Below are 54,147 nucleotides of genomic sequence, written 5' to 3' on the forward strand. Positions count from 1 at the left end.
CCCGCGCGGGCGAGCTTGTAGGCGCGCTCTCCGTTCACCTTGATCGCACTCACCTGAGGAGGCACCTGGCTGATCTCGCCGGTGAGCGCCTCAATCCCCTTCCGGACGTCCTCGTCGGTCACGTGCCCCGCGGGCGTCGTCGCGACGATCTCGCCCTCGGCGTCGTCGGTGTTGGTGCTCGCGCCGAGCCGGATCGTGGCGTCGTACACCTTCTCGGTCAGCGCGAGGTGGCCGAGAAGTCGGGTCGCCTTCTCGACGCCGACCACCAGCACGCCGGTCGCCATGGGGTCGAGCGTGCCCGCGTGGCCCACCTTGCGGGTCCCGGCGATGCCTCGCATCTTGCCGACCACGTCGTGGGAGGTCCAATCGGCGGGCTTGTCCACGATGATGAGCCCGCTCGGCGGCGGGGTTCGCCTGGCGTTGGCCGTGCGCATGAAGGTGGTCCTCCGCAAAGTGGTCGAGAGGTCGGGTGGTCCCGGGACGGGATCGGTCGGCCGCGTGGGCGCCGGGTCAAGCAGAGAGCAGCGGCCGCAGCGCGGCCATGATGTCCGGCGGAGACTCGCGGGACGAGAAGCCGGCGGCGCGGGGATGACCTCCCCCGCCGAGGGCGGAGCAGGCGCGCGCCACGTTCACGATGGCCTTGGACCGCGTGGACACGTTCCAGGTGCCCGCGTCGTCCTCCTTGAGCACCACGGCGACGTCCGCCTCGTCGACCCGGCGGATGACATCGATCATGCCCTCCACCTCGTCGTACGGCAGCGCCGCCGCGGCGCGGTCCGCCCGCGTGACGTAGGTCCAGACGAGGCCGTGGCCGCCGGCGGCGGCGGGTTCGAGCGTCACCCTGCCGATGGCGACGCCCAGCACGGTCAGGTAGGCGAAGGGCGAGCCGTCCCACAGCTCCCGTGCGATCTCCTCGGGCCGCAACCCGGTCTCGATCAGCCTCGCGGCCAGCGCGTGGACCTCCGGGGTGGTGGAGTACTTGAACGAGCCCGTGTCGGTCACCAGGGCGGTGTAGAGGCAGGTCGCGACGTCCTGGTCCAGGGTGAGCCCCAGCCGCCTGATGAGCTCCTCCGTCAGCACGGAGGTGGCGGCGACGGTGGGATCCACCAGGTGCAGCGACCCGAACCCGGTGTTCGACGCGTGATGGTCCACCACGACCAGCTCGCCGGCGCGTCCGGCATGCGGGGCCAGCAGCCCCAGCCGCTCCATGGTGGACGCGTCGAACGTCATCATCACCTCGGGCTCGGCGGGATACGCCGAGGGCTCCACTAGCAGTTCCTGGCCCGGCAGGAAGCGCAGCAGCCGGGGTACCGCGAAACGGCGGTCGCCGAAGGAGGCGACCACCGTCTTTCCCGCCTTCGTGAGGGCGAGGCCGAAGCCGAGCATGGATCCGAGAGCGTCACCGTCCGGCGACACGTGGCAGGCCAGCGCGACCCGGTCGGCGGCGGCGATCAGCTCGACCGCGCGCGCCCAGTCCTTCTCGGATGGTCCCGCGCCTCGCTCGCCCACGTCCCGTGTCACGTTCTCCGTCACATCCCGGGTCACATCGCCCGGCGGCCGGGGCGCCCGGACTCGTCGTCGCCCTCGTCGCCGGACACCTCGCCGTCGTAGGTCTCCTCGAGGCGGTACGGGTCGGCCTCCCCGGCGTACGTGGCGCCCTCGGCCCTCTTCGCGATCTCGGCGTCCTTGGCCCTGGCCACGGCGAGCAGGTCGTCCATGTGGCGGGCGCTGTCCGGCAGCGGGTCGTGCACGAACGTCAGCGTGGGGGTGTGCCGCAGACCGGTCTGCCGGCCCACCTCGGAGCGGATGATCCCCTTGGCGCTCTCCAGCGCGGCGGCTGTACCGGCCCGCTCGACCTCCGAACCGAAAACGGTGTAGTAGACCGTCGCGTCACTCAGATCCGCGGTGATCCGGGCGTCGGTCACCGTCACGAAGCCGAGACGCGGATCCTTGATCCGTCGCTCCAGCATTTCGGCGACCACCTGCTGAATGCGGTCGGCCAGCTTCCTGGCCCGCGCTGCGTCCATGGTGGCGCTCCCCCTTCTCGGTTCAGGTACGGCCGCGCTCGGGCACGGCCGTCTATTCTTCGTCGTCGTTGAAGAGCCGCTGTCGCGCGGACAGTAGCTCGATTTCCGGGCGGAGGGCGACGAGACGCTCACAGGCGTCGAGCACCTCGCCACAGTTGGCCGCGGAGGCGGACACCACGGCCACGCCGATCTCGGCACGACGGTGCAGGTCGAGATGACCGGTCTCGGCCACGGCCACCCCGGGAAACCGCCGTTGCACCTCGGCGACGAGGGGGCGGATCACGGAACGCTTCTGCTTTAGCGAACGCACGTCGCCGAGCAGGATGTCCAACGTCAGAGCACCGATATACATCGATATTTCACCGCGGAACGGGCGGTCACGCCGCCGCCCCCGCACAGGGCGAGGGCGGCGGCGTCACGCGTCACACGCGCGGCTTCTCCTGCATCTCGAACGTCTCGATGACGTCGTCGATCTTGATGTCGCTGTAGCCGACACCGATACCGCACTCGAAGCCCTCGCGGACCTCGGTCGCGTCGTCCTTGAAGCGACGCAGCGACGAGACGGTGAGGTTGTCGGCCACCACGACACCGTCGCGGATGATCCGTGCCTTGCTGTTGCGGGTGATCGTGCCCGAACGGACCAGAGCACCGGCGATGTTGCCGATCTTCGGAACCTTGAAGACCTCGCGGACCTCGGCGGTACCCGTCCTGACCTCTTCGAACTCCGGCTTGAGCATGCCCTTGAGGGCCGCCTCGATCTCCTCGATCGCCTGGTAGATGACCGAGTAGTACCGGATGTCGACGCCCTCGCGCTCGGCCAGGTCGCGCGCCCGGACCTCGGGACGCACGTTGAAGCCGATGATGACGGCGTTGTCGTCGGCCACCGCCAGGTTGACGTCGTACTCGGTGATCGCACCGACGGCGCGGTGCAGAACCCGGAGGTTGACCTCGTCGCCCACATCGATCTTGAGCAGCGCGTCCTCCAGGGCTTCCACCGAACCGGAGACGTCACCCTTGATGATGAGCTTGAGCTCGTCGACCTGGCCCTTCTCGAGGTCCTTGAACAGTTCCTCAAGCGTGCGCCTGCGGCCGGACTTCGCCATTTCGGCGATGCGCTGGCGGGCCGCCCGCTGCTGGGCGATCTGCCGCGCCATCCGGTCGTCGGAGACGACGATGAAGTTGTCGCCGGCCCGCGGGACGGCGGTCAGACCCAGCACCAGGACCGGACGCGACGGGTCGGCCTCTTCGACCGTCTCGCCGTTGTCGTCCAGCATCGCCCGGACGCGGCCGAAGGCCTCGCCACAGACGATGGAGTCGCCGACCCGGAGGGTGCCGCGCTGCACCAGCACGGTCGCCACCGGACCACGGCCCTTGTCGAGGTGCGCCTCGATGGCCAGACCCTGGGCGTCCATGTCGGGGTTCGCCCGGAGGTCGAGCTCGGCGTCGGCGGTCAGCAGGATCGCCTCGAGCAGGCTGTCGATGCCGAGGCCCTGCTTGGCGGAGATGTCCACGAACATCGTGGATCCGCCGAACTCCTCGGCCACCAGGCCGTACTCGGTGAGCTGGGCCCGGACCTTGGTCGGGTCCGCACCCTCCTTGTCGACCTTGTTGACCGCGACCACGATCGGCACGTCCGCCGCCTGCGCGTGGTTCAGCGCCTCGATCGTCTGCGGCTTGACGCCGTCGTCGGCAGCGACGACGAGCACCGCGATGTCGGTGGCCTGGGCACCACGGGCACGCATGGCGGTGAACGCCTCGTGACCGGGGGTGTCGATGAAGGTGATCTTGCGGGTCTCACCCTCGTGCTCGGTGGCCACCTGGTACGCGCCGATGTGCTGGGTGATGCCACCCGCCTCGCGCGCGACCACGTTGGTGTGCCGGATCGCGTCGAGCGTCTTCGTCTTACCGTGGTCGACGTGGCCCATGACGGTCACGACCGGCGGACGCGGCGCGAGGTCGGCCTCGTCACCCTCGTCCTCACCGAACTCGATCTTGAAGGACTCGAGAAGCTCGCGGTCCTCCTCCTCCGGGCTGACGACCTGGATGACGTAGTCGAGCTCGGCGCCGAGCAGCTGCAGCGTCTCCTCGTTGACCGACTGGGTCGCGGTCACCATCTCGCCGAGGTGCAGCATGATCTGCACCAGCGACGCGGGGTTCGCGCCGATCCGGTCGGCGAAGTCGGACAGGGACGCGCCACGCGGCAGACGGATCGTCTGCCCGCCGCCACGCGGAGCCTGAACGCCGCCGATCGTCGGAGCCGACATGTTGTCGAACTCCTGGCGCCTCTGCCGCTTCGACTTGCGACCACGGGTCGGACGACCGCCGGGACGGCCGAACGCGCCCGCCGTGCCGCCGCCACGGCCGCGGCCACCGCCGCCACCGGGACGACCGGCGAAACCGCCGCCGCCACCCGGACCGCCGCCGGCACCGCCGGGACGGCCACCGCCACCGGTGCCCGTACGGGCGCCGCCGAAGCCGCCGCCACCGGGACGACCGGCACCGCCGCCACCGGGACGACCGGCGCCGCCACCGGGACGACCGGCGCCGCCGCCGGGACGACCGGCACCGCCGCCACCGGGACCGGCCGGGCGGCCCTGCGGCATCATCATCGGGTTCGGACGTGGACCGCCGGGACGCGGGCCACCCGCTCCGGGACCCGGACGAGGCCCACCGGCGCCGGGACCGGGACGGGGACCACCCGCTCCGGGACCGGGACGCGGGCCACCGGCACCGGGAGCACCGGGGCGCGCGCTCGGCGGACGCGGCATGGCGCCGTCGCGAGCGCCGTCACGACGAGGCTCGCGGGGACCCCGGTCACCGCGGTCGCCGCGGTCGCCGCGGTCGGGGCGCTCGCCACCGTCACGGGCACCGGGACGCGGAGGCCGCTGACCCATGCCGCTCGCGGTGGACGAGAACGGGTTGTTACCCGGACGCGGGCCACGCGGGCCCGGCTTCGGACCACCCGGACGCGGACCCTGGCCGGACGGCGCACCCGGACGCGCGCCATGGCCGGACGGCGCACCCGGAGCCGCGGGACCACCCGGAGCAGCCGCAGGACGCGGCGCGGGCGCCGGACGCGGGCCGGGCTTCGGCGCGCCGCCGCCCGGACGAGGACCGGACGCAGCCGGACGCGGGGTCTCGGGCCGCGGCGTCATCTCGGGACGCGAAGCCTGAGGACGCGACGCCTCGGGCTCGGGCTGCGTCGGGTGAGGCATGGGAACCGGACGGGGCGCGGGCCTGGGACCCGGCTTGGGGACCGCCGGCCTGACGCCGGCGTCCGGAGACTGAGAAACTGGCGCCGCCGCGCCACCGGCCTGGCCCTCGGCCGGCCTGGGCGCAGGCCTCGGCTGCGCCGGACGGGGAGACGGCTTGCCGCCACCCCTGGAGGAGTCGCCCTTACCGAACGCCTCCGTAAGCTTGCGGACAACCGGCGCCTCTATCGTTGAAGACGCCGATCGCACGAACTCGCCCATCTCGGTGAGCTTGGCCATGACGACCTTGCTCTCTACTCCGAACTCCTTGGCGAGCTCGTAAACCCGGACCTTCGCCACTGCACTCCCTAACTCGGCCCGGGAGGCTGGCAGTGCCGCCGGACCGTCGCTACCTAGACGTACTCATCGCCGCGTGCTCATCAGGCGCTCATAGCAATCTGACTCCGCCCATCAACTCGGCGTCCCTTACATGACAGTTTCTTCCGACCTCATGCCGACTCTGAGATCAGCAATTGGTAACCATTCACCCGGTCAGTGTCGGGCGTCAACCCCCGCGAGGAAGTCACGCAGACGCGTTACATCGAGCGTCCTCCCGGTGCGAAAAGCGCGGGAGAACGCTCGGCGACGCGTCGCGAGCTCCAGACAGCCCAACGCGGGATGCAGCGAAGCACCTCGCCCGGAAAGCCGTCCTCGCAGGTCGGGGACGATGACGTCCTCGACCACGACAAGGCGGAGCAGCTCGGACTTGACCGTGCGAACCCGGCAGCCCACGCATGTTCTCAGCGGGACCACCCGGCCACCATATTCCAGCTTACCTTGCCGACGCATCTGCGGGATCGGCCGGTGCCTCCTGGGTGTCCGGCCGGATGTCGATGCGCCATCCCGTGAGCCGGTTCGCGAGGCGGGCGTTCTGGCCCTCCTTGCCGATCGCCAGCGAGAGCTGGTAGTCCGGCACGATCACCCTCGCGACGCGGGCCGCCTCGTCGACGACCTCGACTCGGGAAACGCGCGCCGGCGACAGGGCATTCCCCACGAACTCCGCGGGGTCCTCCGACCAGTCGATGATGTCGATCTTCTCGCCGTGCAGCTCGGTCATCACGTTGCGCACCCGCGAACCCATCGGGCCGATGCAGGCGCCCTTGGCGTTGACCCCACCCTTCCGGGAGCGTACGGCGATCTTCGTGCGGTGGCCGGCCTCCCTGGCGATGGCGGCGATCTCCACGGTGCCGTCGGCGATCTCGGGCACCTCCAGCGCGAAGAGCTTCTTCACCAGGTTCGGGTGCGTCCGGGACAGGGTCACCGACGGGCCCTTCGGCCCCTTCTTCACCTGCACGACGTAGCAACGGATCCGCTCGCCGTGGGTGTACTCCTCGCCGGGGACCTGCTCGTTGTGCGGGAGGATCGCCTCGATCTTCCCCAGGTCGACCAGGACGACCCGCGGGTCCTTGCCCTGCTGGATGATGCCGGCGACGAGCTCGCCCTCACGGCTGGCGAACTCACCGAAGTTGATCTCGTCCTCGGCGTCGCGCAGCTGCTGCAGGATCACCTGCTTGGCGGTGGTCGCGGCGATGCGGCTGAAGTTGCCGGGGGTGTCGTCGTACTCCCTCAGCACCTCACCGCCCTCGCCCAGCTCGACCGCCCAGATGGTCACGTGACCGCTGGTGCGGTCAAGCTCGGCCCTGGCCTTCTGCGCCGCGCCCTCGGTGCGGAAATAGGCGATCAGAAGCGCATCCTCGATCGCCTTGACGACAAGGTCGAAGGAGATGTCCTTCTCCCGCTCCAGGCTGCGCAGGACGCTCATGTCAATGTCCACAAGGCTCCCCCTTAGCCCTCGTCCTCGATGTCGCCATCAAGGTCATCGCCGTGGCCGTCGTCCGCCCGGCTGAACTCCACCTGGACCCGGCCCCGGGCCAGATCCGCAAGATCGATGCGGCGCGCGCCGTCCAGCTCCACGCCGGACTCGTCGACACCGGTCACCCGTCCCTCGACGGAGGTGCCGTCCCGCAGGTCGGCCTTGACCAGCCGGCCACGGGCACGCCGCCAATGGCGCGGCTCCGTGAGAGGCCGGTCGACTCCCGGCGAGGTGACCTCCAGAACGTACGGACTGCCGCCCAGCACGTCGGTCTCGTCAAGCTCCTTGGAGACGGACTGGCTGACCTCGGCCACGTCATCGAGGCTCACGCCGCCGTCGCGATCCACCACCACACGGACCAGCCGCCGCTTGCCCGCCGGAGTGATCGTCACGTCCTCCAGATCGAGCCCCTCGGCGGCGATCACCGGGCCGAGCAGCTCCAAAAGGCGGCCGCGTCGAGCTTCGTCGCCCATGCCGACCTCCCGATTCAATTGGCGTACCTCGCCGAATGTGCCAACAGCCTATCGACACCACGGGGCGGAAAGAGCGCCACGCCTGGCGGCGAGCACCGCGCCTCCCCCTTACGATGCTGTGTCGTGGACGGAGGATCGACGCTGACGAGGCGCTCCCTGCTGGGCGCCGCCGCGGCCGGGGTGCTCGTCTCGGGCTGCTCGTCGTCCCCCGCCGCGAAACCCGGCCCGCCGAGGCCTCCCGACCCCGAGACGCTGCTGCTCAGGTCGCTGATCGCGGACAAGGAGAGGACGGTCGACCTTTACCGGCGGGCCGCGCTCTCCCAGCCCAGGTCGGCCACCGCTCTGCAGCCCTTCGCGCAGCGTCATCTGGCCCATCTGGCGGCCATGCGCCGCATGCTTCCGCAGGGCGCCGAAGCGTCCGCCCTCGCGCCGTCCGCTTCCGCGGCCACGTCCGCCACTGCCGCGCCCTCACCGTCCCCGTCGGCCTCGACCGGCGTTTCGCTGGCCGAGCTGCGCGGCGCCGAACGGCGCGCCGCGGCGGCCCGCCCCGGCCAGATGGCGGGGGCCTCCCCCGCCCTGTCCCAGCTCCTCGCGAGTGTCGGCGCCTGCGAGGCCGTGCACGTGATCGCCCTCGGGAGGCTGCGATGAGCGACCCGCTCGGCAAGGTGCTCTCCGCCGAGCACGCCGCCGTGTACGCCTACGGAGTGATCGGCGGGAAGACCGACGGAGCGCTGCGCTCGAAGGCCACGGCGGGGTTCGACGCCCACCGGGCGCGGAGGGACCGGCTGCGCGCGCTGATCGTGCAGCGGGGCGGCACGCCGCCCGAGCCGGGCCCGACCTATGCGCTTCCCTTCGAGGTGAAGAACCAGTCGGACGCGGTTCGGCTCGCCGCGCTCATCGAGGAGCGGGTCGTCACCGCCTACCTGGAGCTCGCCGCCGACAAGGACGCGTCACTGCGCCGACTGGCCGCCCAGGCGATGCAGGAGGGCGCGACCCGCGCGTACGGCTGGCAGCCGACGGTCGACGCGTTCCCGGGGATGCCCGCCGAGATGACCTCGGGGTCGCCGCCGGTGAAGACCGAGCCCACGCCGGTCCCGGCGGTTCCCCAGTAGGATCGCCCGGCACAGCCGTCGAGTACGACCGTCCGGCATGGCGGCCAGTACGACCGTCCGGCGTGGCCGTCCTTTCTGCGACGGTCCCTGACGGGAGACGGTCTCGGGCCCGGTGAGCCGGGCCCGAGGGGAGGGCGTCAGGCCTGGCAGGCCGCGAGGACGCGGTCCACGGCCTCGGCGAGCGGGATCTCCTCCTTGGTCCCGGTGGCGCGGTCGCGCAGCTCGGCGACGCCCTGCGCGAGGCCCCGGCCGATGATCAGCACGGTCGGCAGGCCGAGCAGCTCGGAGTCCTTGAACTTCACGCCGGGCGAGACGCCGGGGCGGTCGTCCACGAGGACGCGCAGGCCGCGCGACTCGAGCTCCTCGGCGATCTGGGTCGCCACCTCGATCTGGTTCTCCTTGCCGGTGCCGACGATGTGCACGTCGGCGGGCGCGATCTCACGCGGCCACGTCAGGCCGAGGGCGTCGTGCCGCTGCTCGGCCACCACCGCGACCGCGCGCGAGACACCCACGCCGTAGGAGCCCATCGTGACGCGGATCGGCTTGCCGTCGGGGCCGAGGGCGTCGAGCCCGGCGGCGTCGGCGTACTTGCGGCCGAGCTGGAAGATGTGGCCGATCTCGATGCCGCGGTCGATGGACAGCGGGTGCGCGCAGCGCGGGCAGAGGTCGCCGGCCCGGATCTCCGCGGCTTCGATGGTGCCGTCGGGCTGGAAGTCGCGTCCAGCCACGACGTGGGCGGCGTGCTTGCCGGGCTCGTTCGCGCCGGTGACCCAGGCGGAGCCGGTGACCACGCGGGGGTCGACGAGGTAGGTGATGCCGAGGGACGCGAGGACCTGCGGGCCGATGTAGCCGCGGACGAGCCCGGGGTGCCGGGCGAAGTCCTCCGCCTCGAAGATCTCGGGGATGCCGGGGGCGACCGCGGCCTCGAGCCGCTTGAAGTCGACCTCGCGGTCTCCGGGAACGCCGATGACGAGGGTCTCGACCTTGTCGGAGCCGGGCGTGCGCACCTTCACGACGATGTTCTTGAGGGTGTCGGCCGGGGTGATCCCGAGCCCGAAGTGCTCGTTGACGTGGTCGACCAGCGACTCGATGGTCGGGGTGTCCGGCGTGTCCAGGACCTCGAGGGCGGGCTGCTCCGCCGTCACCGCGGGCGGCGCGGACGTGGTGACCGCCTCGGCGTTCGCCGCGTACCCGCAGTTGTGGCAGGCGACGAAGGTGTCCTCACCGGTCGGGCAGGGCGCGAGGAACTCCTCGGAGGCCGAGCCGCCCATCGCGCCGGACATGGCGAAGCAGATCCGGTAGTCGATGCCGAGCCGGTCGAAGATGCGGATGTAGGCCTCGCGGTGCTGCTCGTAGGAGTGCTTGAGGCCGTCGTCGTCCAGGTCGAAGGAGTAGGAGTCCTTCATGACGAACTCGCGGCCGCGCAGGATGCCCGCCCGCGGACGAGCCTCATCGCGGTACTTCGTCTGGATCTGGTAGAGGGTGACCGGATAGTCCTTGTAGGAGGAGTACTCCCCCTTGACCATGTCGGTGAACATCTCCTCGTGGGTCGGACCCAGGAGGTAGTCGGAGCCCTTGCGGTCCTTGAGCCGGAAGAGCGTGTCGCCGTACTCGGTCCAGCGGCCGGTCGCCTCGTAGTAGTCGCGGGGAAGCAGCGCGGGGAAGAGCACCTCCTGGGCGCCCATCCGGTCCATCTCCTCGCGCACCACGCGGGTGACGTTCTCCAGGACGATTTTGCCGAGCGGCAGCCAGGAGTAGATGCCGGGGGCGACCCTCCGGATGTATCCGGCGCGGACGAGCAGCTTGTGGCTCGGCACTTCCGCGTCCGCCGGATCCTCACGCAGGGTGCGCAGGAACAGGGTCGACATACGCAGTAGCACGGCTACTCCTCGCTCGTGGTGGGAGATCTCATGAAAGACGATGTGTGCTAAGGCTATCGACTCCCGGCCGCTGACCGCCCGCCGTTATGCCCCGACCACGCGACGATCACGCCACGACGACCACGCGACGGTCGGCGTGGAAGGTCGACTAAGACGCGACGGCCAGGGTGTAGAGCGCGGCGAGCGCGAGCGCGATGCCCGCGGCGCGCAGCCGGCACAGCAGGGTGGGCCGCAGGCACAGGGCGCAGACCAGGCCGAGTACGAAGGACATGCTGGCGGCCCACTCCCATGTGGGGAGCACCGCGCCGTTCATCCGGTCGAGATGGCCGTCCACGACGTCGATGAGGAAGAGCACGGCGAGGCCACCCGCGGCGGCGTCGCCCCACATGCCGCGCAGCCGGGTGAGGGAGGCCAACACACCGCTCAGCACCATGAGGAACAGCAGCAGGTTGAGGGAGTCGGCCACGCCGCCGTCCAGCGGGGACTCCCCACCGAACACGGCCGCGCAGACGATCCGGGAGATCAGCATGCCGAACGCGGTGAGCGTGCAGTTGACCAGCGCCCAGCCGGACCCGAGGGACAGGCGTCCGGCCAGGATCACGACGCCGAGGTACAGGTAGGTGTCGGTTGCCGCGAACAGCTGCGCGGGAGCGCGGCCTGCGCCCAGCGTGGCGAGCGCTCCGGCGAACACGCCCATGGCGAGTCCGAGCAGCATGTCACGCTGGATGCGGCGTTCCCACCGCTCCAGGTCCGCGAAGTCTCCGGGTAGGTCGCCCACGACCCGACGCCGGAACTTGTCCAAGGCCACAGCCACTCGATCCCCCGAAATCACTCGAAAGTGGCAATAAGCAGCATATATAGAGCTCAAATCAGGACAAAATACTTCCTAGGACAGGTATAGCAAGCAACCGCTTGTTATGCTGCCGCGCGTGACCTCTTCTGATGAACTGCGCGAGCTGCGGGCCGCCGTACGGTCCTTCCTCGAGGCCTACCCCGGCTCGGCGGACCAGACCACATGGCGGCGCTTCGCCGGAGAGCTCGGGGTCGCCGGACTGGCCGTCCCCGAGGAGTACGGCGGCGCCGGCTGCGGGCTCCGCGAGGCGGCGATCGTGTCCGAGGAGATCGGCCGTGCCCTTTCCCCGCTCCCCTACCTGTCCACCGCCGTGCTGGCCGTGTCCGCGATCAACGAGTCAGGGGACGGCGAGGCCAAGAAGCGGCTGCTTCCGGGCATCGCCGACGGGACCGTGACGGCCACCGTCATCTTCCCCGGCGTCTTCCCCGGCGACGCCGGGCTCTCGCTGGACGGGGGGCGCCTGAGCGGCGTCGCGCCGTACGCGCTGGACGGGGACGTGGTCCTCGCCTACGTCGGCGACGCCCTGGTCGAGGCGGCCCCCTCCGCGCGCCGGCCGTACGTCACGTTGGACGAGACCCGGCCGCTGGTCGAGCTGACCTTCGACGGCGCCGAGGCCCGGCGGATCGGGAGCGCCGAGGCGTGCGACCGGGTCCGCGATCTCGGCGTCGCCGCGCTGGCGGCCGAGCAGGTCGGCGGGGCGGCGCGCTGCCTGGAGTCGGCCGTGGCCTACGCCAAGCAGCGGCACCAGTTCGGCCGACCGATCGGATCCTTCCAGGCGATCAAGCACAAGCTGGCCGACGTGCTGCTCCAGGTGGAGTCGGCCCGCTCGGCCGCCTACCAGGCCTGCGCGGCCCCCGCCGACGAACTGCCCGTTTACGCGGCGATCGCGGGGTCGTACTGCACGGAGGCCTATCTGACGGCGGCCGGAGAGAGCATCCAGGTCCACGGCGGCATCGGCGTCACCTGGGAGCACGACGCGCACCGCTACTTCAAGCGCGCGACCTCCGACGCCCAGCTCTTCGGGCCGCCGCAGGCGCACCGCGCGCGGCTGGCCCAGGTCGTCCTCTGATCCCGCATCACCGGGAACAGGGACCGCGAAGCGCGAGGGGCCGAAGGCGGGCGGGAGTTGCGGGAGCGATCAGCCGCCGAGCAGTTCCTCCCAGTGTCGCCGGGAGCCGCTCCGGCCCCCCGGCTCCCCTCCGCCCTCGATCGAGGCGGCCATCCGCCAGAGCCCCGGGGTCGTGCGCAGGCGCTCCAGCCCGAGAGGGTCGACCGCGCGCAGCAGGAAACCGACGCCCATGACGTCGAGATGGGCCGTCGTCGGCGTGACCAGGCCGGACGTGCCGGCCAGACTGCCGTCGACCCCCGGCTCGCGGACTCGCTCGATGACCAGATCCGCCACCTCCGAGGCGTACGGGCCGTCGCCCCACTCGACGTGCCAGCTCTCGTCCGCCACCCGCCACCACATCAGATCGCGGCAGGCGTCGCGCATCTCGGCGTCGCTGGACAGCGCGGCCATCACCCGGCCGAGCGCCTCGTAGCGCCGGGCGTGCGGCACCGGCTCGGCCTCCGCCTGCCCTTCGGGCAGCCTCCTACGGAATCCCCTCATGTCTGGGAGCGTGCCATCCGGCCGCTGGTGCGTCCCCGGGTTTCTCCGCCTTTTGCCCACGAGGATCAACTCTGATCGTCACGGCACCCCCGCGCAACCCCTCATTCGCCACATTCCGCCCGCCCCTGCGGGGCCGTGCCGTACGCCGGGGACGGGATGACCAGGGGCTGGCCGAGCCAGGTGAAAGAGATCGCCGAACGATGGCGCGGCCGATCTGGCCCGATAGGGCCCTCGTGGTAAAGAATCACATATAGGACGCCTGCTCTGGAGGCGATGGTGACGTTGCGCGTGGCGATCGTGGGATCGGGCCCGGCCGGGATCTACACCGCCGAGGCCCTGTCCAAGCAGTCCGGCGAGCCGATCGAGATCGACATACTCGAACGGCTGCCCACCCCCTACGGACTCGTCCGGTACGGCGTGGCCCCCGACCACACGTCGATCAAGTCGATCGCGGGCTACCTGCGCCGGGTGCTGGAGTCGCCCGGGATCCGCTTCCTCGGTGGTGTCGAGCTCGGGACCGACATCTCCGCCGACGACCTGCTGGCCTGCTACGACGCGATCGTCTACTGCACCGGGGCGATGGTGGACCGGCACCTCGGCATCCCGGGTGAGGGCCTGCCGGGCAGCGTCGCCGCCACCGACTTCGTCAACTGGTACTGCGGTCACCCGGACGTCCCCGCCGACACGTTCACCCTGGACGCCGAGGAGGTGGCGGTGATCGGCGTCGGCAACGTCGCGGTCGACGTCGCGCGCATCCTCGCCAAGACCGCCGACGAACTGCGCGGCACGGATGTCCCCGAGGAGGTGCTCGACCGGCTCGCCGCCTCGCGGGTCGAGCGGATCCACATGATCGGGCGCCGGGGCGCCGAGCACGCCAAGTTCACCCTGAAGGAGCTGCGCGAGCTCGGCGAGCTGGCGAACGCCGACGTCCTGAGTCTCCCGCACGAGGTCGAGGTCGGGGACATCGAGGGGCTCTCCCGGCAGATCAGAGGAAACGTCGACGTGCTTCGATCCTGGTCGACACGAGTGCCGGCGGGCCGGCCGCGCAGACTGGACGTGCGCTTCTGGCTGCGCCCGGTGGAGATCATGGGCGCCGGGCGCGTCGAGGGCCTCCGGCTGGAGCGGACCCGCCTCGTGGAAGGCCGGGTCACCGGGACCGGGGAGTTCGAGACCATCCCGGCGGACATCGTGCTGCGGTCCGTGGGCTACCGGAGCGTGGCGCTCCCCGGCGTGCCGTTCGACGCCGCGAACATGATCGTGCCCAACATCGCCGGCAAGGTGACGGGAACCGACCGGCAGTACGTCGCCGGATGGCTCAAGCGCGGTCCGACCGGCGTGATCGGCACCAACAAGTCCGACGCCGCCGAGACCGTGCGCACCCTGCTCGCGGAGGCCGCCCCCGGGACGGCGGGCACCAAGCTGGACGACCTGCTGAACGCGCGGGGCGTCACGCCGGTGACGTACGACGACTGGCTCGCGATCGAGGCGGCCGAGTCGGACCTGGCCAGGGCTCTGGGCCGGGGCGAGCGGGTCAAGCTCGTCGGCCGTTCCGCCATGCTCGCCGCCTGCCGCCGGGTCCCTCGAGACACGGCGGGCGCCTCCTCCTGATCTTGCTGTGCGGCTTTTGCGAGGATCTGGAGTATGAAGACGACTCTGCCGGAACCCTCCGCCCTCATCGGGGACTTCGAGGAGACCTATCGCGAGCAGTCGGCGCGGTTCGCCGGTGCGGAGCCCGCCTGGCAGCCGGTGCACACGGTGTACGTTCCCGCCGACCGGGTCTCGGGGGACACCGTGGACGCCTGGGGACGGGCGGCGACCAAGCTCCTCCACGAGCATCTCTTCTCCCCGGGGGAGCTCCCGCCGCTGTGCGGGATCGACCCCGACCTGGCGGCGCTCGTACACGAGCGGATCCGCAGGAAGCTCCGGATCGAACCGGTCGAGGACCTGCGGATCGACTTCGAGGACGGGTACGGCCGGCGTCCGGACGCCGAAGAGGACCGCCACGTCGAGAGCGCCGCCGACGCCGTGGCCGCGATGGTGGAGGCGGGCACGCTGCCGCGCCGGTGGGGGTTGCGGGTGAAGTCGTTCGCCGACGGGGATCCGGTACGGAGCGTCAGGACGCTCGACGGCTTCCTCACCGAGGTGATCAGGCGGGCCGGGAGCCTGCCCGCGGGTTTCACGGTGACGTTCCCCAAGGTGCTCATGGAGGCCTATCTCGGGCAGTTCGCGGCTTGCCTGGAAGCTCTGGAGGGCGGGCTGGGCCTGCCCGAGTGCACCCTGGGGTTCGAGATCCAGGTCGAGGCCCCGCAGACCGTGGCCTTCCTGCTGCGCTCCCCCGACCTGGTGCCGTCGCTCAAGGGACGCCTCGCCGCGGCCCACTTCGGAGTGTTCGACTACACGGCGTCCTGCGGGCTGCCTCCGCACGAGCAGCGACTCGACCACCCGGTGTGCGACCAGGCCAGGGAGGTCATGCGGTGCGCCTTCGCCGGAACCGGCGTGGAGCTGTCCGACGGCTCGCTGGCCGCCTTCCCCGCCTCCGACTCGACCGAGGACGTGCACGCGCTCTGGGCCCGGCACGCCGCGCTCGTGGCGCATTCCCTGTCGAACGGCTTCTACCAGGGCTGGGACATGCATCCGTCACATCTGGTCAGCCGTTACGCCACCGTGTACGCGTTCCATCTCGCCCACTACGAGGAGTACAGCGCGCGAGTGGAGGCATGGGAGCAGCGGCGGGAGGCGGGCGGCGGCGTGATGGACGAGCCCGCCACGATCAGGACCCTGGTGGCCGCCCTGACCCGGGCCGACCACGCCCTGCTTGATCGTCCCGCCTCCGGCGGGCCGGGCTCGGGGCGCCCTTGAGGCGATGACCTTCGGCGTCGCTCGGGACTCGTACCTCGCCCGCTCGCTCCTTCTCACGTCACCGCCGCGCCCCTCGCGCTTGATCGTCCCGCCGTAGAAAGGCCGGACAAGTAGGCACAAATTAGGTGCGATCGAGGAGGTGGCGCCAGGCGCGGACTCGGGCACGGTCTACGGGGTCGTTCCAGGAGTCGCGTACGGCGCTGCCGACGTGGAAGGCGCGTACGCCGCGTTCGCGCAGCACGGGGACGTGCTCCTTCTTGAGCCCGCCCCCGGCCATGATGATCTCGCCGTCTCCGGCGTCGGTGCGCTCACGCAGCACCGGCAGGCCGTCGCCGACGCCGTTCGGGGAGCCGGACGTGAGTACGGTGGCCAGGTTCGGCAGCAGCCGTACGGCACGCCAGGCGGCCCGGACGTCGGCAGCGTGGTCGACGGCCCGGTGGAAGGTCCACGGCAGCGGCGCGACCGCGTGGATGAGCGCCTCGGTCGCCTCCATGTCGACTGCGCCGTCCTCGGCGAGGAAGCCGAAGACGAACCCGCCCGCCCCGGCTTTGGTCAGCTCCTGGGCGTCCTCGCGGAGCCGGTCGAGCTCCTCGGGGGTGGCGGTGAAGCCCGCGTTGCAGCGCAGCATCACCATCTGGGGCAGGGAGCACGCGCTGGAGATCGCGGCCACCACATCCGCCGAGGGGGTGAGCCCGCCGGAGGCCATGTCGGACACGATCTCCAGCCGGTCGGCTCCCCCTTCCTCGGCGGCGACGGCGTCACGCACGTCCAGCGCGATCACTTCCAGCAGCGATGCGGTCATGTACCGAACAGTAGCTGGTCTGTTTGACACGCTGTACGGCATGCGCCCTTCAGCATGCGATCAGTACCTTGTGCGGGCGGATGTCACGGTGGCGCCCGCCTGGCGCTCGAAGAGCGCGCCCGACGCCCGGTGTGCCAGGTCGACGGTCCTGACGTGCCGGAACCCCAGCTCGGCGTAGTAGCGCTGCAGCCGGAGGTTGTCCTTCGAGCAGTCCAGCCGGAGCCAGCGCCTGCCCTCGGCGGCCGCGCGCAGGCCGGCCCAGTCGAGGAGCGCCTCGCCCAGTCCCTCCCCCGCGTACGCGCGGCTGACCGCGAGCTTGTGGACGTAGCGTGCGGTGTCGGGGCGGTCCGCCCGCCCCCAGAACTCGGGGTCGGCGTGGCCGTCGAGCGCGACCGTCGCGGCGGCGCCCGTCCCGTCGTCGAGGACGTACATCGCGCCCGCGTCGATGAGCGGCTCGATGCGGGAGGCGGGGAAGCCGCCCGCGGGCCACTGCCGTACGCCGTGGGAGTCGAGCCACTTCGCGGCTTCGGCGAGTAGGGCGAGCACGGCGGGGAGGTCGCCGTGGGCGGCCCGGCGGAGAGTGAACGTGCCGGGGAGCAGGATGCGGGATGGCATGGTCGATTCCTTTCGGTGACGATACGAACACGGAAAGTCACCGATGGAGGGCGTGCGCCTCCGCGCGACCACGACGGGTGTCCAGCGGGAGCGGCCTTCCAGCGGCGTTCGCCCGCCGGATGGCGGCCTTCTCCAGCGCATGGAGGGGGCAGGCCGTGACTGGTGCGACGGCGAGCGGGCCCCGCGGTCGCCCGCGGGGAGGAATAGGGGGGAACGCCCCGTCAGGCGACGGGGGATCCGTGGCGCGTCATCGGGCTTCCAGCTCGTATCTGATGAGGTGCTTGTCGGCGGGGAGCACCGACACCGCGACACGGACGGGGACGCCTTCGGGGTCGTATCCGACCCGGACGTAGACGACGACGGGCGTGCCCGGTTCCAGCTGGAGTCGCGACGACTCGTCGGGGGTGGGCATCCGGGCGGAGATGTCGTCGATGACGCGGACCTGGGGGTGCCCGAGCTCTTCGAGCACCAGGTTGGCGCCGCGCCTGATGTCGCCGGGCCGGGCGATCTCCGACTCCGCCACGAAGGCGTGCGGGAAGTAGGAGTCGTTGGTGTTGTACGGCTGGCCGTCCACGAAACGGAGGCGGCGTCGTACGACGGCGAGGGCTCGGCCGGCGAGGGCGAGGCGGGTCGCCACGTCCTCCGGCGGCGCGACGATGGCGACCTCGATGTCCTGGTCGGCCGTGCGGCCCTCGGAGCTGACGGCGTGCACGAACGCGTCGATGCGGGGCCCTCCCGCGCGGAGGGACTGCAGCTCGCCCTGCGGGCGGATGAGGAGCGGACGGCGCTCTCGGACGAACGTGCCGCGACGGCGCATCCGGAGGATGAGGCCCTCGTTCTCGAGCTCTCCCAGCGCGAGCCGCACGGTGTTGCGGCTGACCGCGTGGGCCTCCATGAGCTCGGCCTCAGTGGGGATCTGGTCGCCTGGCCCGAGCGCCCCCGTGTAGATGGCCTTCCGCAACTCGGCGGCCACCTGCTGGTAGAGCGACGATCGTGCCATTTTCCCTCAATCTACCCTTTTGTTCCAACAAATTTAGACGATCTCTGTCTTCCTGCAAACAACCACTTGACCTGAGCGCGCGGACCGCGCATCATCCAAACGTTGGTACAAATCCATCCAATGGGAGCGGGCCGCCGCAAGCGGTGCCCAACACCTACCAGAGCAGCGGAAGCAGGATGTCGGTGCCGTCGGTATCTACCGAACTGACCGTCTGGTGCGAGAACGGGGTCTTCGCCTGGAATGTGGGCGGAGTCGTCGTGACCCACCCGGCGGACGATCCGGCCGGCGCCGCACTGCTGATCATGCGCCACCAGACGGGATCGGCCGGTCCCGGTACGGACGACCGGCCGCCACGGACTCCGCGCGATCAATGACCGTCACGACCCCAACCCTCGCCGGGGTCGTGACCGTCTCGCCCGGAGCGTGACGTGTCCTGGCGGGCCCCCCACGCCCGCCAGGACGCGTCACGTCACTTCCGCCACCCCCAGCGCACACCCGCCCGTATCGGCCCTCCACTCGGGTCCGCGCGACCGGCCCCAAAGTAGCTCTCTGTAATCGCGCTTACGGATTGTGTTTCCACTGTCGTTCGGGCTTGTTTCATAGGAGCGCGAGTTCGACGACGCCCAGCGCCGCGAGCGGGAGGCCTTCGCCGCCCAGGCCCGTCCGGCCCGTGACGGAACCGAGGCCGATGCGTCCATGGACGTCTTCAACGCCATGGCCGAGATCCGCATGGCCGCCTCGCGGACGCTGGCACGGCTGCACAAGCAGCAGATCGCCTTCACCGCCGATCGCGCCGAGGCCATCACCACCGGCTCCGCCCTGGACGACGCCGCCCTGGCGAAACTTCACGCAGGCCGAGAACGATGTCGCCGACGTGATGATCTGGCTGCGCTGCAACCACGGGCGCGAGGTCAGCTATGCCGAAATCGCGGCCGGCGTCGAGATCCCCAACGGTCACCGGCTGCGGCAAGCCGTCCGCCTCGTCCGCGTGATCGCGGCCAACCGGGGCGACCGCCGCACCTGGTCAGCAACCCGATCAGCGCCGTGCCGATCGACGACGGCGGCCCCACCGCACAGTGCGGTGGGGCCGGTCAAGCCGGTCAGCAGCAGTCAGCTCTCGCCCCGGCGGCGAGCGAGCGCTCAGCTCAGGCGGTAGGGATGATTCCGAGCTGCTGAAGGACCTTCACACCGTCGTCGAGCCCGAGCTCCTCGACGATGAGACCGTCCTGGATCTTGAGCACCGTCGTGCCGGTGAAGCGGAGCGTCTTGCCGGACGCCGCCGGCGCGGAGCCGATGGGAAGGTCATCGAAGATGATCGGCCCGGTGTGCGTGCCGCCGCCCTCCCACTGGCCGACGACGTAGTCGCCCTCGGCGATGAGGTCCGCGGTGCCCCAGAAGTTGAGGTCCGGGAACGCGGTGCGGAAATTGGTCGCGAACTCGCGCACCTCGTCGCGACCGCGCATGGGCTTGTGCAGCGAGTACTCGAACCGGATGTCCGGAGCGGCGAGCTCGTCGATGATGTCGGGGTTGAAGGGGTTGCCCCAGAACTCCGTAAACCATCGGCCGACAATGGCCTTGTTCTTCTCGAGCGACATGGGTTTGTCCTTTCTGTCGGTAGCCACCGGTCCGCCAGCAGGCGTGGTGACATTTCGAAGACGCTGGTCGAAGCCGATACGTGAGATTGGCGGTGAAGATTCACGGGCGAAGGCCGGTGTCCGCCCACAGATGCATGAGCGCGTAGGAGCGCCACGTGCCCACGCCGCAGCGATGGTCCGCGCCTGGTCGACAGTGAGTTGAGCGAGCTTGCCCATGAAGGGTCACGATGTCCAGATTCCGGAGCTGCCCCGTCGATGCGAGCCGAGCAGATGGGTGTCGACGATGCCGATCGCCTCCATGAGGGCGTACATGGTGGTCGGGCCGACGAAGGCGAATCCGCGTCGGCGCAGCTCCTTTGACAATGCGACCGACTCGGCGGACTTCGTGGGGATCTCTGCGAAGGTCTGGGGGCAGGGCGTGCTCTCGGGTCGGAAGGACCACACCAGCTCGGCCAGGCCCATCTCCTCACGCAGCATGATGGTGGCGCGGGCATTGGTGATGGTCGCCTGGATCTTCTGCCGGTTGCGCACGATGCCGACGTCGGCCATCAACCGCTCGACATCGGTCTCGGTGTACGCGGCGATCGCGTCCGGGAGGAAGTTGTCAAACGCCGCACGGAATGCGGGTCGCTTGCGGAGGATCGTTGCCCAGGACAGACCCGCCTGAAATCCTTCGAGACTGACGCGCTCGTAGACGCCGCGTTCGTCCGTGACCGGCATGCCCCACTCTGTGTCGTAGTAGTCGCGCAGCAGAGGGGCGGCGGCTGCCCATGCGGGCCGGGCGAGCCCGTCATCGCCGACGACGACGCCGGGGTCGGCGGTGATGCTGCTCGCATCCTGTGTCATTCGATCACCCGTCAAGCCCTGTCATTCGCATCGTGATGTTGATCCGGCCGCGACTGATGCCGCATCCCTCGGGGGCAGTGCTCTCGTGCACCTTGGTGACACCGTGGTAGGCCAGTCGGGCGGGTCCGCCGAAGACGAAGAGGTCGCCGGAGGCCAACAGCACGTCGGTGAACGGTTTGCCGCGGCTTTCCGTGTTGCCGAATCGGAACGTGCAACTGTCGCCGATGGACAGCGATACGACCGGGGCGCGGGAGATCTCGTCCTTGTCCTGGTGCATTCCCAAGCGGGCCCCCGCGTCGTAGTAGTTCACCAGCGCGGTGTCGGGCGTATAGGAGCGGATCGCGGCTGCGTCGTGGCCGGTGGCCTGGAGGGCATGTCGTCCCAGGCGGATCATCCAGTCAGGGAACGGAAGGACACGGGCGCCGTTCACGTCGGTGGCCTCTCGCGTGTACTTGTACGGTTGCCAGTGCCAGCCCAGACATACGGTGCGCACCGACATCTCGTGTCCGCGGACCTTCGCGGCGCGGATGGGGACAGGGCCTTGCACCCACTCGCGGAACTGATCCACGATCCACTTCTGCTGTTCCCGAGTCAGCCAATCAGGGACCAGGGTGGCGCCCGGGGCGACCTCTCCCCCGTCACGCTCGGGGATCTCTAGAGTGAACAGCGCTGTCATCGCTTGCCCTCCATGTGTGTGAGGTGCACGAGGGAATCGTGCGCAACGAGCCAGGAGGTACCGTCTGCGCTTGCGCCGGCCAGGCCGTCCAGATTGGTCAGTCCGACGAGTGCGAGAGTGCGCGGGTCGCCGATTCCGGCGGTCGCGAGGGTGCGTGCGGGGCTCCAGGGAGTCGACCACAGCAGCCGCCGGGTCATCTGTGCCCAACCGGTTGCCGGCCCGACCATCACCCATAGGTCGGGGTCGGCGGCGGCGAACCGTGACGCGTGACGCAGCCAGGAGGCCCCGGTCTCGGGCCAGGTGATCGTGTCGAGAGTTCCGCCTCCTGTGCGATCCCAGGCCGATTTGATCAGGCGTGAGGTCGCAAGGGCGTGAGGGGTGCGGCCGGAGCCGATCACGATATTGCGGGCACGGCGGTCGCGGGCAATTCTGATGACGGTCGCGACCTCGGCATCTGTAGCCGTCAGGTCCGCGTTATAACTCGCTGACGTCTTCAGCAAGGGGCTGGTCAGGGCTTCCATCGTTCGCTGTTCTCTCGGGCGGTCTTCCACGTCTGAAAGCGGTCCTTGCAGCAGGCTCCGCAGGGGCGGAACTTGGCGGCGACCGCCGTGGCCTCGTCAGCGAAGAAGACCCGGTGCTTCACGTAGCCGCCGCGAGCGATGGCGCGCAGCGCGGCGAGACAGTCGAGTCGCCCGTAGATCTTCGAGCCGCGATGGCCGCCCCACAGCCCCTTGACCGCAGACCGATAGGGACGGCCGTCTGCCCCCAGAAGGGTGTACGTCTTCGTTGCGTCGCTCATGCGGCGTCATGGAAGACGAGAGCGAGGGTGTGACGTTCGCCGGACCGGATGGCGGATACGCCGTGCCGAACCGGCGCGGCGGACCATCCGCGGGCGGACTTGACGGGTCGGTCGCGGGTGGTGAAGAGGTATCCGTGACCGTGCGGCAGCAGCGTGGCCGTGCCCCGAGACTGGGCGCGCGGGCGCTGTTCCAGCAGCAGGAACTCGCCACCCGTGTGATCCACGCCTGGCTCGTTGAGGTTGATCACGACCTGCAACGGGAACACGAGGTCGCCGTACAGGTCGCGATGCAGAGCGTTCCAATCCTTCTCGCCGTAGTGGAGCAGGATCGCCGAAGACTTCGTCTGGCCGGCGTCGTGGCACATCTGAAGCCACTCATCAAGCGAGTCAGGCCACGGTGCGGGCCGGCCGAGCTTGGTCCACCAGTCGCGGGCGATGGGAAGCAGCCGCGGGTACAGCGCCTGCTTGAGCCGCTCGATCGGTTCCGGATACGGCGCGTTGAAGTATCGGTACTGGCCCTCACCGAAGCGGTGCCTGCCCATGTTGACGGTGCTGCGGAACAGGCCGTCCTGCTGGTACAGCTCCCTGATCTCCACGGTCTCCTCCGGGGTCAGCAGTTGCGGCAGTAGTGCGCCGCCGTACTCGTTGACCTCTGTGGTGATCGCCTCCCAGTCGCCAGACTCGACGCGGCTGTACCACCGATCCGTCTTCCTCCTGGTCGCCTTCGCGATGCTCATGCTGCGGCCTCCAGGTTCAGCAGCATGGTCTTGGCCTCGAGTCCGCCGATGTAACCGCCGAGCGTGCCGTCGGTACGCAGCACACGGTGGCACGGGACGACGATCGGCAGCGGGTTGGTCGCACAGGCGGTGCCCACCGCTCGGACGGCCTTGGGGTTGCCGACGAGCTCGGCCATGTCTCGGTAGCTGCGGGTCTGGCCGTACCCGATCTCGGGCAGATGCGTCTGCACGAGGCGCCGGAATCCGCGAGACAGGGACAGGTCCAGCGTCAGGTCGAAGACCTGGCGGTGCTTGGCGAAGTACTCGTCGATCTCGCGAGCCACTACGTCCAGCCGCTTCGGGGCGCGCAGGATGCGCGGGCTGAGCTTCTGGCCGAGGGCTTCCAGGACTCGATCGTGGTCCTCGCGGGCGTACGCCACGCGGACCAGTCCCTTCGGGGTGGCGGCGAGCAGCAACTTGCCGACAGGTGAGTCGATGGTGGTGTAGGCGACATCGAGGAGATCGGCTCGCTCTGCCGCCTGCTCCAGACGGCGGTGGAGCCGACTGAGAGTGCCGGCGTCCACAGGCGTCGACAGCAGGGCGGTCATGTCGTCATCGTGGCGAATGTCGTTCATGATGATGCTCCTCTCGTGATCGCGCCCGGATATTTCTTCCTGAGATTCCTGAGCCCGTCTGCGGCGGCTCTTCTGGCCGCGTCAACGGTGCCGCCGAGGATCTCCGCGATCTCGGCGTATGCCAGCCCCGCCACATAGCGGTAGGCGACAGCCTGGCGTTGTTTGCTCGGGAGCCCTTTCACTACGGCCCACAGGTCAGAGTCCCCAGAGTCTGGGATGTCCCGCCCTGTCGGTGCTTCCGGTACCTCGTCGACTGGTAGGGGATTCCTTTTCGCGACACGCAGCACGTCGATCGCCTTGCGATGCGCGATCGTCACGAGCCATGCCTCCACGTTCGCCGTCTCAGGCAGGTCGGGATAGGCGCGCATGGCGGAGAGGAAGGTCTCCGACCATGCGTCGTCCGCGTCGTGCGGGCCGAGGACGACCCGGCAGACGCGCAGCACGGTTGCGCCGTGCTGCGCGACTACGTTCTCGAACGGTTGTTTCATGTCCATCCCATTGAAGACATACTTGTCGGTGACAAACGTGAGTTTTCCGGTCAGAACAACCGTCCAGCGCTGACCGCAGGCGGCTCTTCAAGCTCCAGCAGCGCCTGCTTGCGCTCCAGTCCGCCGGCGTATCCGGTGAGGGAACCATTGGAGCCGACGACGCGGTGGCACGGCACGAAGATGCACAGCGGGTTCGTACCCACGGCCTGTCCGACCTGTTGCGCGAGACTGCGGTCTCTGACCTGCTCGGCGATCCGACCGTAGGTGGTCGTGTCACCGCACTGAATGCTCTTCACGATGTCCCAGACGGCGTGCTGGAACGCGTCACCCTCGGCGGCGAGCGGAAGATCGAATTGCCTGCGTCGACCCGCCAGGTACTGGCGCAGCTGTCGGGCAGCTTCGTTCAGCAACGGGTCCGTGGAGTCGGCCACCTCGGGGCCGAACGTCTCCTGCGAGGGCCGGCGGACGTGGTGCCTGAAGTACAGGCCGGCAATCGTCTCGCCCTTTGCAACGAGCGTGATCGGTCCAAGGCGGGTCTCGATCACGATGTGTCGAGTGCTCATCTGCGTTTCCCTTCTCCCGGCTGGTAGACGTGCGCCGCTCGCAGAACGTGAGATTTCAGATGGTGTCCCGGCCGGTCCCTGTCTGGTCGCCGGTTCCAACCAAGCGCTCGCTAAGGTGGGCGCAGGACGCGGGCGGGACCGAGGGAGGAAGCGCCAGGATGAGCACCGACGCGGCCCGGCCGGTCCCTGTCCTGGAGCCTCTCACCCTTGGGCGGTCCCGTCTTCGACGGCACCCTCGCCTGGCTCGACTGCACGATCGAGGCCGAGCACCCGGCCGGGGACCACGTCATCGTGGTGGCCCGCGTCAACGGGCTCGACAAGCACGAGGACGGCAATCCGCTCGTCTTCTTCCGCGGAGATTACGGACGGTCCACGCATGACGCTACAAAGCTTCAGAGAAGAGGTCAGGGACTGGCTGGAGGCCAACCTGACCGGCGAGTTCGCCGACGCGCGGGGCCTCGGCGGCCCGGGGCGCGAGCACGAGGGCCACGAGCTGCGGGTCGCCTGGGAGCGCCACCTCGGCGCGGCCGGCTGGACCTGCCTCGGCTGGCCGAGCGAGTACGGCGGCCGCGACGCGACACTGGACGAGCAGGTCGCCTTCCATGAGGAGTACGCGCGGGCGAACGCCCCGGCGCGGGTCGGCCACATCGGCGAGGGCCTGATCGGCCCGACCATCCTCGACTTCGGCACGCGGGAGCAGAAGGAGCGGTTCCTGCCGCCCATCCAGCGGGGCGATGAGCTGTGGTGCCAGGGCTACTCCGAGCCGGACGCGGGTTCCGACCTCGCGAACGTGCAGACCAGGGCCGTGCTCGACGGCGACGAGTGGGTCGTCACCGGGCAGAAGGTGTGGACCTCGCTCGCCCACGTCGCCGACTGGTGCTTCGTGGTGTGCCGTACCGAACCGGGCTCCCAGCGGCACGCCGGCCTGTCCTACCTGCTGGTCCCGATGGACCAGCCGGGGGTGGAGATCAGGCCCATCACGCAGATGACCGGCACCGGCGAGTTCAACGAGGTCTTCTTCGACGGCGCCCGCACGGCCACCGCGAACATCCTGGGCGCGCCCGGCGACGGATGGCGGGTGGCGATGGCCACGCTCGGCTACGAGCGCGGTGCGTCCACGCTCGGCCAGCAGATCGGCTTCCGCCGGGAGTTGGCCGCGGTGATCGAGGCCGCCCGCGCGTCAGGCGCGATCGACGACCCAGTGCTGCGGGACCAGCTGACCCGGTCCTGGCTGGAGCTGGAGATCATGCGCCTCAACGCCCTGCGCACGATGACCTCCCTGAGCGCGGGCGAGCCCGGCCCCGAGGTGTCGATCGGGAAGCTCTACTGGTCCGAGTGGCACCGCAGGCTGGGCGAGCTGGCGCAGGCCGTCCAGGGCCGGGCGGGGCTGGTCGCCGAGGGCGAGCCGTACGACCTGAACGACCTGCAGCGGCTGTACCTCTTCAGCCGGGCCGACACGATCTATGCCGGTTCGAGCGAGATCCAGCGCAACATCATCGCCGAGCGCACCCTCGGCCTGCCCCGAGGTTAGCTCCGGAGCATCGTGGCCAGGGCGTTCGCGAAGAGGCCGGGGGCGTCCAGCTCGTAGCGGAGGAACAGATACGGCTCGGTGAGCTCCAGCTCGATCAGAACGGGCTCACCGTCCGGCATCCGGACGAGATCGACCCGCGCGTAGAGCAGGTTCTCGGACACCTTGCTGAGGACCAGCTCGGCGACCTCGAACTGGTCGGCGTCCGGGTCGCGCAGCGTCGCCCTGTTGTTCAGGTCGAGCTCAGGGCCTCCCGCCAGCATCGGGTGCCGCCGTACGGCGTGGCTGAACTCGCCGCCGAAGTAGAGCAGCGACAGCTCGCCCTCGTGCTCGACGGTTTCGAGATAGGGCTGCACCATGACGGTCCTGCCCTGGCTCACGAGCTCGGTGGCGTGCGCCTGCGCCACGGCCCGGTCGGCGGTCCGGATGGTGTCCCGCGCGCCCGCCGAGATCGCGGGCTTGACCACGTACTCGTCCCACTCGGGGATGTCCTTGTCGCTCCAGTGCGTGGGGACGGTCGGCACGCCGAGGTCGCGCAGGTAGGTCTTGTCGGTGTTCCATTCGAGCACGGACGCGGGGTTCAGCAGCCGGGTCACCCCGCCCGTCCGGTGCGCCCACGCGACGAACTCGTCCCGGCGGTCGATGTAGTCCCACGCGGAGCGGACCACCGCGGCGTCGAATGAGGCCCAGTCGACCTCGGGGTCGTCCCATCGCACCGGCGTGCCCTCGATGCCGGCCCCCAGCCAGGCCGCGAGCGCGGTTTCCCGCTCGTCGTCGTGGCCCAGCGGATCGGCGAAGGTGACGTAGGCGACCTTCATCGTGCTCCCATCCTGTCGTGTCAGTACCTAAAAATCGTACGGACGTGTCAACAGCGAAGGCGGCACGCGGTGGGCCTCAGGCCGAGCCGTACACAGGCATCAGGCCGAGCCGTACACGGGCATGGGGACGGGCGCGTGGGCGAGCAGCCCGGCGACGGCGGCGCCCACGTCGGCGCGGTTCCAGTCGGCCCGGTCCGCTCTGGGGCCGTGCCGCCATCCGGTCGCCAGCGAGATCGCACCACCTCCCACCTCGAAGACACGGCCGGTGACGTGCCGCGATCCGGCCGATCCCAGCCAGGCGGCCAGTGACGCCGCGTCGGCCGGATCGAGCGCCTCGACGGCGGGCTCGACGACGTCGCGGGCGGCGTTCGGGGCGATCGCGTTGACGGTCACGCCATACCGCTCCAGCTCCGCGGCGGCGACCTGGGTAAGCGCGGCGATGCCGGCCGTCGCGGCCGCGTAGTTGCCCTGGCCCGCACTGCCGAACAGCCCGGCGCCCGACGACGTGTTGATCACCCGGGCGTCCACGATGTATCCGGCCGCGGCCCGCTCCCGCCAGTACGCCCCGGCATGCCGCAACGGCAGGAAGTGGCCCTTGAGGTGGGCCCGGATCACGTCGTCCCAGTCCCGCTCGGTCATCGACACGAGCGCGCAGTCACGGGTGAAGCCGGCGTTGCCGGCCAGGACGTCCAGCCTGCCGAAGGCGCTCAGCGCGGTCTTGACGAGCCGCGCCGCGCCGTCCCAGTCCGCGACGTCGTCGCAGTTGGCGACCGCCTGACCGCCCGCGGAGCGGATCTCGTCCACGACGTCACGGGCCGGGGCGCCGCCGCGGCCGAAGCCGTGCGGCCCCGCGCCGAGATCGTTGACGACGACCTTCGCGCCCTGACGGGCGAACTCCAGGGCTTGCGCGCGCCCGATGCCGCGTCCCGCTCCGGTCACCACGACAACCCGGCCCCGGCAAATGCCCATTTATCGCCCCTTCCACCGTGAATTCCGACAGTGTTCTCGGCATCCGCATGGTCTGTCCAGGGTCGGAAGACCCTGGTGAGAACCAGGGTGACACGCCGAAAGGAAGGGTGGTCAGACGCGCCCGATGAGCACCTCTGCCGCGGCCTGCCCGCAGACGCGGGCGGCCCCGTGGGTGGCGATGTGCACCGCCCCCAGGTCGGTACGGCCCGGCAGGCCCATCTCCACCACCACGCCGTCCGGCCGGGCGGAGAGCAGGTGCGACAGCGTGTCCAACTGCCACGGGTGGCGGTGGGCGTCCCGTACGACGACGACCAGGGGCCGTCCGGCGGCCCGGCCGAGCGCCGCCGGTGGAACGCCGTCCGCCACGTCGGACTCGCGCAGCCGGGTGACGGTGGTCCCCGGCAGCATCCGCCCGAGCGGCTCGGCGGCACCCCACGGCATGTTCTTGTCGATGGCGAGGTTGGTCTCCGGCGCGAGCTCGACCACGTGCGGCGACTCCGCCAGTGGCAGCACGACGGCCGCTCCCGCTCGCGTGGTGACCCGGATCGCGCGACGGGCCGCCACGAGACCGATCCCCACCGGGGTCCCTGGGCCGCTCCCGTTGGCTCCGGGACTCCCTGCCGCCTGTCCCCCTGACCGCCCAGCTTGCCCGGACCGCCCTGCCTTCCCCGCCTCCCCTGTCTGCCCGGCCTGCTGGGCCGCGTGCCAGGAGGCCAGTTCGCGGACCCGGCGAGCCGCGTCGGCGAGCCGCTCCTCCGGCAGCCGCCCCTCGACGACCGCGGCCACGATGGCGCGGCGGATGTGCTCCAGCGCCTCCTCGTCGCTGTTCTCCCCGCCCACGCACACCGCGTCCGCGCCCGCCGCGACGGCCATGGCGCTCGCGCCTCCCAGGCCGTACGGCCCGGAAACGGCGGCCATCTCGATGCCGTCGGTGACGATCAGCCCGTCGAAGCCGAGCTCCTTCCTGAGCAGGCCGGTCAGGATCCGGGGGCTGAGCGTCGCGGGCAGGCCGTCGTCATACGCGGTGACGAGCAGGTGCCCGGTCATGATCGAGCGGACTCCCTCCCGGATCGCGGCGCGGAACGGCCACAACTCCACTTCCGCGAGCTCCTCCCGCGACACGGTGACCTGGGGAACGCCGTGATGGGAGTCCACCGCCGTGTCCCCGTGCCCGGGGAAGTGCTTGGCGCAGGCCGCGACGCCCGCCGACTGGAGTCCACGGATCCAGGCGGCGGTGTGCCGGGCGACCAGTTCGGGATCGGCCCCGAACGCCCGCAGCCCGATGACCGGGTTGTCCGGATTCGAGTTGACGTCGGCAGCGGGCGCGAAATCCAGGTTCACCCCCGCGGCGGCTAGGTCGCGTCCCACGTCGCGGGCGACCTGCTCGGTCAGCTCCTCGTCGTCCACCACGCCGAGCGCGTAGTTGCCCGGCCGGGAGCTGCCCGTACGGGCCTCCAGCCGGGTGACGTCGCCGGCCTCCTCGTCGATGCCGACCAGGACGTGCGGGTTCTCCGCGCGCAGCGCCGCGGTCAGGTCGGCGAGCTGCCCGGGGCTCTCGACGTTGCGCGAGAAGAGCACGACCCCGGCAAGGCCATCGGCCAGCCGCCCACGCAGCCAGTCCGGCGGCGCGGTTCCGGGGAAGCCGGGCAGGATGACGGTGTCGGCGAGGCGCAGCAGATCACGCATGCCCGCAACCTAATAGGAAACTTTCCTATTTGCTAGGCTACCTCACCTCCTATTTGGCGCAGTTCACCGTCCACGACCTCGAACCCGGCGACCGTGGAGACAGGGGCGTCCGGCCGGTCCACGTACTCCACGGCGCGGTAGTCGGCCCGGAACCCGTTCATGTCCGCCGTACAGGAGACATAGCCGCGGCGGCCGTCGAAGAACCGGAGGTGCGGGTTGAGATCGAGGACGGCCCGGGCGTCGGTCTCCGGCGGCATGCCGGTCACCGACGCGCCGGCGAACTCGGCTCCGAGCGCCTTCGACCCCGGATCGGCCCGGTCGGCCCGCAGCTCACCCGCCCAGCCGTTGTACGCGTCACCGCTCAGCACGACCAGGCCATCAGGAGCCCCGGCCAGCACGCGGGCACGGCTCTCCGGATAGGCGTCCCACGCGTCGACGCTCGTCCTCCCCTCCGGGAAGACCCGCTGGGAGAAGAACGCGGACTGGGCCAGCACCTTCCAGCGAGCGGTCGCACTCTTCAGCCGCCCGAGCAACCACTCCTCCTGCGCGGCGCCGAGCATGTCCCCGCCGTCGCGGTGCTGGCGGGTGTCGAGCAGCATGAAGTCCACGACCCGCCCGTACGGCCGCCAGCGGTGGACCCGCAACGCCGCCCCGGCCGGCCGTACGCGCAGCGGCATGTGCTCGTAGTACGCCTTGAAGGCGGCCGTCCTCCGCTTGAGGAAGGCGGCCGGGCTGGAGCCGTCGCCGGGCAGCGCGCCCGCATAGCCGCGGCGCACCTCGTGGTCGTCCGGGACGGGCAGCCACGGTGCCGCGGCGTGCGCCGCCCGCAGGTCGGGATCCATCCGGTAGAGCGCGTACCGGTTCCGGTAGGCCCCGAGCGTCGCGCACTCCGTCTCCGGCTCCAGCGGGCGCACGTACCGGCCCGGCGTGGGGCCGTCCGGCTTGCCGTTCTCGTATATGTAGCCACCGAGGTGCAGGATCACGTCGGGCCGCTCGTCGGCGAGATGCCGCAGGGCGGTGAAGTGGCCGTGCTCGTAGCGTTGGCACGATACAAATCCGAACCGCACGGGGGCGGTGGACGCGGGATCGGGGGCGGTCCTGGTCCGGCCGACCGGACTCGCGTGGGAGTCCACCGAGAACCGGTAGAAGTACTCCGTGCCGGGCCGCAGGCCCGAAACCCTGACATGGACGCTGTGCGCCCAGTCGGGCTGCGCCGGGGCCGTGCCCGACTGGATCACGCGGGCGAGCTTCTCGTCCTCAGCGATCTCCCAGCGTACGGTCACCGTCTGGTTCGGCATGCCGCCCGGCCGCGTGGGATGCAGCGGCTCGGGGGCGAGACGGGTCCACAGGATGACCCCGTCAGGAAGCGGCTCCCCCGAGGCCACTCCCAAGGTAAACGGATACCCCAATTTCACCATAGGAAGGATCCTGCACAATAAGTGACCTTCGCGATGCCAGGTTGCGCAAGTCCGGGCTACAACAAGCGCTTGGTATAGTCCGGCGGGCACGGTGAGCAGGTGATCCGCAACAGCAGTTAGGCGAGCAAGCCATTGCTCGGACCCTCATAATGGGTCGTGTGAACCAGCGAAAGAACTCCGGTGGCGCCACCGCTCCCCCGGTCAGACGCCAGGGCACGGCGAAGCGGGCCGCCACCTCCGGCTCGGCGTCCGAGCGGCGGGACCACCTCGTCAAGCTCGCGGCGGAGCTCTTCGCGCGCAAGGGCTTCCAGGCGACCACCGTCCGGCAGATCGCCGACGAGGCCGGCATCCTCTCGGGAAGCCTCTACCACCACTTCGACTCCAAGGAGACGATCGTCGACGAGGTGCTGCGCACCTTCCTCGAGGATCTCACCGCCCGCTACCGGGCCATCCTGGAGAGAGGGGGCGACGCGCGCAGCGTCCTGTCCGAGATGGTGCGGGTCGGGTTCGGCACGCTGGAGCCGCACCGGGCGGCGATCACGGTGATGCAGAACGACTGGAACTACCTCCGCTCCCTCCCCGGCGACCGCTTCGGCTACCTGGTGAAGGCCGAGGACGAGGTCGAGCGGATGTGGATCGAGCAGATCAAGCGCGGCCAGGCCGAGGGGCTGTTCCGCGACGACCTCGATCCCAAGCTGACCTACCGGCTGATCCGCGACACGATCTGGGTCGCGGTGCGCTGGTTCCGCCCGGGCGGCAAGCTCAACACCACCACGTTGGCCGAGCACTACATCACCGTGCTGTTCGACGGCCTCGCCACCGGTGACCGGACCAGCCAGCAGGCATGATGCTCCTCAAGGCCGTACGGCACGCCCTCGCCGAGGCGGCCGACCCGGCCAAGGCCCCGGTCATGCAGGCGTACATGAAGTCGGATATGCCGTTCCTCGGCGTGCAGGCCGTCCCCCGGCGCAACGCGCTGAAGCGGGTCTTCGCCGAGCACCGCCTCGGCTCGGCCCCCGAGTGGCGCAGGACGGTGCTCGCCCTCTGGCGCGAGGCCGAATACCGCGAGGAGCGGTACGCCGCGATCGAGCTGTCCTCGCACCGCTTCTACCGCTCCTGGCAGACGCTCTACACCATCCCGATGTACGAGGAGATGGTCGTCACCGGCGCCTGGTGGGACCTGGTGGACGACATCGCCGTGCATCGGATCGGCACGCTGCTGCGGCTCTACCCGGAGAGCATGCGCCGGCTCATGCTGGAGTGGGCGTACGACCCCGATCTCTGGAAGAGGCGCACCGCCATCCTCTGCCAGAACTCCTTCAAGGAGCGGACCGACCCGGCGCTGCTGTACGCGTGCATCGAGCCGAGCCTGTCGGACATCGACTTCTTCGCGCGCAAGGCCATCGGCTGGGCCCTGCGCGAGTACGCGAAGACCCGTCCCGACGAGGTCGTCCGCTACGTCGACCACCACGGCATCTCCGGCCTGAGCCGCCGCGAGGCCCTGCGGAACCTTCCCACGCGTTAGCGCTGGGAGATTCCACCGGGTCGGGCAGGTGCTCGACGGGGACGCGCGCCAACGGGTAGGCACCCTCGGCGATGCTCCCCTTGACGAGGCTCGTCGCTTGAACGGTCTTGCATCGGCGGGCGATCCGGCGCGGAAGCTCTCGAATCCCGAGGCCTCTTCGCCCATGATGGCGGGATGGACGACGCGCTACACCTGCCGTCAGGGGCCGGACCGCTCGCCTCGGAGTTCGCCGGCATCGACCCGTCACTGATGAACGGTTTCATCAGCGAACTGGAACGGACCGGGCAGGTGATCGCAGAACATGCCGAAGGGATCCGCAGGGAACTGGCCGCCGTCGATCTGCCTGCCACCGATCTCGCCCCGGTCAGGGAGATCGGCGGCTGGGCCGAGGAACAGATCCCCCGCCTCCGTCAGCGGGCGGAGACCATCGACGTCACCCTGCCGTGGCTGCCCAGTGCGGGCTTGCAGCCGTATCAGGAGAAACCGTTGCTCGCCCCCGGGGACGCGCGACGCCAGGGCACCGACCTGGCCAAGAAAATCATGGCCATCGCGCCCGGAGCTTTCACGCTCACCAGCCCCTCACCCTCTGATCGGATGTCCATCGACAGGATGGCCGCCGTCATCGGAGCGCTCCGCGACCACCAGCACGACGCGAACTTCACCGCGGCCTTCTTCGCCACGCTCGGCGCCGACGGCACCCGACGGCTCGCCGCCGTGCTTCGTGGCCGTCTCCCAGATAAGGCGATCGATGCCGCCCGTACGGCGTTCGCCACCGCGCTCAGGGGCGGGACGAAGGCCCCTGGGTTCGCCACGGTCGCGGAGGAACTGCGCAAGAGCACGGGGACGGACGTGAAAGGCGTCGTCGACCTGCTGAAGCCGGGGCCGTACCCGACCGAGTGGCTCGCGGGGATCGCCGCGGTCGTGCTCAACGGTCAGGTCTACGGTATGGCTGACAGCGGAAACCTCGCCCCGCTTCTGAATCTCCTGGCGGCCAACCCCGCAGCGGCACGGCTGGCTCTCGGCAAAGTGGCGCGTCTCGGCCCGCCCTCCGCCTGGGAGAAGGACCTGGAACTGGCGTTTCCGGTGCGCGGGGAAAGTACCAAGCTGTCGGTATTTCTCACGAAACTCGGTGCAAGGGCCCGGCGGGACGCCACGACTGCCGACGCCTTCGGGCGTCTGCTGGCTGCGGCGTCGGGCGCCTCCGACGAGAAGCAGGGCGAGCACAGCCGGGAGGCCGCGTTCTTCGCCTACACGGTGATGACCACGGTCGACGACATCCACCTCGATGACGCGACTCGCGTGCACCTGGGGGAGCTCGCCGGTTCGTACGCGCCGGAGATCACTTTGGGTGCAGACATCGAAGCCGTGGACGCGACCATGGAAAGCGGTCAGCTGCCCTCCCCCGGAGTGTTCGAGCCTGTTCTCGTTCCGGGCTTGCGCGGCGCGTTCCGGCTGAGCCCCAAGGACACCTTTCGGTTCCTGACCACCTTCGCGGCCAAGGCCGAGACTCGGGCCCCGTTCGACGCGGGCATGGGCGAGCTCACCCAGCGACTCCTTCCCAAGGTGTCTCGGCTGGCGAAGGACGGAGATATCTCCGCAATGCGTCTGCTGTTCAGGATGCTCGGGAACGTCCGAGGGTTCGAACTGGCCGCCGCCATGCGGGTGCTCGCACCGAGAGACGAAGTGAAGGAAGACGCAGCCAAAGCCGAGAGCTTCATAATCGGCACCGAGCTGGGCATTGTCGGCCTTGTTCCCGCGTTCGCCGCCCACGCGCTCCTTTGGACCGTGCTCTCTACCGGAGTGTCCTATTACTACACATACGGAGCGGATCCGAAGAAGGATGCGGATGAGCTGCAGAAGCTCATTAAATTCGAGGTTCTGGGGCGCAAACACAACGTCGCCGAACTTCTTATGCAGCAAGGTTTCACGCCACGGGTTCCCCCCGACCAGACCTCTCACGGTAAGGGGTCTCTCATCACAGACAAGAACGGCTCGCTCTTGCCCTTCGCAGAGATCAACAAGAGCGGCGAGAAGGGCAGAGAGGCACTGAGACAGTGGTTTATCGACAATGGATCGGGCGGCTCAAAAGAGACGGCCCTGGGAAATATTTCAAGTACTCAGGCCGACGGTTTCGAAGGGAGAAGGCAGGTCGGCTACGAGACGGCCCTCGCTTACGAGGGAACGCTCACGACCGACTGAGACACTCAGTCTCGCCTCGGACCACGTATCGCCCCGTCACCGAATCCAGGACCAGAAAGGTTCTGGTTACCTTGTTCGCTAAACGGTATGGCCTCTCCATCGGATCGGCGAGATGGTACTTATGATCGGCAGCACGTCCCAGAGCTCCGACGAGTGCATCATTCGCAGAACCTGGATCCAACCTTGGGTCAGCGTCTTCCCCTGTGGCGGCGAAGGTGCGTTTCGCCTTTCCTTCTCCGCAGGAGATGTTCTTCCCGCCGGGATCCGTTATCCGGACATTCAGCGCACCGCGCTCCTTGAGAAGTCGCAAGACGTGAGTTTGCAGGCTGGCGGCGGCTTCGGCCACGGTGGGCTCCCGCTCGCCGCAGGCGACCACGAGCAGGGCAAGCAGCGAGAGCGATCCGATGAGCCGCGCGGGAGAGCTGTGACGAGAACGGGACATGAAATATCCTCCGAGTCTGGCCGCCTGAGCGCACGATCTCACAGGAGACGGGCCTGTTCGATCGCTCATCGGACATGACCAAGCAGGATGTTCGTCCACAGCCGCCGGGCAGGGACGGCGCGGAGCCACTCGCTCTCGGTGACAACGGCGCCGTCGGCGGCGCGATAGTGGCGGCGGACGAAGAGCAGGCCCCCGGCCTGGCACAGCTCATAGACGATGTCCTGGCATTCGCAGGTGTGCTCAAGCACCCGGATCCGAATCGCACGCGGGTGACGCTCTCGCCAGTCCAGCCTTTCCCAGCCGGCCTTCGGGTGTGCGGGGTGGACGCCGTGATACCCGGCGGGCAACTCGTCGATTGCCATGCCGGTCGTCACCTCCTCACTGTGAAGCGTCTGCGTAATCCGTGGTGGCCCCCGCAGAGGGGCACTCGGGGGCGGGCGGCTCTGCGGGGGCGGCGCCCGCCGACGGGATAGGGAAGGCGCCGCCGGCAGGCGCGGTACAGCGGTGGCCTCCTCACCCACCCCCAGTGCGCAGGGAGGCCACCCGTCCAAAAGCCCCGGTCAGCGGACCATCCCGCTCTTGGGGCCGAACTTCCAACTTGTGCGGTGCCTGAAAGCCAGGCGGTCTGCGTACGGTCACCGGCGAGCTTCTTGGGCGCGAAGGAGGGCGAGGAAGGCCGGGAGCTCATCAGCGCAGACCGTCTGTTGAAGCCCGGTTCCGATCTCCTCGAAGGAGAGTCGCTCACCGCGCCTGGTGGCGTAGAAGGCGCCCGCATCGCTACGGAAGAACACCCATGCGGGGAAGCGGTCCCGCACCTCGTCGAGGTCGCAGCCGACTGTTGACATGAGACCAGGGTAGGAAGATTTGGCGAGCTTGTCTATAGGGCACCATAGGGCCATCCGGAAGACGATGGGAAATCACCGATTCCTACAGTGGTGCTGTGATCGAGTTCCGCGAGGATCAGCCCAGGTGGGAGCAGGTAGCCAGGGTGATCCGCGACCGCATCGTGGTGGGTGAGTACCGCCCGGGATCACGGGTGCCCAGCGAAAACGACCTCATGCAAGAGTTCGGCATCGCCCGCATGACTGCCCATAAGGTGATGCGGGCTCTCCGCGCCGAAGGCACCATCTACACAGTCCGGGGCATGGGAAGCTTCGTCGCGCAACCGGACGGACAGACCGGTACCAACGACCCCGTAGAAGTCGACGAGTAATCCACACCCGGCAACCGCAGCGGTCTGTGTAGGCCATCGTAAAGCGCCGTCGGCGGCAGCCAGCGCGACCTTGGGGCGCTGAACCAACTGCTATGAGTGGGCGCGCGACCGGGCCGACTGCTCCAGCAACGTCCGTTGATCGTCATTCCACGCCGCCGTGAATGGCTGCGCGTCGGCGTGCCCCTGGACGTGTCTAGCGCGGTTGATCATTGCGGTAGCGGGTGAGCGCGCCAGGTATGGGTACGGCAAGATGCCGTCATGACTTCCCCGCGCACAACCTCCAGCGCCCGAACGACCCCCACAGTCCACCAGATCAAGGTCACGCTGGCCGGGTCACGGCCGCCGATCTGGCGGCGTTTGGAAGTCCCGTCCGCGATCACGCTGCGCGCGCTGCACGACGTCATGCAAGCCGCCTTCGGCTGGGAGGACTACCACATGTGGGTCTTCGAAAGCCCGTTGGGCCGCTACGGCGTCACCGACCGCGAACTGCGGATCAACAGCGCCTCCGCCAAGCAACTCAACCAGGTAGCCCCCGGACAGGGAGACCGGCTCAGCTACACCTACGACTTCGGGGATGACTGGGAGCACACCATCGTCGTCGAGGCCGTCACCACACCCGAGCCTGGCATCGCCTACCCACGTTGCCTCACCGGCCGCCGGGCCTGCCCACCCGAGGACTGCGGCGGTATCTGGGGCTACAACTACCTCCTTGAGATCCTCGCCGATCCCAAGCACGAAGAGCATGAGGATCGGCTGGAATGGCTCGGCCTCGACTCAGCCGACCAGTTCCACCCCGCCGCCTTTGACCTGGCTCGTACAAACGCCGCGGTATCCAGCCTGGCAGCAATCCTCATCAAGGAGTGATCGCGCCCCGGCCAGCCGGCAGGGGCCCTGGCACGATCAACCCGGCGCAGCGCTGGCTCGCCCGCGTTCTGACATGGGGACGACGGTCTCCCACGAGGCCCGCTCTCCGACTACGGAGCCGGAGAGCGGGTCGACAGGCATGCCCGGGTCGTGTTTCGTGGATCCATTTGGCCGGCCGCGGTCGCCCGGATTGCCCCTCGCGACGTGGCCGCCGAAGCCACGAAACCCTCCCTAGGCGGGACGGAAGGAGTCCCTCGCCTGGGGGGCGGCGTGCTTGATCATCAGGTGCCGCGTGACGGAGTACTCCTGGACGGCCTCCTGGCTCATGTCCTTGCCGAAGCCGCTGCCCTTGACGCCGCCGTGCGGCGCCTCGGAGGCGATCGGCAGGTGGTCGTTGATCCAGGTGACGCCGACGTCCAGGCGGTGCGACACGCGCAGCGCCCGGGACACGTCCGTCGACCAGATCGAGGAGGCCAGGCCGTACGGCGTGTCGTTGGCGAGGCGGACCGCCTCGTCCTCGCCGTCGAACGGCACCGCGACCAGCACGGGCCCGAAGATCTCGCCCTGGACGATCTCGCTGGACTGGTCGGCGTCCGCGATCAGCGTGGGCGCGTAGTAGAAGCCGGGCCCGTCGATCGGAGCGCCGCCGCAGACCACCCGGCCGGAGGCGCGTGACACGAACCCGTGCACCCGGTCGCGGTGGGCCTGCGAGATCAGCGGGCCGATGTCGGCCCCCTCCTCCCACGGGTCGCCCGGCCGTACGCGAGAGAGCGCGTCGCGCAGCGCCTCGACACCCTCGGCGTACCGGGACCGCTCGATGTAGACGCGGGTCGCGGCGGTGCAGTCCTGCCCGGTGTTGTACGTGGCGCCCATCGCGACGCCGAACGCCATGTCCTCAAGGGAGGCGTCCGCGAACACCAGCGCCGGGGCCTTGCCGCCCAGCTCCAGGTGGACCCGCTTGAGCCCGTCCACGGCGCCCCGCATGACGGCCCGGCCGGTCGCGGTGGAGCCGGTGACGCTGACCATGTCGACGCCGGGGTCGGTGACCAGCGCCTGCCCGACCTCGGCGTCACCGGTCACCACCTGCAGCAGACCCTCGGGCGCGCCCGCCTTGGCGAACAGCTCGGCCAGCCTGAGCGTGCTCCGCGGCGTCTGCGGAGCGGGCTTGATCACGACCGCGTTGCCGGCGGCGAGGGCCGGACCGAGCTTCCAGATCCCCATGATGAAGGGGAAGTTCCACGGCGCGATCGAGCCGACGACGCCGACCGGCCGCCTGATCAGCACGGACGTGTAGCCGGAGCTGAGCACGCCCGCGCCCGTCCCGTCGAGCGAGCGGCCGGCGCCCGCGAAGAAGCGCAGGTTGTCCACGCCGAACGGCAGCTCGCCGTCACGGAACACCGGGGCCGGCTTGCCGGTCTCCTCGACCTCCAGCCGGGTGAGCTCCTCCGCGTCCTGCTCCACCAGGTCGGCGAAGCGCAGCATCACCCGCGCCCGCTCGGCCGGGGTGGTCTCCCGCCACTGCTCGAAGGCCTCCCGCGCGGCGCGTACGGCCGCCGCCACGCCCTCGGGCGACGTGTCCGGCACGTCCTCGATGGGCCGGCCGTTCGCGGGATTGATCAGGGTAGCCATGCATCCTCTTTCATCGGTCACGATGAACCTGCCCTATTTGCCACAAATAGTGCATTCGGGGCAAATCGCTATGGTTAGGCGTTCATCGTGGATATCAACTGTCGAAACCGACACCGAACCGGTCGAGCAGCCGCAGCCACGGCCCGCGGCGTCCGCCGTTCTCGTCGGCCCGGGCCAGCGCCCGCCGGGTGACCTCGACGACCGGCCAGCGCAGCGGCTCCGGCGGGAACGGCACCGGCAGGCGGCGCACCATCTTCAGCTCGGTCCGCCTGGTGGTCCGGCGGGCCAGCAGGTCGAGCCCGATCTGCGCGCCGAACCGGGACGCGCCGACGCCGAGACCGGTGTAGCCGAGGGCATAGGCGACCCTGCCGCCCATCGCGGTGCCGAAGAACGGGGTGAACCTGCTGGTCGAGTCGATCGCCCCGCCCCACTTGTGGGTGAACCGCACGCCGTCAAGCTGCGGGAACGTCTCGAAGAAGTGCCGCGCGAGCACTTCGTGCGTGGCGTCGCGCTGTTCGGTCCCCGTGCCGCCGAAGTTGTAGATGGCGTCGTAGCCACCCCACACCACCCGGTTGTCGGCCGTGAGCCGGTAGTAGTGGAACTGGTTGCCCGCGTCGGTGAGGCCCTGCCCCTCCGCCCAGCGCAGCGAGTCGCGCTGCGCCTCCGACAGCGGCTCGGTGGCGAGCACGTAGTCCCACACCGGCAGCACGAAGTTGTTCAGCCTGCGCAGCGGCGGCGGATAGGCGTTGGTGGCCAGCAGCATCTGCGAGGCGTCGATCACGCCGCTCGCGCCGGCCGTCGTGCTGTTCCGGCCGCCGGTGGTGACGCGGACGACGGCTCCGGAACGTTCCATACCGGTGACCGCGGTGTTCTCGTAGACCCGGACGCCGAGCTTCTCCGCGACGCGGACCAGGCCCCAGGCCAGCTTGGCCGGGTCCAGGATGCCGCCGGTGCCGCGCAGCCGCAGCCCGCCGAGGTACGTCGGCGAGTCCACGTCGGCGCGCATCTCGTCGAGGCCGAGGAAGACGGCGTCCTCCCCGTGCTCGCGGTACAGCTTCTCCGCCTCCTTGAGCTCGGCGACGTGGTGCGCGGCGACCGCGACCGTCGTCTTGCCCACCAGGCGCAGGTCGGCGTCGATGCCGTGGGCCTCGACGAACGCCGCGATGGCCGCGAGGTTCTCCCGGCCGAGCGCGAGCAGCGTGTCCATCTCGCCGGGCCACAGCTTCAGGCCCTGGCTCAGCCCGTGCGTGAGCGAGTCGGAGATGAACCCGCCGTTGCGCCCGGTCCCGCCGTGCGCGATCGAGTGCGCCTCGACCAGGACCACGTCGCAGGACGGGTTCTCCTCCTTCGCCAGTACGGCGGCCCACAGTCCGGTGAAACCACCGCCGACGATGAGCAGGTCGGCGGTGGTACGTCCGTCAAGAGGGTGATACGCCGGCGCCCCGGGCCTGTCGGTCCAGAAGACCCGGGGAGCGGCGTCCTTCAGTGCTTTCACTTGGCAGCGATCTTCTCGATGACGTCGGCGGCGACGCGCAGGCCGTCCCTGCGCCGGATCTCCTCACCGTGAGCGGCGAGGCGGGCGCGCAGCTCGGTGTCGCCGAGCAGCCGCTCCAGGGCGCCGGTCAGCTCCTCGTCGGTGAACCGGTAGGTGTCGAGGCGGACGCCGTAGCCCTTCTCGTGCACCCGCTGGGCGTTGTCGTACTGGTCCCAGAAGAGCGGGAGCAGGATCATCGGCTTGCCGAAGTGCAGCGCCTCGGTGGTGGTGTTGTTGCCACCGTGGGTGATGACGAGGTCCACCTGCGGGATGATCTTCGTCTGCGGGACGAACTCGGCGCCCCACATGTTCGGGGCGAGCTCGATCTCCTCGTGCAGCGGGCCCTTGGAGACGAGGAAGCGGTACGGCGTCGTGGCCAGCACCGAGATCACCCGGCGCATCAACTCGACGTCGGCGGAACCCAGCGAGCCGAGCGAGAAGTAGACCAGGGGTCCGTCGCCCGGGATCTCGGGGAGGGTGAACTCCTCATCGGTCTCGCGTACGGACGAGTCGAGCCGGGTCCACGTCGGGCCGAGCGGACGCTCGTCGGTATAGTCCACGATCTCCGGGAACACGTAGAGGTTCGCGTCGCCCTCGTGGATGAAATCCAGGTCGGGCAGCGCGGGGGCCCCCTGCTCCATAACCCACTCGTTGAACGCCGTGTAGATCTCGCGGTGGGTCCGGTCGTACTCGGCGCGGAAGGCGTCCCACTCGCTCCTGTCAGCGTCGGGCAGGCCAGAGAAGACCGGGGCGATGTCCGTGCCCCGCACCTCAAGAGGGTTGCAGGAGACGATGCGCACGAACGGCTTGCCGGCCGTCAGCAGCGCGGGGAAGGTGATGACGTTGTCCTCGACGATCACGTCCGGCTGGACGCGCTCGATGATGGCCTTGAGCTGCGGCTCGCAGTACTTCACACCGTCGATGAGCGCGTCCCAGATCGGCTTGGTGACCGTCTCCTGCTGCTCCAGGGTGCTCTTGCGGTACTCCGGCGCGGTGTCGCGGATGAAGTCCTTCCAGAACTGGCCCGCGTCCTGCTCCTCCTCGGCCGGAGGCGCGAGGTCGACCAGGTCCTCCTCGAAGCCGAGGGCCGAAAGCTTGCCCTTCCACGAGGCCTCGGCGGCGAACACCACGCGGTGTCCGCGCTTGCGCAGGACGTCACCGATCCCGATGCAGTTGTTCGTCGGCCCGTACGCGCTCTCGGGCATGAACAGGATCGTCAGCTGCTTATCTGTCATCTCCGGACTCCCTGTCTTGTTGAACCGTGATTCAAATAGGTATCTAGCGCGCCGTCAACAGCTGGGACATTATGTGTAAGCCAGTTGTTGTCGTGCGTTCAAACCGGATGGGATGGAATGGCCCAGCGCAAGAGCAGAGCCGACCGGCGGATGGATCTCATTGATGCCGCCCGCCGGGCGATGATCCAACACGGCGCGGAGGGTGTCCACCTCAACCAGATAGCCGAGGAGGCCGGACTCACCTCCGGCGCCGTGCTGTACCACTATCCCGACCTGAGGGACCTGCTGATCGAGGCCCATCACGCCGGGATGGAGCGCTTCTACGAGCAGCGGATCAAGAAGGTCAGCGGCATCGCCGACCCCGCGCAGAAGCTCATCACCACGATCAGGTCCGGCCTGCCCGAGGGACCCGAGGACGCCGGCGTGCGCCTGCTCTGCGAACTCGGCGGCGCCGCCGGCAGGAACCGCGTGTACGGCACCCTGCTGACGACGCTGTTCGACCGGCAGGTGTCGATGTACCAGACGATCCTCGAAACCGGGGCCGCGCAGGGTATTTTCACCCTCGCCCAGAACTCCGAGACGATCGCCAGGACCCTCGTCGCGCTCGAGGACGCGTACGGCTACCGCATCATCGCCCGGCACCACTCGATCGGCCCGGACCAGGCCGTGGAGCTCATCCTCGACTACGCCCGCCTCGCGACCGGACACGAACTCAGGCCGGAATGAGCACGGCGTCGGCGGCGTCCCAGCCGATCGCGACCTCGGTGCCGGGCTCGACCCGCGCCGAACCCTGGGCCGCCGCCAGCACGTGGTCCTCGTGGCCTTCGACGCGCAGCACGATGTGCGAGGTGCCGCCGTAGAAGCTCACGTCCACGACCGTGCCGCGGAGGGGACCGTCCTCGGGCTCCGGCTCGGGGTCGGCCTCAGACACGGCCTCGGTCTCGGTCTTGGTCTCGGACGCGGTCTCGGCCAGGGGCGCGGGCGCGGTCTCGGACGGGGTCTCCGCCTCGGCGTCGGCGGCGCGCCGTTCCTCGGCCTTGGCCTTGGACTCGTTGACGGCCACGACTTCGGCGACGACCTCCGCCACGACCTTGGCCACGACTCCAGCCACGGCCCGGGAGACGACCTCGGCCATGGCCTCGGCGTCGACCTCGCCCGTCATTGCGGTCTTGACCGCGGCCCTGAGGTCGTCGCCCCGGTCGGCCTTCGCGGCAGCGGCGTTCTCCTCGGCCACAACCTCGGCCGCGACCTCAGTCACGACCTCGGCCGCGCCATCGACCACGGCCTCAGCCCCAGCGACGGTGTCGGCGGTGGCGTCCTTCTCCTCCGCCTTGACCTCGGACTCAGTCGCGACCTCAGCCTTAACATCAGCCTCAGCCTTGGCCTCGGCTTCCGCTTCGGCCTTGACCTCGGCCTCAGGCTCCGCCTTGACCTCGACTTCGGGCTCCGTCACGACCGCGATTTCCCTGACCTCAGGCTCCGCCTTGGCCTTGGACTTCGTCTTGCGCTTGCGCTTCGGCTTGACCTCGGCGTCCGCCTCCGTCACAACCGCGATCTCCTTGGCCTCAGGCTCCGCGCCCTCGGACTTCGCCTCGCCGTCTTCCTTCGCCTTGGCGCCTTCCTCGGCCACGACTTCGGCGGCCTCCTCGGACTTCGCCTCGGACTTCGGCTCTTCCTCGGTCACGGCCTCGGTCCCGGCCTCGATCTCCGCCTTGGGCTCGGCGCCCTCCTCGGTCGTGACCGCTGCGTCCTTCGCCTCGTCCTGAGTCTCGGTGGTCTTGGGTGCGATCTCGGTGAGCCGGATATTCTCCGGGCGGACGACGAGAAGCGCGGAGTCGCCGTCCACGCCCTTGGGCGCGGGCAGCAGGCCCAGGCCCTCGACGTCGAGGCCGTTCTCGGTGACCCTGCCGCTGAAGATGTTGTTGGCGCCGATGAAGCCCGCCACGAACGGAGTGCGGGGCCGGTCGTACAGCTCGACGGGGGCGTCCACCTGCTCGACCTTGCCGCCCTGCATGACCGCGATGCGGTCCGCGAGCGACATGGCCTCCTCCTGGTCGTGGGTGACGACGACGAAGGTGATGCCGACCTCGTGCTGCAGCCGCTTGAGTTCGAGCTGCATCTCGGCTCGTACCTTCTTGTCCAGCGCGGACAGCGGCTCGTCCAGCAGGAGCAGGCGCGGACGCTTGACGATCGCGCGGGCGAGGGCGACGCGCTGGCGCTGGCCGCCGGAGAGCTGGTGCGGCTTGCGGCGGGCCTGTGCGGCGAGCCCGACGGTCTCCAGCACCTCGGCGACCCGTTCCCGGATCTCCTTCTTCGGCAGCTTCTCCCGCTCCAGGCCGTAGGCGATGTTCCGCTCCACCGTCATGTGGGGGAACAGCGCGTACGACTGGAACATCAGGTTGATCGGGCGCCGGTGCGCGGGGATCTTGAGCAGGTCGTCGCCGTCCAGGCGGACCGCGCCGTCGTCCGGCTCCTCGAACCCGGCGAGGATGCGGAGCAGCGTGGTCTTCCCGCAGCCGGAGGGGCCGAGCAGCGCGAAGAACTCGCCCTGCCGGATCTCGAGGCTGACCGAGTCAAGGGCGGCCACGTCGCCGAAGCGGCGGGTCACGCCATCGATGGAGATAAGTGTCATGACAGTGCCTCGGAGAGCTTGGTCATGCGCTGGGCCGCGATCACGACGGTGAAGCTCACCGCGAGCAGCAGGGTGGCCAGCGCGTTGATCTCGGGAGAGACGCCGAACCGCACCATGGAGTAGATGACGATCGGCAGGGTCGGTTCTGTGGGCGCGGCGGTGAAGAAGGCGATCACGAACTCGTCGATGGACAGCGTGAAGGCCAGCAGGGCGCCCGCCAGGATGCCCGGGGCCAGGGTCGGCAGCGTGATCCGCATGAACGTGGTCACCGGGGTCGCGCCGAGGTCGCGGGACGCCTCCTCCATCGAGGTGTCGGCGTGGCTGATCCTGGCCCGGACGACGGCCGTCACGAAGGCCATGCCGAAGACCGTGTGCGCGATCAGCACCGAGTGCAGCCCGAGCGTCATCTTGACCGCCGCGTAGAACACGAGGAGGCCGATCGCGAGGACCAGGTCGGGCAGGATCGCGGGCATCGTCGAGAGCGCGTCGACCAGCCGCGACTTGTTGTAGCGCGCCAGGCCGACCGCGAGCAGCGTGCCCAGCACCGTCGAGAGCACCGTCGCGCCGAACGCCACGATCAGGGTGTTGATCAGGCCGTCGCGGATCTTCTCGTTCCCGATCAGCGCGCTGTACCAGCGCAGCGAGAACCCGCCCCACGCGTACGCCGACTTGTTCTGGTTGAACGACATGAGCACGACGACCGCGATGGGCACGTACAGGAAGACGTACGTCAGCCAGAAGGGCAGTTGCAGCCAGCCGTGTCCACGCTTGGCGTTTCTACGCATCCCGGCCCACCCTTCGGGTGGCCCACGCCTGGGCGAAGAGCAGGAGCACCAGTACTCCGATCACGGACAGGGCCAGCACCGACCCGAACGGCCAGTCGCGGGCCTTGAGGAACTGGTCGCGGATCAGGTTCCCCACCATGATCCGGCGACCGCCGCCGAGAAGTTCGGGGATCACGAAGTTGCCCAGGCTCGGCACGAAGACGAAAACGCAGCCGGTCAGCACGCCGGGCAGCGACAGGGGGAGGGTCACCGACCAGAAGGTCCTGATCGGGCCGGCGCCGAGGTTGGCCGACGCCTCGCGGAGCTGCGGGTCCAGCCGCTCGATGGCCGAGTACAGCGGGAGGACCATCAACGGCAGGTACGCGTAGAGCAGGCCGGCCACGATGGCGCCGTCCGTGTAGAGGAGCTCGACCTTGCCGAGACCCAGCGCCTTCAGCCCCGAGTTGACCAGGCCTTCCGAGTTCAGCAGCACGATCCAGGCGTACGTGCGGATCAGGAAGTTGGTCCAGAACGGCAGCACGACGGCGACGAGCGCGACGACCTTCCACTTGGCGGGCAGCCGAGCGATCATGTACGCGGTCGGGTAGGCCAGCAGCAGAGCGAGGAGCGTGGTGATCGTGGCCAGCTTCACCGATCCGAAGACCACGTCGAGGTAGAGCGGGTCGATCAGCCGGGTGAAGTTCTCCCCTGTCGGCTCATAGACGATCCCGCCGAACCTGCCGCGGCGAAACACCGTGTAGCTGAGCACGAGAGCGAGCGGGACCGCCAGGAAGACGATCAGGAAGCCGAAGCCCGGCCCCATGGTGACGAGCCGCCCGATGACCCGTGCCCGTACGGTGGACTTCATGGTGCCGTCGCCACGAAGGCGGGCACGCGAAATGACATGTGAGAGCTTCCTTCCGGTGGGGAGCTTAGAGTGTTGCAGGATAAATCAACTTAGACAAGACTTACTTGGGCATTGTGAGCATTGGCGATACAAGCCTTATTGAATCGAGATTCAACAGATGCAGGTCGAAGCGCGGCACTGGCCAACCATTCGGGAGGAACCGGACAGTTCTCTCTCATTGGCCGTCGGAGAAGGCGTCACCGGAACCGTCGTCCGGGCGCTCGCGGAAGGCGTCACGCCACCGCGCCCCTTCTCCGTGCGCGCGTTCCGCTCGCTGCCCACACCCCCGCCCGGCGAGCGCGCGATCACGGTCGACCAGACGAACCATTCGGTGATCGCGGGCGAGAGCGTCGTCGTCAAGTGGTTCCCCCGCCCGTCCCGCGCGCCGCATCCGGCGCCTGACCTACTGGCGCACCTGTCCGGCTTCTCCCGCACGGCCACGCCGTACGCCGCCGTTTACTGGGAGGACGCGCTGGTCGCGCTGGTCACCGCGTACCTGCCCGAGGCCAGGGACGGCTGGGAATGGTGCGTGGACGAGGCCGAGGCCGGCCGGACCGCCTTCGCCGCCGAGTTGGGCGGGCTGGCCGCCGAACTGCACCTCGCCATGGCGACCTCCTCCCCCGTCTTCCCCGACCCGGTACGGCTCTCGCCCGCCGTACAGGCACCTGAGGCAGGACACGACCCGGCGCGGGACGCGGCGGGCGGGGCGGGGGCCTGGGCGGAGCGGGCCGAGGAGGCTCTGCGCGACGCGCTCTCGCTCACCGACGGCGAGGACGGAGCGTGGCTGGCCTCGCGGGCCGGGGAACTGCGCCGCGAACTCGCCCCTCTGGCGACGGCCGGCCCGACCCCGCTGATCCGCATCCACGGCGACCTTCACGTCGGCCAGATCCTCCAGTGGCGTGACGGCTACGCGGTGGTCGACTTCGACGGGAACCCGACGGTTTCGAGCGCGGCCCCGGGCGGCGGAGCCTTCCAGCCGGCGGCCCGCGACCTCGCCCAGCTCACCACGAGCGTCGATCACGTCGGCCAGGTGGCGATCCTCCGCAGGAACGCCGATCCCGGACGGATCGCGGAGTGGGTCGCGGCGGCGCGGGCCGCGCTCGTGAGCGCGTACGTCACCGGGCTCGCGGACGCCGGCCGGGCCGACCTGCTCGACCGGTCGCTGATCAGGCCGTTCGAGATCGAGCAGGAGTGCCGCGAGCTGATCTACGCGGCCCGGCACCTGCCGCGCTGGCGGTACGCCCCCATGGGCGTGCTCCGGACCTGGTTCGGCACCGATCCCGCCTTTACGAAGTAAGTCGCAACAAAACAGCAACAAAGCAGTACGAGAACCAAGGAGTGAATTGTGGACGCGGGGCTGTTCGAGGCCGACCTGCTGGCCAAGCCGGAGGCGCTGGGCGCGCTGGCCGAGTCGCTGGAGGCCGGTGACCCGTTCGAGGGCCTGCCCGAGCGGATCGACCGGGTGGTCTTCCTCGGGATGGGCAGCTCCCGGTACGCCGCCGGGGTCGTGGCGTCGCGCCTCCGCGCCGCCGGGATCGACGCCGTGGCCGAGTACGCCTCCGCCGCGCACACCGTGCCCGGGCCGGGGACGCTGGTGGTGCCGATCTCCGCGACCGGCGGCAGCAGGGAGACCCTCGACGCGCTCGCCCGTTACACCGGGAAGTCGTTCGTGCTCGCCATGACCAACAAGCCGGGCTCCGCGGTGACCGAGGGCGCCGACCTGGTCGTGCCCATGGCCGCCGGTGAGGAGCGCGGCGGCGTCGCGTGCCGGACGTTCCAGCACACCCTCGCCCTGCTGCTCGCGCTGAAGTCGCGGCTCACGGGCGGCGGCGACGTTCCCGCGCTCGTCCGCCGCGCGGCCGAGGCCACCGCCGATCTGCTCGACCGTCGCGGCGACTGGCTGAAGACGGCCTCGGACGTGCTCGACGGGCCGCACGGCGTCTACACGATCGCCCCCGCCGAGCGGCTCTCCTCGGCGGAGCAGTCCGCGCTGATGTTCCGCGAGGGGCCGCGCCGCCAGGCGGACGCCTGCGAGACCGGCGACTGGGCGCACGTCGACGTCTATCTCACCAAGACATGCGACTACCGGGCGCTGTTGTTCCCCGGCTCGCGCTACGACGAGCAGGCGATGGACTGGATCCGCCAGCGTGGCTCGACCGTCCTCACCGTCGGCGGCGAACTGGACGGCCAGGCCGGATCCATCCGCTACCGGCACGACGACGACCCCGATGTCGCCCTGCTCACCGAGACCCTGGTCGCCGAGCTCCTCGCGGCCTCCTGGTGGGCCCAGTCCTGACTCGCGAATCCCGGCGGCCACGGGCCGCCGGGATTCGATTCCGCGATGTCGTCGTGCCCGCACGCGAGACCTGGGTCGCGGCGCTGGATGGCTCCGTGATCGGGATGATGGTGCTCGCCGGACATCCGTTACGTGTGGCGGCCCACGCCCTGACACGGTGCTCGGCGGGTGTTCACGGGGCGCGGGTGGGGCTCACCGCTGCCAGCCGAGCCGGAAAGCGGCGTCGTCGGGGACGTAGCCGTCCGATCCCGCCTCGCCGATCCACAGGATGTCGTCGTACTCGGCGACCGGTCCGAGGGCGTAGCTCATCGGCAGCCGGGGCTGGACCGCGAACCGGACCTCCAGCTCGGGGTCGAACCGTTCGAGGGTCTCGATGAGATCGGCCACGGTCATGCCGGTCCCGCTGCGCCGGCTCCTGCCACGCCTGTGCCTGCCCATGGGTGCTTCTCCGTGCTTCGGATGACCGCTGGTACGCCGAGCTTGTACGGAGCGTAACCTAATGACATCTGAGCGCAACAGATCCTTGACTTGTGGATCACGGCCGCTTGGGATGGCACTCAGTAGGCGACGCCCATGACCTTTCGATAGGTCTCGGGAGCGGCGATGATCCGCAGGACGTAGCCGGCCAGGTCCTCCCGCGAGATGGAGACCCCTCCGCGTACGGAGTCGCCGACCGCGGTCCGGTACCTCCCGGTGGCCGGGGCGTCGGTCAGGCGCGGCGGCTGGACGACGGTCCAGTCGAGGTCGCGGCCGAGCAGCTCCCGCTCGAACAACCGGGCGTCGCGGTGCCCGTGCCGGAGCAGCGTGTTGTGCAGGATCACCTTCAGCAACCGCTGCGGCACTGTGTCCGCCGGATGGTTCCCCAGCCCGTTCGTCACCGCGACCAGGCGGCGGACACCCTGCTCGACCATGGCCCTGGCGACGTTCCCACCGCCGAGCGAGTAGAGCCGGGTGGGGCCGCCACCGCTGGGCCCCGCGAGGAGCACCACCGCGTCGGCCTGGCCGACGGTGAGGGTCTCGGGCTCCAGCACGTCTCCCTGCCGGACGGACAGTCTGGAGTGACGCTCGGTAAGCGCATCGGGCCGCCGCGCCACCACCTCGACGTCGTGGCCCTCCGCGAGCGCGAGCCGGACCAGGTGGCGTCCGGTGCCGCGGGTCCCTCCGAAAATCGTGATCCTCACGTCCATCACCTCAAGGAGAGTCTGGGGTTAGTGGATACTCACTCACCATTATGGTGGCACCGGATCCCGCACCGTCAAAGAGAGAGGCCATGACTCCCACCCGCGACCGCATCGTCGCCGCCGCCGAACAGGTCATTCAGGAGCTCGGCCTGGCCAGGGCCACCACCAAGGAGATCGCGCGTGCGGCCGGATGCTCGGAGGCGCTGCTCTACAAGCACTTCAGGACCAAGGAGGAGATCTTCCTGGCCGTCCTCCTGGAACGCATGCCCGCGCTCCGACCGGCGACGCAGCGGCTCGGCGAGCGAGTGGGGCAGGGCACGGTTGCGGGCAACCTGGAGGAGCTGGCCTGGGCGGCGGTCGAGTTCTTCCGCAGAACGATCTCGCTCGCGGGCGGCATGCTCAGCGACCCCTCCTTGCTGAACGGCTTCCGCCAGACGCTCGCGGAGTCCGGCGGCGGCCCGCACGTGCCCATCGACCTGGTGGCGTCCTACCTCAGGGAGGAACAGCGGATCGGGCGAGTGGGCCCGGACGCGAACCCCGACGCGGCGTCGGCCCTCCTTTTCGGCGCGTGCTTCCATCGGGCGTTCCTCGCGAACCTCGTCGAACTGGCGCCCGACGAGGTTCTCGTGCCCGATCTGGTGAGGACACTCCTCGCCGGGCTGACGCCGCGCTGAGCCAGACAACACCTCACGGGCTCAACAACGCAGCGGGCGGCCGATCGCCACATCCACTACCGGGATCCCTTGACGGCCGCGAGCCGCTCCGCACCCCTGTCGCCGACGCTCGTGGTCGGGACGAGCTCCCCCGCCTTGCCGAGACCGAACTCCGGCATGTTCACGTAGACCGACTCGTAGCCGCTGACCGTATAGGTCTCATGCCAGACGCCCACGGCCTCGCTCGTGTACACCTCGCGGAAGAAGCGCTTCCAGGCCGGCCAGTGGCTCGCCTCACGATCCTTCGCGTACGCCATCAGGTGATCGGTGCTGCGCCAGTACTGCACCATCAGCGTGGTCCGCCCGTTGAAGAAGCTCTCGAAGCCGAGCAGGCCATGGGCGGGGTTCGACCGCAACTCCTTGATCATCGGCGGCATGGCCTTGGCCACCGGCAGCCACTTGCGCAGCGACCGCAACCTGTTGATCCGCATACCGATCAGGAAGACGACGAAGTCGCCCTCCATGCGCGCGCTCATGCGCATGACGCCCTCCAGTTGGATAGTCCAGCTACCTAACAATTGGATAGTAAAACTATCGAGCATCATTGGCAAGCACTACTATCCAGTCATGCGAATCTCCCAGCTCAGCACCGAGTCCGGGGTGCCGATCCCGACGATCAAGTACTACCTGCGCGAGGGGCTGCTCCCCCAGGGCGACCAGACGTCGGCCACCCGGGCGGAGTACGACCAGTCCCACCTGCACCGGCTACGGCTGATCAGAGCGCTGTTGGAGGTCGGGCGGCTGCCCGTCGCGACGATCCGCAAGGTGATCGACGCCGTCGAGGACGAGCGACTGGACGTCCATCACATGCTCGGCACCGCCCACCACGCGCTCTCCACGCCGGTCGAGCCACACCCGGAAGACGAGGACTGGCAGGAGGCCAGGGAACTGGTCGACCGGCTGATCGCCGACCTCGGCTGGGGCGTCCATCCGCTCGCGCCCACACGGGATGAGCTCACGCAGGCCGTCGTCACGCTCAAGCGCCTCGGCATGCCCACGTCCCAGGAGGACCTGCTCCCCTACGCCACCGCCGCCCTCGATCTCGTACGCGACCTGGACATCACCAAGATCCCTTTCGACGGTCCCCGCGACGTCGCCGTGGAGACGCTGGTGATCTGCGAGGTCCTGTACGGCAAGGCGTTCGACGTACTGCGCCGCCTGGCCCAGGAGTCCGAGTCCGCCAGGATCCTCGGCGCCACCCCCTGCCCGCCGGAAGGTTGATCCGCACAACGCCACGCGAGAGCCGCGGACCACCGGCACCGCACCCTGTGGACCAGACATGGATCAGGCAGGGATCAGACGTGTTTTTGGGCCTGCCCCCCGTCGAACCGACGTTCTACAGTCCCGGCAAAGAACTGGTTTCCGAAACGGGGCATTATGGGAGCACATTTACGACGCGTTCTGTCCGTTCACGTCCTGATCGTCGCACTGCTGGGCACGATGCAGGCGACATCTCCGGCTGCCGCCACCAGGACGGCGACGATCACCTTCCGGCCCGAAGCGTGGACTTACGTGTCCTCGGCCGCGAAGAACGAGTCCCACTGGAAGGAGAATGCGGCCCTGCCGGTCGGAATCGCGGGGACGGGCGGCGAGGGGAGCGATTCGGCCGATGTGCGCAGAGCCTTCTTCACGCACGACGTCTCCGCGCTCAAGGGCCTGAAGATCGTCGAGGCCCGCCTCACGCTGCTGCGGCCCGATCCCGACTGCGCGAACCACGTGAGCGGCTTCGAACTGGGGCAGACCGGCCCTATCGATCGCCAAACCGACTGGAAGCACCAACCCGAGTGGATCCGCGGCCTCGCCACGGTTCCGTCGCCGTCGCCATCGCCGTCGCCATCGCCGTCGCCGTTGCTGTCGCCGTTGCTGTCGCCGTTGCCGTGCAGTCCCGATTGGCCCTATGTGCTCGACGTTCCGCCCGCTGTCGCCGAGGCGGCGTCCGGTGACACCGGAAAGATCACCTTCTGCGTTCGCAGCGAATCCGAGGATAAGCCGCAGGAGCACCTGGTCTTCGAGAACGACCCGGAACTGCGGATCACGTACGAATACACGACCCCGAATCCCCCGCCCAGTGAGCCGTGGGTGTCCATGCACTCCCTCCCCGCCACCGCCTGGGGCTACGTCGAGTCGCAGCATCGCAACGTCCCCCACTGGAACGAGGACGGGCTCGCGTCGATCGGCGCGTCGGACAGGGGTCGCGTCACCCGGTCCTTCTTCGAGTTCGACCTCGCGCTGCCCGCCGAGAGCCACGTGCTGTCGACGATGGTGCAGGTGGAACGCGCCGACGTCTGCAGAGTCGGCGAGCGCCCCATCGAAGTCTGGGAGACCGGTCCCGTCGACGCGACCACCACGTGGCACCGTCAACCGGAGTGGCGCACACGACTGAGCACCCTCGCCTGGGGATCGTGCGTGGCGTCGGCGGGTCCGCTGATCTTCGACCTGACGGACGCGGTGGCCGCTGCCAGGGCGGCCGGCCGTACAACACTCACGCTCGGCCTGCGGTCACAGGACGAGCACGACCCCCTGGGCGCGTACGTCTTCCGGCACGATCCCGTGCTGAGGGTGTATTCCGTCCCGCCTCTCGGCCCACCCACCCGGCTCATGACCGACGGTGCGAGCCGCATCCGGCCGGACGACACTCCCATGCCACCCGTCCCTTGTGCCGCGGGCTCCGACCGGCCTTATCTCTTCTTCGTGCCGAGACCGGTGGCGTTCGTCACCGGCTACGGGCCCCTCAACGTCCACTGGCAGTGGGAGACCGTCGACGGACGGCCGGTGGACGAGGAGATCGCACCCGTCCTGCCCTCGTCCGGACTCGTCGCCAGCAACAAGTACGTCGGTCCGGACGGCACCTACCGGTGGCGTGTGCGTGCGGAGGACTCCTACCAGCGGGTCAGCGAATGGAGTCCGTGGTGCGAGTACGCCGTGGACACCACGGCACCGGACCGACCGGCCACGGTAACGGGAGACCCGTACGGGGGCCCCTCCCCGAAGGGCGGTCCCGGCGTTCCCGGCGAGTTCCGCTTCGGCCCCAACGGGGTGACGGACGTGGCCGGCTACCGATACAAGATGGACAGCGATCCATGGCGGGAAGTGGCGGCCGACGCCGACGGGACGGCGACCCTGACATGGACGCCTTCGGCCCCGGGCTTCCACATGCTGGCCGTGGTCAGTGTCGATCGGGCGGGTAATCTCGCGGTGCAGCCCACCTTCTTCCCCTTCGTGGTCGCGCCGCCGGCATAGACACCGGACTCCCATACGGACACAATCCGGGCGAGGGTCAGGTGGGCGCACGATCAGGCGCGCCCACCTGACCCTCTGGGACGGCGGGGTCCCGCTTGTTAGTGTCGGTTGCCGAACAGGCGCTCCTCAGTAGGGATGGTCATGACAGTCGGCGATCACCCCGTGACAACATCGGGGCACTGTGACCCGCGCTTCTCCCGGGTACGCGAGGTTTTCGACCGGCATTTCGCGGACGGCGAGGAACTCGGTGCCGCCTTCGCGCTGTTCCTGGACGGCGAGCCCGTCGTCGATCTCTGGGGCGGCGTCGCCGACCGGCACACGGGGCGTCCCTGGGAGCCGGACACGCCGGTCCTCGCCTACTCGTGCACCAAGGCCGTCGCGGCCACCGCCCTGCTGCTGCTCGTGGAGCGCGGCCTGGTCGACCTGCGCGCCCCGGTGAGCGCGTACTGGCCGGAGTTCGCCCACGCCGGCAAGGACGTCGTCACCGTCGAACACGTGCTGACCCACCAGGCGGGGCTGCCCGTGATCGAGGAGCCGGTCCCCGTGGAGGAGTTCGAGGACCTGCCCGCGATCGCCGGCCGGCTCGCCGGGCAGGCGCCGCTCTGGGAGCCCGGCACGGCGCACGGCTACCACGCCGTGACGTACGGCTTCCTGGTCGACGAGATCATCCGCAGGGTCACTGGCATGTCCACGGGAGAGCTGGTGGCGGCGGAGATCGCCGGGCCTCACCAGCTTGACCTCT

General features: G+C 69.6%; 59 protein-coding genes and 1 pseudogene (2 of these 60 only partly in view). 20 read left to right on the forward strand and 40 right to left on the reverse strand.

Features of this window, described 5'->3' with window-relative positions; all coding sequences use genetic code 11:
* The 8 genes from truB to rimP all read right to left on the reverse strand — a co-directional run.
* Positions 1-434: the start of a tRNA pseudouridine(55) synthase TruB gene (truB, locus tag QSK17_RS10460; RefSeq protein WP_285704385.1), read on the reverse strand. 466 nt of this gene lie to the left of the window's left edge; 434 of the gene's 900 nt are visible here — the first part of the coding sequence; it begins with the start codon at positions 432-434; its stop codon lies off the left edge, out of view.
* Positions 435-510: 76 nt separating this feature from the next.
* The gene (locus tag QSK17_RS10465) at positions 511-1,521 is read right to left on the reverse strand and encodes a DHH family phosphoesterase (RefSeq protein ID WP_285704386.1); all 1,011 of its coding nucleotides are present in this window, start codon (positions 1,519-1,521) and stop codon (positions 511-513) included.
* Positions 1,522-1,541: 20 nt separating this feature from the next.
* Positions 1,542-2,027, reverse strand: coding sequence for a 30S ribosome-binding factor RbfA (gene rbfA / locus QSK17_RS10470; protein ID WP_285704387.1), 486 nt, complete (start codon positions 2,025-2,027; stop codon positions 1,542-1,544).
* A 52-nt stretch (positions 2,028-2,079) separates the two neighbouring features.
* Positions 2,080-2,379, reverse strand: a complete 300-nt coding sequence (locus tag QSK17_RS10475; protein WP_285704389.1) for a DUF503 domain-containing protein — start codon at positions 2,377-2,379, stop codon at positions 2,080-2,082.
* Positions 2,380-2,449: 70 nt separating this feature from the next.
* Positions 2,450-5,578 (reverse strand): translation initiation factor IF-2, encoded by a 3,129-nt coding sequence (infB, locus tag QSK17_RS10480; protein WP_285704390.1) that lies wholly within the window; start codon positions 5,576-5,578, stop codon positions 2,450-2,452.
* A 192-nt stretch (positions 5,579-5,770) separates the two neighbouring features.
* Complete coding sequence (locus QSK17_RS10485) at positions 5,771-6,067, reverse strand: YlxR family protein (RefSeq protein WP_285704391.1); 297 nt, start codon at positions 6,065-6,067, stop codon at positions 5,771-5,773.
* Positions 6,051-7,052, reverse strand: a complete 1,002-nt coding sequence (nusA, locus tag QSK17_RS10490; RefSeq protein WP_285704392.1) for a transcription termination factor NusA — start codon at positions 7,050-7,052, stop codon at positions 6,051-6,053. Before nusA ends, QSK17_RS10485 begins: the two co-directional genes overlap by 17 nt.
* An 11-nt stretch (positions 7,053-7,063) precedes the next feature.
* On the reverse strand, positions 7,064-7,564 hold the full coding sequence (gene rimP / locus QSK17_RS10495) for a ribosome maturation factor RimP (protein WP_285704393.1): 501 nt from the start codon (positions 7,562-7,564) through the stop codon (positions 7,064-7,066).
* A 123-nt stretch (positions 7,565-7,687) separates the two neighbouring features.
* Here rimP and QSK17_RS10500 point away from each other — a divergent pair, with 123 nt between their 5' ends.
* Both QSK17_RS10500 and QSK17_RS10505 read left to right on the forward strand, forming a co-directional pair.
* Positions 7,688-8,212: a hypothetical protein gene (locus QSK17_RS10500; RefSeq protein ID WP_285704394.1), complete on the forward strand. Its 525-nt coding sequence runs from the start codon at positions 7,688-7,690 to the stop codon at positions 8,210-8,212.
* Positions 8,209-8,676: a ferritin-like domain-containing protein gene (locus QSK17_RS10505; RefSeq protein WP_285704395.1), complete on the forward strand. Its 468-nt coding sequence runs from the start codon at positions 8,209-8,211 to the stop codon at positions 8,674-8,676. Before QSK17_RS10500 ends, QSK17_RS10505 begins: the two co-directional genes overlap by 4 nt.
* Before the next feature lie 137 nt (positions 8,677-8,813).
* On the opposite strand, the gene QSK17_RS10510 is transcribed toward QSK17_RS10505, so the two are convergent.
* Together QSK17_RS10510 and QSK17_RS10515 are read right to left on the reverse strand one after the other, a co-directional pair.
* A complete protein-coding gene (locus QSK17_RS10510) occupies positions 8,814-10,556 on the reverse strand; it encodes a proline--tRNA ligase (RefSeq protein ID WP_285704397.1) in 1,743 nt (580 codons plus the stop codon).
* A gap of 148 nt (positions 10,557-10,704) precedes the next feature.
* The gene (locus QSK17_RS10515) at positions 10,705-11,364 is read right to left on the reverse strand and encodes a hypothetical protein (RefSeq protein WP_285704398.1); all 660 of its coding nucleotides are present in this window, start codon (positions 11,362-11,364) and stop codon (positions 10,705-10,707) included.
* 121 nt (positions 11,365-11,485) lie between these two features.
* On the opposite strand from QSK17_RS10515, the gene QSK17_RS10520 reads away from it, so the two are divergent.
* On the forward strand, positions 11,486-12,478 hold the full coding sequence (locus tag QSK17_RS10520; RefSeq protein ID WP_285704399.1) for an acyl-CoA dehydrogenase family protein: 993 nt from the start codon (positions 11,486-11,488) through the stop codon (positions 12,476-12,478).
* 69 nt (positions 12,479-12,547) lie between these two features.
* On the opposite strand, the gene QSK17_RS10525 is transcribed toward QSK17_RS10520, so the two are convergent.
* Positions 12,548-13,018 carry a hypothetical protein gene (locus QSK17_RS10525; protein ID WP_285704402.1) on the reverse strand — a complete coding sequence of 157 codons (471 nt, stop codon included), beginning with the start codon at positions 13,016-13,018 and terminating at the stop codon, positions 12,548-12,550.
* A 273-nt stretch (positions 13,019-13,291) separates the two neighbouring features.
* Here QSK17_RS10525 and QSK17_RS10530 point away from each other — a divergent pair, with 273 nt between their 5' ends.
* A complete protein-coding gene (locus QSK17_RS10530; protein WP_285704404.1) occupies positions 13,292-14,626 on the forward strand; it encodes an FAD-dependent oxidoreductase in 1,335 nt (444 codons plus the stop codon).
* A 33-nt stretch (positions 14,627-14,659) separates the two neighbouring features.
* Complete coding sequence (locus QSK17_RS10535; RefSeq protein ID WP_285704405.1) at positions 14,660-15,877, forward strand: DUF6986 family protein; 1,218 nt, start codon at positions 14,660-14,662, stop codon at positions 15,875-15,877.
* Positions 15,878-15,998: 121 nt separating this feature from the next.
* Here QSK17_RS10535 and QSK17_RS10540 read toward each other — a convergent pair whose 3' ends face one another.
* From QSK17_RS10540 to QSK17_RS10550, 3 genes are all read right to left on the reverse strand, one after another.
* Positions 15,999-16,679: a copper homeostasis protein CutC gene (locus QSK17_RS10540; protein WP_285704407.1), complete on the reverse strand. Its 681-nt coding sequence runs from the start codon at positions 16,677-16,679 to the stop codon at positions 15,999-16,001.
* Between the two features lie 60 nt (positions 16,680-16,739).
* Positions 16,740-17,294 (reverse strand): GNAT family N-acetyltransferase, encoded by a 555-nt coding sequence (locus tag QSK17_RS10545; RefSeq protein WP_285704408.1) that lies wholly within the window; start codon positions 17,292-17,294, stop codon positions 16,740-16,742.
* Between the two features lie 247 nt (positions 17,295-17,541).
* Entirely contained in the window at positions 17,542-18,294 is a 753-nt protein-coding gene (locus tag QSK17_RS10550) for a GntR family transcriptional regulator (RefSeq protein WP_285704410.1), read from the reverse strand.
* Between the two features lie 182 nt (positions 18,295-18,476).
* On the opposite strand from QSK17_RS10550, the gene QSK17_RS10555 reads away from it, so the two are divergent.
* Positions 18,477-18,668 carry a hypothetical protein gene (locus QSK17_RS10555; protein WP_285704411.1) on the forward strand — a complete coding sequence of 64 codons (192 nt, stop codon included), beginning with the start codon at positions 18,477-18,479 and terminating at the stop codon, positions 18,666-18,668.
* A gap of 223 nt (positions 18,669-18,891) precedes the next feature.
* Here QSK17_RS10555 and QSK17_RS10560 read toward each other — a convergent pair whose 3' ends face one another.
* The 10 genes from QSK17_RS10560 to QSK17_RS10605 all read right to left on the reverse strand — a co-directional run bounded on the left by QSK17_RS10560 (position 18,892) and on the right by QSK17_RS10605 (position 24,612).
* The gene (locus QSK17_RS10560) at positions 18,892-19,191 is read right to left on the reverse strand and encodes a hypothetical protein (RefSeq protein ID WP_285704412.1); all 300 of its coding nucleotides are present in this window, start codon (positions 19,189-19,191) and stop codon (positions 18,892-18,894) included.
* A 248-nt stretch (positions 19,192-19,439) separates the two neighbouring features.
* Complete coding sequence (locus tag QSK17_RS10565; protein WP_285704414.1) at positions 19,440-19,889, reverse strand: ester cyclase; 450 nt, start codon at positions 19,887-19,889, stop codon at positions 19,440-19,442.
* Between the two features lie 222 nt (positions 19,890-20,111).
* Positions 20,112-20,735: a DNA-3-methyladenine glycosylase I gene (locus tag QSK17_RS10570; protein WP_285704415.1), complete on the reverse strand. Its 624-nt coding sequence runs from the start codon at positions 20,733-20,735 to the stop codon at positions 20,112-20,114.
* 4 nt (positions 20,736-20,739) lie between these two features.
* Positions 20,740-21,411, reverse strand: coding sequence for an alpha-ketoglutarate-dependent dioxygenase AlkB family protein (locus QSK17_RS10575; protein ID WP_285704416.1), 672 nt, complete (start codon positions 21,409-21,411; stop codon positions 20,740-20,742).
* On the reverse strand, positions 21,408-21,932 hold the full coding sequence (locus tag QSK17_RS10580; RefSeq protein WP_285704417.1) for a hypothetical protein: 525 nt from the start codon (positions 21,930-21,932) through the stop codon (positions 21,408-21,410). The genes QSK17_RS10575 and QSK17_RS10580 overlap by 4 nt, the downstream gene beginning before the upstream one ends.
* On the reverse strand, positions 21,920-22,210 hold the full coding sequence (locus QSK17_RS10585; RefSeq protein ID WP_285704418.1) for an Ada metal-binding domain-containing protein: 291 nt from the start codon (positions 22,208-22,210) through the stop codon (positions 21,920-21,922). Before QSK17_RS10585 ends, QSK17_RS10580 begins: the two co-directional genes overlap by 13 nt.
* Positions 22,207-22,947 carry a 2OG-Fe(II) oxygenase gene (locus QSK17_RS10590; RefSeq protein ID WP_285704419.1) on the reverse strand — a complete coding sequence of 247 codons (741 nt, stop codon included), beginning with the start codon at positions 22,945-22,947 and terminating at the stop codon, positions 22,207-22,209. Before QSK17_RS10590 ends, QSK17_RS10585 begins: the two co-directional genes overlap by 4 nt.
* Positions 22,944-23,561 (reverse strand): methylated-DNA--[protein]-cysteine S-methyltransferase, encoded by a 618-nt coding sequence (locus tag QSK17_RS10595; protein WP_285704420.1) that lies wholly within the window; start codon positions 23,559-23,561, stop codon positions 22,944-22,946. Before QSK17_RS10595 ends, QSK17_RS10590 begins: the two co-directional genes overlap by 4 nt.
* Positions 23,558-24,049, reverse strand: a complete 492-nt coding sequence (locus tag QSK17_RS10600) for an RNA polymerase sigma factor (protein WP_285704421.1) — start codon at positions 24,047-24,049, stop codon at positions 23,558-23,560. Before QSK17_RS10600 ends, QSK17_RS10595 begins: the two co-directional genes overlap by 4 nt.
* Positions 24,050-24,099: 50 nt before the next feature.
* Entirely contained in the window at positions 24,100-24,612 is a 513-nt protein-coding gene (locus QSK17_RS10605) for a methylated-DNA--[protein]-cysteine S-methyltransferase (protein WP_285704422.1), read from the reverse strand.
* Positions 24,613-24,819: 207 nt separating this feature from the next.
* Between QSK17_RS10605 and QSK17_RS36400 the strand changes: the two are divergent.
* Both QSK17_RS36400 and QSK17_RS10615 read left to right on the forward strand, forming a co-directional pair.
* A pseudogene (locus QSK17_RS36400) lies at positions 24,820-24,921 on the forward strand (flavin reductase family protein); the annotation flags it as partial.
* A 67-nt stretch (positions 24,922-24,988) separates the two neighbouring features.
* Positions 24,989-26,143 (forward strand): acyl-CoA dehydrogenase family protein, encoded by a 1,155-nt coding sequence (locus QSK17_RS10615; protein WP_285704424.1) that lies wholly within the window; start codon positions 24,989-24,991, stop codon positions 26,141-26,143.
* Here the strand turns inward: QSK17_RS10615 and QSK17_RS10620 are convergent.
* From QSK17_RS10620 to QSK17_RS10635, 4 genes are all read right to left on the reverse strand, one after another.
* Positions 26,140-26,958 (reverse strand): ATP-grasp domain-containing protein, encoded by an 819-nt coding sequence (locus tag QSK17_RS10620; RefSeq protein WP_285704425.1) that lies wholly within the window; start codon positions 26,956-26,958, stop codon positions 26,140-26,142. The two genes, QSK17_RS10615 and QSK17_RS10620, sit on opposite strands and share 4 nt — an antisense overlap.
* A 99-nt stretch (positions 26,959-27,057) precedes the next feature.
* Positions 27,058-27,927: an SDR family oxidoreductase gene (locus QSK17_RS10625; RefSeq protein WP_285704426.1), complete on the reverse strand. Its 870-nt coding sequence runs from the start codon at positions 27,925-27,927 to the stop codon at positions 27,058-27,060.
* A 111-nt stretch (positions 27,928-28,038) separates the two neighbouring features.
* Complete coding sequence (locus QSK17_RS10630) at positions 28,039-29,613, reverse strand: glycoside hydrolase family 3 protein (RefSeq protein ID WP_285704427.1); 1,575 nt, start codon at positions 29,611-29,613, stop codon at positions 28,039-28,041.
* 32 nt (positions 29,614-29,645) lie between these two features.
* Positions 29,646-31,004: an alkaline phosphatase D family protein gene (locus QSK17_RS10635; protein WP_502889179.1), complete on the reverse strand. Its 1,359-nt coding sequence runs from the start codon at positions 31,002-31,004 to the stop codon at positions 29,646-29,648.
* 176 nt (positions 31,005-31,180) lie between these two features.
* Here QSK17_RS10635 and QSK17_RS10640 point away from each other — a divergent pair, with 176 nt between their 5' ends.
* The 3 genes from QSK17_RS10640 (at position 31,181) to QSK17_RS10650 (ending at position 34,755) form a co-directional block, all read left to right on the forward strand.
* Positions 31,181-31,879, forward strand: a complete 699-nt coding sequence (locus tag QSK17_RS10640; RefSeq protein WP_502889180.1) for a TetR/AcrR family transcriptional regulator — start codon at positions 31,181-31,183, stop codon at positions 31,877-31,879.
* Positions 31,876-32,556: a DNA alkylation repair protein gene (locus tag QSK17_RS10645; protein ID WP_285704429.1), complete on the forward strand. Its 681-nt coding sequence runs from the start codon at positions 31,876-31,878 to the stop codon at positions 32,554-32,556. Before QSK17_RS10640 ends, QSK17_RS10645 begins: the two co-directional genes overlap by 4 nt.
* Before the next feature lie 174 nt (positions 32,557-32,730).
* On the forward strand, positions 32,731-34,755 hold the full coding sequence (locus QSK17_RS10650; protein ID WP_285704430.1) for a hypothetical protein: 2,025 nt from the start codon (positions 32,731-32,733) through the stop codon (positions 34,753-34,755).
* On the opposite strand, the gene QSK17_RS10655 is transcribed toward QSK17_RS10650, so the two are convergent.
* The 3 genes from QSK17_RS10655 to QSK17_RS10665 all read right to left on the reverse strand — a co-directional run bounded on the left by QSK17_RS10655 (position 34,742) and on the right by QSK17_RS10665 (position 36,042).
* Entirely contained in the window at positions 34,742-35,197 is a 456-nt protein-coding gene (locus QSK17_RS10655; protein ID WP_285704431.1) for a hypothetical protein, read from the reverse strand. The genes QSK17_RS10650 and QSK17_RS10655 overlap by 14 nt on opposite strands.
* Before the next feature lie 65 nt (positions 35,198-35,262).
* Positions 35,263-35,559, reverse strand: coding sequence for a hypothetical protein (locus QSK17_RS10660; protein ID WP_285704432.1), 297 nt, complete (start codon positions 35,557-35,559; stop codon positions 35,263-35,265).
* A 273-nt stretch (positions 35,560-35,832) separates the two neighbouring features.
* Positions 35,833-36,042: a hypothetical protein gene (locus tag QSK17_RS10665; protein WP_285704433.1), complete on the reverse strand. Its 210-nt coding sequence runs from the start codon at positions 36,040-36,042 to the stop codon at positions 35,833-35,835.
* Positions 36,043-36,137: 95 nt separating this feature from the next.
* Between QSK17_RS10665 and QSK17_RS10670 the strand changes: the two genes are divergently transcribed.
* A complete protein-coding gene (locus tag QSK17_RS10670; RefSeq protein ID WP_067132944.1) occupies positions 36,138-36,410 on the forward strand; it encodes a GntR family transcriptional regulator in 273 nt (90 codons plus the stop codon).
* A 258-nt stretch (positions 36,411-36,668) separates the two neighbouring features.
* A complete protein-coding gene (locus QSK17_RS10675; RefSeq protein ID WP_285704435.1) occupies positions 36,669-37,274 on the forward strand; it encodes a plasmid pRiA4b ORF-3 family protein in 606 nt (201 codons plus the stop codon).
* A gap of 231 nt (positions 37,275-37,505) precedes the next feature.
* On the opposite strand, the gene QSK17_RS10680 is transcribed toward QSK17_RS10675, so the two are convergent.
* The 3 genes from QSK17_RS10680 to QSK17_RS10690 form a co-directional block, all read right to left on the reverse strand.
* The gene (locus tag QSK17_RS10680) at positions 37,506-38,903 is read right to left on the reverse strand and encodes an aldehyde dehydrogenase family protein (RefSeq protein ID WP_285704436.1); all 1,398 of its coding nucleotides are present in this window, start codon (positions 38,901-38,903) and stop codon (positions 37,506-37,508) included.
* Positions 38,904-38,997: 94 nt separating this feature from the next.
* On the reverse strand, positions 38,998-40,398 hold the full coding sequence (locus QSK17_RS10685) for an NAD(P)/FAD-dependent oxidoreductase (RefSeq protein WP_285704437.1): 1,401 nt from the start codon (positions 40,396-40,398) through the stop codon (positions 38,998-39,000).
* Entirely contained in the window at positions 40,395-41,672 is a 1,278-nt protein-coding gene (locus QSK17_RS10690) for a glycosyltransferase (RefSeq protein ID WP_285704438.1), read from the reverse strand. The genes QSK17_RS10685 and QSK17_RS10690 overlap by 4 nt, the downstream gene beginning before the upstream one ends.
* 150 nt (positions 41,673-41,822) lie before the next feature.
* On the opposite strand from QSK17_RS10690, the gene QSK17_RS10695 reads away from it, so the two are divergent.
* Positions 41,823-42,398 (forward strand): TetR/AcrR family transcriptional regulator, encoded by a 576-nt coding sequence (locus QSK17_RS10695; protein WP_285704440.1) that lies wholly within the window; start codon positions 41,823-41,825, stop codon positions 42,396-42,398.
* Here QSK17_RS10695 and potA read toward each other — a convergent pair.
* Genes potA through QSK17_RS10715 form a run of 3 tightly spaced genes read right to left on the reverse strand, consistent with a single transcriptional unit; the run spans position 42,385 to position 45,936 of the window.
* Positions 42,385-44,304: a polyamine ABC transporter ATP-binding protein gene (gene potA / locus QSK17_RS36110; protein WP_352231783.1), complete on the reverse strand. Its 1,920-nt coding sequence runs from the start codon at positions 44,302-44,304 to the stop codon at positions 42,385-42,387. The genes QSK17_RS10695 and potA overlap by 14 nt on opposite strands.
* Positions 44,301-45,089, reverse strand: coding sequence for an ABC transporter permease (locus QSK17_RS10710; RefSeq protein WP_285704441.1), 789 nt, complete (start codon positions 45,087-45,089; stop codon positions 44,301-44,303). Before QSK17_RS10710 ends, potA begins: the two co-directional genes overlap by 4 nt.
* Positions 45,082-45,936 carry an ABC transporter permease gene (locus QSK17_RS10715; protein ID WP_285704442.1) on the reverse strand — a complete coding sequence of 285 codons (855 nt, stop codon included), beginning with the start codon at positions 45,934-45,936 and terminating at the stop codon, positions 45,082-45,084. The genes QSK17_RS10710 and QSK17_RS10715 overlap by 8 nt, the downstream gene beginning before the upstream one ends.
* Positions 45,937-46,153: 217 nt before the next feature.
* Between QSK17_RS10715 and QSK17_RS10720 the strand changes: the two genes are divergently transcribed.
* Complete coding sequence (locus QSK17_RS10720; protein WP_285704443.1) at positions 46,154-47,272, forward strand: hypothetical protein; 1,119 nt, start codon at positions 46,154-46,156, stop codon at positions 47,270-47,272.
* Between the two features lie 48 nt (positions 47,273-47,320).
* Positions 47,321-48,271, forward strand: coding sequence for an SIS domain-containing protein (locus QSK17_RS10725; RefSeq protein WP_285704444.1), 951 nt, complete (start codon positions 47,321-47,323; stop codon positions 48,269-48,271).
* Positions 48,272-48,463: 192 nt separating this feature from the next.
* Here the strand turns inward: QSK17_RS10725 and QSK17_RS10730 are convergent, their stop codons facing one another.
* Complete coding sequence (locus tag QSK17_RS10730; RefSeq protein WP_285704446.1) at positions 48,464-48,709, reverse strand: hypothetical protein; 246 nt, start codon at positions 48,707-48,709, stop codon at positions 48,464-48,466.
* Between the two features lie 119 nt (positions 48,710-48,828).
* Positions 48,829-49,452: an NAD(P)-dependent oxidoreductase gene (locus QSK17_RS10735; protein WP_285704447.1), complete on the reverse strand. Its 624-nt coding sequence runs from the start codon at positions 49,450-49,452 to the stop codon at positions 48,829-48,831.
* Between the two features lie 89 nt (positions 49,453-49,541).
* On the opposite strand from QSK17_RS10735, the gene QSK17_RS10740 reads away from it, so the two are divergent.
* A complete protein-coding gene (locus tag QSK17_RS10740) occupies positions 49,542-50,126 on the forward strand; it encodes a TetR/AcrR family transcriptional regulator (RefSeq protein ID WP_285704448.1) in 585 nt (194 codons plus the stop codon).
* 56 nt (positions 50,127-50,182) lie between these two features.
* Here the strand turns inward: QSK17_RS10740 and QSK17_RS10745 are convergent, their stop codons facing one another.
* Positions 50,183-50,647 carry a DUF4188 domain-containing protein gene (locus tag QSK17_RS10745; protein WP_285704450.1) on the reverse strand — a complete coding sequence of 155 codons (465 nt, stop codon included), beginning with the start codon at positions 50,645-50,647 and terminating at the stop codon, positions 50,183-50,185.
* 85 nt (positions 50,648-50,732) lie between these two features.
* Here QSK17_RS10745 and QSK17_RS10750 point away from each other — a divergent pair, with 85 nt between their 5' ends.
* From QSK17_RS10750 to QSK17_RS10760, 3 genes are all read left to right on the forward strand, one after another.
* A complete protein-coding gene (locus QSK17_RS10750; protein ID WP_285704451.1) occupies positions 50,733-51,386 on the forward strand; it encodes a MerR family transcriptional regulator in 654 nt (217 codons plus the stop codon).
* A 156-nt stretch (positions 51,387-51,542) separates the two neighbouring features.
* Entirely contained in the window at positions 51,543-53,405 is a 1,863-nt protein-coding gene (locus QSK17_RS10755; RefSeq protein ID WP_285704452.1) for a hypothetical protein, read from the forward strand.
* Positions 53,406-53,546: 141 nt separating this feature from the next.
* Positions 53,547-54,147, forward strand: partial view of a serine hydrolase domain-containing protein gene (locus tag QSK17_RS10760; RefSeq protein ID WP_285704454.1) — the 5' end (the start) only. Its footprint extends 647 nt past the window's final position; the window shows 601 of its 1,248 coding nt (coding positions 1-601); it begins with the start codon at positions 53,547-53,549; the stop codon falls past the right edge of the window.

It is taken from the genome of Microtetraspora sp. NBRC 16547 (genome assembly GCF_030268965.1).
GTDB lineage: Bacteria > Actinomycetota > Actinomycetes > Streptosporangiales > Streptosporangiaceae > Microtetraspora.

What these genes read in the sequence shown, in the direction of transcription:
- QSK17_RS10715 (WP_285704442.1), bottom strand. Translation starts at nt 45,936, where the DNA reads ATGAAGTCCACCGTACGGGCACGGGTCATCGGGCGGCTCGTCACCATG.
- QSK17_RS10740 (WP_285704448.1), top strand. Translation starts at nt 49,542, where the DNA reads ATGACTCCCACCCGCGACCGCATCGTCGCCGCCGCCGAACAGGTCATT.
- QSK17_RS10605 (WP_285704422.1), bottom strand. Translation starts at nt 24,612, where the DNA reads ATGAGCACTCGACACATCGTGATCGAGACCCGCCTTGGACCGATCACG.
- QSK17_RS10695 (WP_285704440.1), top strand. Translation starts at nt 41,823, where the DNA reads ATGGATCTCATTGATGCCGCCCGCCGGGCGATGATCCAACACGGCGCG.
- QSK17_RS10730 (WP_285704446.1), bottom strand. Translation starts at nt 48,709, where the DNA reads ATGGGCAGGCACAGGCGTGGCAGGAGCCGGCGCAGCGGGACCGGCATG.
- QSK17_RS10570 (WP_285704415.1), bottom strand. Translation starts at nt 20,735, where the DNA reads ATGACACAGGATGCGAGCAGCATCACCGCCGACCCCGGCGTCGTCGTC.
- QSK17_RS10675 (WP_285704435.1), top strand. Translation starts at nt 36,669, where the DNA reads ATGACTTCCCCGCGCACAACCTCCAGCGCCCGAACGACCCCCACAGTC.
- QSK17_RS10680 (WP_285704436.1), bottom strand. Translation starts at nt 38,903, where the DNA reads ATGGCTACCCTGATCAATCCCGCGAACGGCCGGCCCATCGAGGACGTG.
- QSK17_RS10600 (WP_285704421.1), bottom strand. Translation starts at nt 24,049, where the DNA reads ATGAAACAACCGTTCGAGAACGTAGTCGCGCAGCACGGCGCAACCGTG.
- QSK17_RS10485 (WP_285704391.1), bottom strand. Translation starts at nt 6,067, where the DNA reads ATGCGTCGGCAAGGTAAGCTGGAATATGGTGGCCGGGTGGTCCCGCTG.
- QSK17_RS10530 (WP_285704404.1), top strand. Translation starts at nt 13,292, where the DNA reads ATGGTGACGTTGCGCGTGGCGATCGTGGGATCGGGCCCGGCCGGGATC.
- QSK17_RS10525 (WP_285704402.1), bottom strand. Translation starts at nt 13,018, where the DNA reads ATGAGGGGATTCCGTAGGAGGCTGCCCGAAGGGCAGGCGGAGGCCGAG.
- rbfA (WP_285704387.1), bottom strand. Translation starts at nt 2,027, where the DNA reads ATGGACGCAGCGCGGGCCAGGAAGCTGGCCGACCGCATTCAGCAGGTG.
- QSK17_RS10550 (WP_285704410.1), bottom strand. Translation starts at nt 18,294, where the DNA reads ATGGCACGATCGTCGCTCTACCAGCAGGTGGCCGCCGAGTTGCGGAAG.
- QSK17_RS10575 (WP_285704416.1), bottom strand. Translation starts at nt 21,411, where the DNA reads ATGACAGCGCTGTTCACTCTAGAGATCCCCGAGCGTGACGGGGGAGAG.
- QSK17_RS10690 (WP_285704438.1), bottom strand. Translation starts at nt 41,672, where the DNA reads ATGACAGATAAGCAGCTGACGATCCTGTTCATGCCCGAGAGCGCGTAC.
- QSK17_RS10650 (WP_285704430.1), top strand. Translation starts at nt 32,731, where the DNA reads ATGGACGACGCGCTACACCTGCCGTCAGGGGCCGGACCGCTCGCCTCG.
- QSK17_RS10620 (WP_285704425.1), bottom strand. Translation starts at nt 26,958, where the DNA reads ATGAAGGTCGCCTACGTCACCTTCGCCGATCCGCTGGGCCACGACGAC.
- QSK17_RS10505 (WP_285704395.1), top strand. Translation starts at nt 8,209, where the DNA reads ATGAGCGACCCGCTCGGCAAGGTGCTCTCCGCCGAGCACGCCGCCGTG.
- potA (WP_352231783.1), bottom strand. Translation starts at nt 44,304, where the DNA reads ATGACACTTATCTCCATCGATGGCGTGACCCGCCGCTTCGGCGACGTG.
- QSK17_RS10745 (WP_285704450.1), bottom strand. Translation starts at nt 50,647, where the DNA reads ATGCGCATGAGCGCGCGCATGGAGGGCGACTTCGTCGTCTTCCTGATC.
- QSK17_RS10585 (WP_285704418.1), bottom strand. Translation starts at nt 22,210, where the DNA reads ATGAGCGACGCAACGAAGACGTACACCCTTCTGGGGGCAGACGGCCGT.
- QSK17_RS10625 (WP_285704426.1), bottom strand. Translation starts at nt 27,927, where the DNA reads ATGGGCATTTGCCGGGGCCGGGTTGTCGTGGTGACCGGAGCGGGACGC.
- QSK17_RS10580 (WP_285704417.1), bottom strand. Translation starts at nt 21,932, where the DNA reads ATGGAAGCCCTGACCAGCCCCTTGCTGAAGACGTCAGCGAGTTATAAC.
- QSK17_RS10475 (WP_285704389.1), bottom strand. Translation starts at nt 2,379, where the DNA reads ATGTATATCGGTGCTCTGACGTTGGACATCCTGCTCGGCGACGTGCGT.
- QSK17_RS10595 (WP_285704420.1), bottom strand. Translation starts at nt 23,561, where the DNA reads ATGAACGACATTCGCCACGATGACGACATGACCGCCCTGCTGTCGACG.
- QSK17_RS10535 (WP_285704405.1), top strand. Translation starts at nt 14,660, where the DNA reads ATGAAGACGACTCTGCCGGAACCCTCCGCCCTCATCGGGGACTTCGAG.
- QSK17_RS10630 (WP_285704427.1), bottom strand. Translation starts at nt 29,613, where the DNA reads ATGCGTGATCTGCTGCGCCTCGCCGACACCGTCATCCTGCCCGGCTTC.
- rimP (WP_285704393.1), bottom strand. Translation starts at nt 7,564, where the DNA reads ATGGGCGACGAAGCTCGACGCGGCCGCCTTTTGGAGCTGCTCGGCCCG.
- QSK17_RS10590 (WP_285704419.1), bottom strand. Translation starts at nt 22,947, where the DNA reads ATGAGCATCGCGAAGGCGACCAGGAGGAAGACGGATCGGTGGTACAGC.
- QSK17_RS10710 (WP_285704441.1), bottom strand. Translation starts at nt 45,089, where the DNA reads ATGCGTAGAAACGCCAAGCGTGGACACGGCTGGCTGCAACTGCCCTTC.
- QSK17_RS10545 (WP_285704408.1), bottom strand. Translation starts at nt 17,294, where the DNA reads ATGCCATCCCGCATCCTGCTCCCCGGCACGTTCACTCTCCGCCGGGCC.
- QSK17_RS10565 (WP_285704414.1), bottom strand. Translation starts at nt 19,889, where the DNA reads ATGTCGCTCGAGAAGAACAAGGCCATTGTCGGCCGATGGTTTACGGAG.
- QSK17_RS10755 (WP_285704452.1), top strand. Translation starts at nt 51,543, where the DNA reads ATGGGAGCACATTTACGACGCGTTCTGTCCGTTCACGTCCTGATCGTC.
- QSK17_RS10750 (WP_285704451.1), top strand. Translation starts at nt 50,733, where the DNA reads ATGCGAATCTCCCAGCTCAGCACCGAGTCCGGGGTGCCGATCCCGACG.
- QSK17_RS10640 (WP_502889180.1), top strand. Translation starts at nt 31,181, where the DNA reads ATGGGTCGTGTGAACCAGCGAAAGAACTCCGGTGGCGCCACCGCTCCC.
- QSK17_RS10645 (WP_285704429.1), top strand. Translation starts at nt 31,876, where the DNA reads ATGATGCTCCTCAAGGCCGTACGGCACGCCCTCGCCGAGGCGGCCGAC.
- QSK17_RS10665 (WP_285704433.1), bottom strand. Translation starts at nt 36,042, where the DNA reads ATGTCAACAGTCGGCTGCGACCTCGACGAGGTGCGGGACCGCTTCCCC.
- QSK17_RS10615 (WP_285704424.1), top strand. Translation starts at nt 24,989, where the DNA reads ATGACGCTACAAAGCTTCAGAGAAGAGGTCAGGGACTGGCTGGAGGCC.
- QSK17_RS10540 (WP_285704407.1), bottom strand. Translation starts at nt 16,679, where the DNA reads ATGACCGCATCGCTGCTGGAAGTGATCGCGCTGGACGTGCGTGACGCC.
- QSK17_RS10660 (WP_285704432.1), bottom strand. Translation starts at nt 35,559, where the DNA reads ATGGCAATCGACGAGTTGCCCGCCGGGTATCACGGCGTCCACCCCGCA.
- QSK17_RS10655 (WP_285704431.1), bottom strand. Translation starts at nt 35,197, where the DNA reads ATGTCCCGTTCTCGTCACAGCTCTCCCGCGCGGCTCATCGGATCGCTC.